Origin of the sequence: Variovorax sp. dw_954 (assembly GCF_018449755.1) — a bacterium.
Classification (GTDB): Bacteria; Pseudomonadota; Gammaproteobacteria; order Burkholderiales; family Burkholderiaceae_C; genus Variovorax.
Window position 1 is genome coordinate 1 of record NZ_JAAVVD010000011.1, and the last position, 56,697, is coordinate 56,697.

Genomic DNA, 56,697 nt, shown 5'->3' on the forward strand with positions numbered 1-56,697 from the left:
CTCATGCACCCAGGTGCCCGCGGGCAGCGGCTTGAGCGCATAGCCGATGACCACGTTGTAGCGGCGCACCTCGCCGCCCTCGGGAATGTCGACCAGCGCGACCTTGTGTGCCTGCGGCACCTTGTCCACCAGCGTGAGGCCCGAGGGGAACTCCGTGCCGGCGGGCAGCCCGCCGTCGTTGGCCACGATCGCGACGTTGTCGGCATCGTGCATGGTGATGAACAGCGGGGCGCACGTGGGGGTCGCAGACATGTCAGTCCTTCCGGAGAGGCTGGCTCAGGCAGTGAGGGAGATGCTCTCGACCCAGTTGGCCCCGCGACCCGCCGGGGCGTCGCCGACGGGCGTCAGTTCGCCGGAGGCGCTGTCGATCCCGTAAAGCCGCAAGCGATCCGATTTCTGGCCGGCGGCGATGAGGAATTGCCCGTCCGCCGTGATATTGAAGCCGCGCGGCTGCGATTCGGTCGGTGTGTGGCCGATCAGCGAAAGCGTGCCATCGGCCGCGTCGACGCGGAAGGCGGCCAGCGTGTCGGACCGGCGCTCGCTGCTGTAGAGGTAGCGGCCGTCCGGCGTCAGGTGCAGGTCGGCGGCCCATGGCTCGCCGCTGAAGCCCGGGGGCAGCGATCCGATGTTCTGCACCGGGTTCAAGGTGCCACTTGCGGCGTCGCAGACGAGCACGTCGATGCTTGCGTCCAGCTCGTTCAGCAGGTAGACGAAGCGAGCGTCAGGGCTGAAGACGAAGTGCCGCGGGCTCGCGCCTTCGTGCGGCGTGATGCTGGGCGGCGTGTTCGGCACGAGTTGCCCGGTCGCGGCATCGAAGCGGAACTGGTTCACGACCTTGCCGCCCAAGCTGGTCGAGAACACGAAGCGGTTGGACGGCGTCGCCAGGATGGCATGCGCATTCGGTCCGGTCGGCACCACCTGCTGCGTGGCCTGCACGACTCCATTGCCGTCGATGGCGTTCACCGCGATCAGGTTGCCGCCGTAGGAAGCGCTGAAGAGGTAGCGGCCGGTGAGGTCGGTCGCGATGTAGGCCATGCTTTGCGGCAGCGGGCCAGCGCCGAGCAGCGACAGCGCGCCGCTCTTCGCATCGATGGCAAAGCACACGGCCTCGCGTGGCTCCGACCGGCGCGCCGCGTAGAGGCGGTCGCGCTTCGGACTCAGCGCGAGCGGCATCACTTCACCGCCGACTTCGACCGTCTGCACCGGCGTCAGCGTGCGCAGTGCCGGGTCGAGCTGCAGGACCGAGATGTCGCCGCTCTCGGCGTTGGATACATAAACGGCGAACATCAGCTACAGAACCACATGGCCGGTGATCAGCGATGGCAGCCAGGTCGAGAACGCTGGAACATAGGTCACCAGCGTGATTGCTATGAAGATCGCCAGGTAGTAGGGCCAGGCGGTTTTCGTCGCCTCCCCGATCGATATCTTGCCGATCGCACAGCCGATGAACTGCACCGTCCCCACGGGTGGATGCACGAGCCCCAGCGCGCAGTTGAGCAGCAGCATCATGCCGAACTGCACCGGGCCCACGCCCATCTGGATCGCCAGCGGCAGGAACAGCGGCGTCGTGATCAGGATGTGGGCCGCCATGTCCAGGAAGATGCCCAGGAAGATCTGGATGATGTTGATGTACAGCAGCATGATCCACGGCGTGGTCGTCGCGGTCAGCAGCGCAGCCTCGATGGTGTCCGGGATCTCCAGGTACGCCATCTGGTAGCGCAGCATGTTCGAAACGCCGATCAACAGCAGGATCACGCCCGTGGTCTTCGAGGCCTTGGCCAGCGACTTGAACAGGTTCTTGCGGCTCATCGTGCGGTAGACGAAGACCGTCAATATCAGCGAGTAGGTCACCGCGATGGCCGCTGCCTCCGTCGCCGTGGCCACCCCTTCCATCACGCAGAACAGGATGATGACGATCACCATCAGGCCCGGGATCGCGGCGATGAACGTGCGCAGCACCGCGCCCCAGCCAGGGAAGCGTTCGACGGCGGTGGTGCCGTCGGGGCGGCGCGGGTAGCCGTACCTGGCGGCTTGCCAGTAGGCAGCCACCAGCATGCAGACCATGATCCAGAACACCGGGATCAGGCCGGCGAACATCAGGTCGCCGATCGACACGCCGCGGATCACATGCCCGCCGATTTCACCGGCGGCAGCCTGCGCCGCGAAGGCGTAGATGATCATGTTGTGCGAGGTCGGCATCAGCGCGCCCGAGAGCGACGCGTGCGTGGTCACGTTCACCGCGTAGTCGGCGCCGTAGCCTTCCTTGACCATGACCGGGATCATCACGCCGCCCATGGCCGAGGTGTCCGCCACGGGCGAGCCCGAGACGCCGCCGAACAGCGTGGAGGCCACCACGTTGGCCAGCCCCAGGCCGCCCTTCCAGTGGCCGACCAGGCTGCGCGCGAAGTTGACGATCTTGTCTGCGATGCCGCCATGCAGCATCAGCTCACCCGAGAAGATGAAGAACGGAATGGCCAGGAACGAGAACACGTTCATGCCCGACACCATCATCTGGATGGCGGTCTCGAAGGGCAGGCCCTCGAAGGCGAAGGTCAGCAGGCAACTCAGCCCGATCGCGAAAGCGACCGGCATGCCGAACAGCAGGAAGACGCCGAAACTGACAGTGAGCAGTGTCAGTGCCATGATGGAACGACCTCTTCTTCGGTGAACTGGGCAACCATGTGCTCAAGGGAAAAAAGGGTGATGAGCACGCCGGCGATCATCACTGGCAAATACCGGTACGACTCGGAGATGCCCAGCGTGGGAATGGTGTCGTGATGTGTCGAGACCGCCATCTCGCCTGCGCCGAGGAACAGCGCCACCGCAAACGCGATGCTCAGCACGTAGACGATGAACTTGCACCAGAACTGTCCGCGCGGTGGCAGCACCTTGACCAGCGAATCCAGGCCGATATGGCCGGCGTCCCGCACACCTGCGGAAGCGCCGAACATGGCGACCGAGATCACCAGCAGCAAGGCGACCTGCTCGACGTAGGCGGGCGCGTTGTTGAAGACGTAGCGAAGCACCACGCCGTACACCACGACCGACAACAGGCCGACCAGGCACAGGCACGCAAGGTACATCGCCCAGCGCGACAACCTTGCGTTCAGATGGGTAAACAAGCTCATCGCACGGCCATTACTTCGTGTTCACGATTTCCGCGACGAGGGCCTTGAGTTCAGGCGTGGTCGCGAACTTGTCCCACACCGGCTTCTCGACGTCGACAAAGCCCTTGCGGTCGATGTCCGCGGCCGGCACGATCTTGGCGCCGCCCTTGATGACGGCCGCCTTGGCGTCCTTCTCACGCGCTTCCCAGAGCTTGACGTAGTAGGGCACCGAGTCCTTCGCGGCCTTGCGGATCTGCTCTTGCTGGTCCTTGGGCAGCGTGTCCCAGATCTTCTTGGAAAACACGAGCACCTCAGGCGTCATGACGTGCATCGTTTCCGAATACACGGGCGCCGATTCGTAGTGCTTGGCTTCTTCGTACGAGGGGTAGTTGTTCTCGGCAGCGTCGACCAGGCCGGTCTTCAGGCCGGTGTAGACCTCGGCCAGGGGCATGGGCGTGGGCGATCCGCCAGCGGCGGTCACCAGGCTCACCATCAGGTCGGACGGCTGCACGCGGATCTTCATGCCCTTCATGTCGGCAACGGTCTTGACGGGCTTCTTGGCATACACCGAGCGCGCGCCACTTTCATAGAAGCACAGGCCGACGAAGCCGGCCTTCTCGAACGAGGCCAGGATCTTGTCGCCGGTCGGGCCGTACATCACCTTGCGGAAATGCTCGATGTCGCGGAACAGGAAGGGCAGCGACGGAATCACCGAATCCGGCACGATGCCGTGGAACGAGGCCGAGCTGACGCGCACCATGTCGAGCGCGCCGATCTTGACCTGCTCGACCGTGTCCTTTTCCGAACCCAGGGCGCTGTCGGCGAAGATCTTGATCTTGTCCTTGCCGCCCGAGGCCTTGGCCAGGTCGTCGCTCATCTGCTTGACGGCCATGTTGGTCGGGAAGTCCTTGGAGTGCACTTCCGCGGAACGGAAGTCGCGGGCTTGCGCGGCGCCGGCCGCCAGTGCGAGCACTGCCGTCGCGACGACGCTGAGAAGCTTGGCTTGTTTGAATTTCATCTGTCTTCCTTGGGTTGAGATGGAGACCCTCGTCTCCGATGCACTGCTTACAAAAAGGGGTGGAACCGGCGCTTCATTCAAAGGGGCCTTGCGCGGTGAAGGCGCCGCCCTGGTAGATGGCGTTCGGGTCATCGGCTGCGACCGGCGGCTGGGCCTCGACCTTGGCGCGGAACGGTTCCGATGAATCCTGCGGCACGAAGCCCAGGCGCGCGGCGGCGCTGTTGTCCCACCAGACGTCGCGATTGGCCGACATGCCGTAGACGATGGTGTGCTTCACGTCGGGCGTGAACAGGCACTTCTCGACCAGGTTGGTCAGGTCGCGGTAGCTCAGCCACGAACTCATCATCCGGCGGTTGAGTGGCTCGGGGAACGAGGAGCCGATGCGGATGCTGACCGTCTCGATGCCGTAGCGGTCGTAATAGAACTGGGCCACGTCCTCGCCGAAGGCCTTCGACAGGCCATAGTTGCCGTCGGGCCGTTTCGCGGCGGTGGCGTCGATGTGCTCGGTCTGCCTGTAGAAGCCGATCACATGGTTGGAACTGGCGAACACGATGCGCTTGCAGCCGTGGCGGCGTGCCGCTTCGTAGAGATGGAACACGCCCTTGATGTTGGCTTCAAGGATTTCCTCGAAGGGGCGCTCGACCGACACACCGCCCAGGTGGACGATGGCGTCGCAGCCGGCCACCAGTGCGTCGACCGCGGCCTTGTCGGCCAGGTCGCACACCACGACTTCTTCGTGCGGACCCTCGGCCGCGGCGGGGGCTGCAAGATCGGACACGCGAATCACGTCCGCAAAGGGACGCAAGCGCTCGCGCAGGACCTTGCCCAGGCCGCCGGCCGCGCCGGTCAGGAGCAGGCGCTTGACCTTCAGGTTGGAAGTCGACATTCAGGTCCTCCTCACGCGGGCTTCACGACATTGGTGGGCAGGTCGCGGCCGTGGTACTTCTTGTAGATGGCATTGAGCTTGCCGTTCTTGACGTTGGTCGACACCCAGGCGTTGATCCATTCCTTCAGCTTCGGCTCGCCCTTGTTCATCGTGATGCCGAGGCCCGAGTCGAGTTGCGAGAACTTCATCTCGAAGTTCTTGCCCGGGGCGCGCTTGTTGATCTCGCCCATGTTCGAAGGCGTGCTCGAGAAGATGTCGACCTGGCCAGTGACCACCGAGGTGATGAGCGTGGCGTCGTCCTCATAGCGCATGATTTCGGCGCCCTTGGCTTCCTTGGTCGTCAGCGTGTCGTTGGTGGTGGCGCGCGTGAGGCCGATCTTCTTGCCATTCAGGTCCGCGTAGCTGGCGATCTTCATGTCCTTGGGCGCGCCGACCATGATGGTGATGGCCGAATAGGGAATCGAGAAGTCGACGACCTTGGCGCGTTCCTCGGTGATCGACAAGCTGGAAATCACGAGGTCCGCGCGCTGCGCTTGCAGGGTAGGAATCCGGGCGGCGGTGGTGATCGGCACGATCTCGAGCTTCACGCCCAGGTCTTTGGCCAGTTCGGTTGCGGTATCGACGTCGGAGCCGGTGGGCTGAAGGTTCGCGTCGGCATAGCTGAACAGCGGCGTGCCGATGGCGATCGCCACGCGAACCTTGCCGGCCTTCTTGATGTCGTCGAACTGGTCGGCCAGCGCGGCGTGCGCACCGCAGGCCAGCAATACGGCGGCGATGGCGGTGCGGGCGAACATGGTCTTGGAAGTCATTGGAAGTCTCCTGGAATGATTCGTTGAATGGAAGGAACAAAAAAACGGGTGTGGCGCCTACAGGCCGTTGTCGAGGAAGGCCTTGAGCTCGGCGGTCTTCGGCGAATCGAGCATGTCGCCCGCGCCGGTTTCCCAGACCTTGCCCTGGTGCATGTAGATGATCCGGTCGGCCACGCGCTTGGCGAAGGCCATCTCGTGCGTCACCAGCAGCATGGTCATGCCGCCGGCCGCGAGGTCTTCCATCACGCGCAGCACTTCGCCGGTGAGTTGCGGGTCGAGCGCGGAAGTGACTTCGTCGAACAGCATGACCTTGGGCGACATGGCCAGCGACCGGGCAATCGCCACGCGCTGCTGCTGGCCGCCCGAGAGTTGCTCGGGATAGGCGCCGGCCTTTTCCTTCAGGCCGACCTGGTCGAGCACGCGCATGCTGACCTCGTGCGCCTCGCTGCGCGACAGCTTCTTCACGTGGCGCAGCGCCAGCATGATGTTTTCCTCGACCGTGAGGTGCGGGAAGAGGTTGTAGCTCTGGAACACGATGCCCACTTCGAGCCGCAGGCGCTTCAGGTCGACCGAGGGGCTGTCGACGCGGATGCCGGCGACTTCGATGGTGCCGCGGTCGATGGCTTCGAGCCGGTCGATGCAGCGCAAGGCCGTGCTCTTGCCCGAGCCGCTGGCGCCGATGATCGCGATCATCTCGCCCTTGGCCACTTCGAACGAGACGCCCTTGAGGACCTGGTTCGAGCCGAAGCTCTTGTACACGTCCTGGAGACTAACGATTGGCGACATTGAGCTTTTTCTCCATCGCTTCGCTCCAGCGCGACAGCGGATAGCACAGGGCGAAATAGAAGGCGCCCACGATGCTGAAGATCAGGAAGGGCTGGAAGATCGAGTTGTTGATGATCTGGCCCGCGCGTGTCAGTTCGACAAAACCGATGACCGAGGCCAGCGATGTCATCTTGATGATCTGCACCAGGAAGCCCACGGTCGGCGGCAGGGAAAGCCGCACGGCCTGCGGAATGATCACGAGGCGCAGCGTCTGCCAGCGCGAGAAGGCCAGGCACTCGGCGGCTTCCCATTGCGGCTTGGGCATGGCCTCGACGCAGCCACGCCAGATGTCGCCCAGGTAGGCGCTGACGTAGACCATCATCGCCAGCCCCGCGGCCACCAACGAGGGCAACTGGAACCCGTACACCGACAGCCCGAAGTACACGATGAACAGCAGGATCAGCAGCGGAATGCCCTGGATGCACTCGATGTACGCGACGGCCAGCCAGCGCAGCCAGGGCCGCGGCGAGATGCGCGCGAGCATCACGCCGAAGCCGCCCACCGCGCCGAGCGCGAAGGCCAGCGCGGAGAGCACCAATGTCCACCCGATCGAGGTGAACAGGTAGAGCAGGTGGGTGAGCGAGAAGCTGCCGAACATCGCTTGCCCCTATGCGGCGCCGCCGTGGCTCGCCACGTTGGCTTGCGTGGTGTCGACCATCAGCCGGCCCGAGCTGGCAGCGGCCTTGCGCAGCACGCGCCGGCGGCGGAACAGGTATTCGCCGAGCAGGCCGGTGACGAACTTGATGACGAGGGACAACACCAGGTAGAGGGCCGCCACCACGATGTACGTTTCAAGAGAACGGAAGGTGTCCGACTGCACCGTGTTGGCGATGGCCGTGAGTTCTTCCGCCGAGATCTGGGAGGCCATGGCCGAGGCCTGCATCATCAGCAGGAACTGGCTGGTGAGGGCCGGGTAGACCTTTTCGATCGACGGCTGCAGCATCACATGCCAGCCGATGCGCCATTTCGACAGTCCCAGGCATTCGGCCGCCTCGATCTGCCCGCGCGGCACCGACTCCAGCCCGGCGCGGATGATCTCTGCCGCATATGCCGCGATGTTGATGATCATCGCCAGCACCGCCGCCGCGAAGGTCGGCATGCGCACCCCGAAACTGGCCAGCCCGAAGTACAGCAGGAAGATCTGCACCAGGAAGGGCGTGTTGCGCACCACCTCGATATAGGCCGAGCACAGGCGCGCGAGCGGCTTGTTCCTGCCGCGCTTGGCAAAGGCCACCAGCGTGCCGACCGCCACGCCCACGACCACGGCCACCGCGGTCATCTTGAGCGTGAGCCAGGCCCCGTTCACGAAGACGGGCCAATAGGGAAGCAGGGGGGTGAAGTCGAGGGAGTACTTCATGGCCGGGTGGCTCGAACGTTGAACATGAAGTTTTTATCTCGTATTGTCAGTTATGTGTTGTCGTACAACGAGGCCCGAATTATGATCAAGACATGGCGATGACTGATACGGGTAATCCCTTAAAAAGAGACATGCGGGCCACAACAACAAGCACGGAAGCCGGCGCCCCCTTCGTCGGCCGCCCGCGCCAACGCGCACGCGGCCTGGCCCATGGCCTGGTCGACGACCTGAGCGACAAGATCCGCAACCAGGTGCTGCGCCCCGGCGACAAGCTGCCCACCGAATCCGAAATCATGCAGGCCTACAGCGTCAGCCGCACCGTGGTGCGCGAGGCGTTGTCGAAGCTGCAGGCGGCCGAGTTGGTCGAGACGCACCATGGCGTGGGCACCTTCGTGCTGCAGCCGCGCGCGGGAGGTGTGTTCCGGCTCGACCCGGGCGAAATCGCCGCATCGGTCGACGTGCTGGCCGTGCTCGAGCTGCGCATCAGCCTGGAGACCGAGTCGGCCGGGCTGGCCGCCAGCCGCCGTACCGACGAGCAGCTGCTGGCCATGCGCCAGGCGCTCGACGAATTCGAGAGCAACGTGTCGGCAGCAGGGGACACGGTGTCGCCCGACTTCCGCTTCCACCTGGCGATCGCCAAGGCGACCGGCAATCCGTACTTCGCGGACATCATGAGCCACCTCGGCACCACGATCATCCCGCGCACGCGCATCAGCGCCATCCGCAACAGCGACCGCGGCGGGGCCTACCTGACGCGCGTCAACCGCGAGCACGAAGAGATCTATGCCGCGATCGCGCGGCGCGACCCCGAATCAGCGCGCGCCGCCATGCGCATCCACCTGACGAACAGCCGCGAACGGCTGCGCGTGGCGCAAGAGGCCGCGCAAAAGACCGCCGCCCCCACGCCCCCGGCTTCCGAAGCCTGAGTTTTTTGAGGCTGCCCCGCTGGACGTGTTGTATTTTTAGTTGTACGATGACTGACGACGAAAATGATTGCGCTGTCATTTCGAGCGCACCTGACAAACCCTTCAAGGAGACAACAATGATTCCTGCACGTCGCTCCCTTCTTGCCGCCGGCGTGGCCAGCCTGCTGGCTGCCGCACCGATCGCGGCACTGGCCCAGGCCGCCGCGCCGGCCAACTGGCCCACCAAGCCGATCAAGATCATCGTTCCGTACCCGCCGGGCGGCTCGTCGGACATCATTGCGCGCTTCATCAGCCAGCCGCTGTCGCTGGCGCTGGGCCAACCGGTGATCGTCGAGAACCGGGCAGGCGCCAACGGCAACCTGGGTGCGGACGCCGTCTCTAAATCGGCTCCGGACGGCTACACGCTGCTGCTGTGCGACGTGGGCGCGCTGGCCATCAGCCCATCGGTCTACACCAAGCTCTCGTTCGACCCTTCGAAGGACCTGCGCGGCGTGACCATGCTGGCCTATTCGCCGCACCTGCTGGTGGTGCATCCGTCGGTCAAGGCCAGCAACCTGAAGGAACTGGTCGCCTTGTCGAAGACCAGCGACCTGAACTTCGCGGTGACCGCCACCGGCAGCGCGCCGCACCTGGCCGGCGTGGCGTTGCAGCGCGCGGTCGGCGCCAAGTGGACCTACGTGCCGTACAAGGGCGGCGTGCAGGCGGTGCAGGACACCGTCGCCGGCCAGACCCAGATCCTGATGAACGGCATGCTGGCGACGCTGCCGCAAGTGCAGGGCGGCAAGCTCAAGGTGCTGGGCGTATCGAAGGCCACCCGCATGCCGCTGCTGGGCGACGTGCCGACCATCGCGGAGCAAGGCGTGCCCGGGTTCGAAACCGGCACCTGGCAAGGTGTGCGCGTGGCCAAGGGCACGCCGGACGCGATCATCCAGCGCCTGAACAAGGAACTGATCACCATCATCCGCTCCGCCGACATTCGCTCGCGCATGGCGGTACAGGGCGCAGAGGTCGTGACGATGTCTCCGGCTGAAGAGGAAGCCTTCTTCAACAAGGAGCGCGCGCGCTGGGCCAAGGTGGTCGCCGACGCCGACATCAAGCTCGATTGACCGAAGCCGCGAATCTTCCTGCTGCGGACGCCGATCTCGGGCCTGCGGTGCTCACCGTACCAGAGTACGGCTCCGCTCCTCGACCCGACCTCAACGCCCTCGCTACGGAATCTTCGCGACTTCTACGCGCGTTCTTATCGCGATTTCCGCTCCCCGTTTCTATTGCCAATCCATCCACTGAACGTTCTCAACAATGAATCCGCAAGAACTCAAGACCATCATGGGCTCCGGCCTTCTCTCGTTTCCGTTGACCGACTTCGACGCGAACGGCGACTTCAACAAGCAGGGCTATGAAAAGCGCCTCGAATGGCTGGCGCCTTATGGCGCGACCGCCTTGTTCGCAGCGGGCGGCACGGGCGAGTTCTTCTCGCTGACCGGCGCGGAATACCCCGGCATCATCAAGACGGCCGTCGACACCTGCAAGGGCGTGGTGCCGATCATTGCCGGCGCCGGCGGCCCGACGCGCTTTGCCATCGAATGCGCGCAGGCCGCCGAGAAGGCCGGCGCGCACGGCATCCTGCTGCTGCCGCATTACCTCACCGAAGCCGGCCAGGAAGGCCTGGCTGCGCACGTGGAAGCCGTGTGCAAGAGCGTGGACTTCGGCGTGATCATCTACAACCGCGGCTCGACGCGCTTCAAGCCCGAGACGCTGGCCAGGCTGGCTGAACGCAACCCCAACCTGGTCGGTTTCAAGGATGGCATCGGCGACATCGAAACCATGGTCGCGATCTACCAGCGCATGGGCGACCGCTTCGCCTACCTGGGTGGCCTGCCGACTGCCGAGGTCTATGCCGCCGCCTACAAGGCCATGGGTACGCCGGTGTACTCGTCGGCCGTGTTCAACTTCATCCCGAAGACGGCGATGGACTTCTACCACGCGGTAGCAAACGACGACATGACCACGCAGCATCGCCTGCTGAAGGACTTCTTCATGCCGTACCTCGATTTGCGCAACCGCATGCAAGGCTACGCGGTCAGCATCATCAAGGCCGGCGCGAAGATCGTCGGCCACGATGCAGGCCCGGTGCGCACGCCATTGACTGACCTGAAGGCCGACGAGATGGACATGCTCAAGGCCTTGATCGACAAGCTGGGCCCTCAAGGCCTGTAATTCGCCCGCAGGCTGCGGACGCCCGGTGCGCGCAAGGCGATCTCCGGCGGGGCCTGCAGCGGCGGGCCGGCGACGCCGGTACCGCGGTGCTCCGCGTGAAGAGTTTCCATCCGCAAGAAGAACTTCGACAACAACCCCAGGAGACGCCAAATGCTGAAGAAACTGATCCTCATCATCGCCGCCACCGTGGCACTCGCCGGTTGCGCCGGCATGTCGTCTGGCGGCGCATCGTCGCCGGGCGATGCGCAGGCCGTGGCGGCCGCCGCCGAGAAGCTGCGCGTGGCAATGATCGACCCGACACCCGCCGCGCTCAACGCGCTGGTCGCCGACGACTTGAGCTACGGGCATTCAGGCGGCAAGGTCGACACCAAGACCAGCTTCATGGCCGACCTGATGAGCGGTGCGTCGGACTTCGTGACCATCGCGATCACCGAACAGACCATCAAGATCGTCGGCAACAACGCGATCGTGCGGCACACGCTCACGGCCGACACCAACGACGGCGGCAAGCCGGGCAAGGTCACGATCAAGATCCTCGGCGTCTGGCAGAAGCAGGGCGGCGACTGGAAGCTGCTGGCGCGCCAGGCCGTTCGCCCACCGGCGCCGTGAGTGCCGCCCGGTCGTGCGCAGGCGCACGCAGCGCACAGCGCGGCGCTCGACCCGCGAACGCCATCCCATAGCCATCACACGCGGGGGCCGAAGCCGCATACGCTTCGGCCCTCACGTCTTTCCACCTCAAGGACATCCTGACATGCAACAACACGACAACCTCATCGGCGGCCAGTGGACCCCGGGCAATGCCTACAGCCCGAACCTGAACCCGTCGAACCTGGGCGACACGATCGCCGAGTACGCGCAGGGCGACGCCACGCACGTCGAAGCCGCCGTGGCCGCCGCCACCGCCGCCTTCCCGGCATGGGCCACAGGCAGCATCCAGGCCCGCTCCGATGCGCTCGACAAGATCGGCACCGAGATCCTCGCGCGGCGAGAAGAGCTTGGCACGCTGCTGTCGCGCGAAGAAGGCAAGACCAAGGCGGAGGGCATCGGCGAAGCCACGCGCGCCGGCCAGATCTTCAAGTTCTTCGCGGGTGAGTGCCTGCGCCTGTCGGGCGAGACGCTGCCTTCGGTGCGCCCGAACATCGGCGTCGAGATCACACGCGAGCCGGTCGGCGTCGTCGGCCTGATCACGCCGTGGAACTTCCCCATCGCGATTCCCGCGTGGAAGATCGCGCCCGCACTGGCCTTCGGCAATTGCGTGGTGCTGAAGCCGGCCGACCTGGTGCCGGGTTCCTCCTGGGCCCTGGCCGAGATCGTCAGCCGCTCGGGCATTCCGGCCGGCGTGTTCAACCTGGTGATGGGCCGCGGCAGCGTCATCGGCAATGCGCTCGTGAACCATCCCGGCATCCATGCGATCAGCTTCACCGGCTCGGTGGGCGTGGGCCGCAACATCGCGATCCAGTGCGTCACCAACCACAAGAAGGTGCAACTGGAGATGGGCGGCAAGAACCCGCAGGTCATCCTCGATGACGCCGACCTCGCGCAAGCCGTCGAGCTCAGCGTGCAGAGCGCCTTCTATTCGACCGGCCAGCGCTGCACAGCATCGAGCCGCCTGATCGTCACCGAAGGCATCTACCCGAAGTTCATCGCCGCGATGCAGGAACGCATGGCGAAGATCAAGGTGGGCGATGCGTTGGCCGCCGGCACGGACATCGGCCCGGTGTCGAGCCAGTCGCAACTCGACCAGGACCTGGAATACATCGCCATCGGCAAGGGCGAAGGCGCCACGCTCGCAGCAGGCGGCGAGCGCCTGAAGCTCGGCACCGAGGGCTACTACATGTCGCCCGCGTTGTTCAGCGAATCGATCGCGTCGATGCGCATCAACAAGGAAGAAATCTTCGGCCCGGTGGCGAGCGTCATCAAGGTCAAGGACTACGAAGAAGCGCTGTTCACCGCCAACGACACCGAGTTCGGCCTGTCCGCCGGCATTGCGACGACGAGCCTGAAGTACGCCACGCACTTCAAGCGCCACAGCCAGGCCGGCATGGTGATGGTCAACCTGCCGACGGCGGGCGTCGACTACCACGTGCCCTTCGGCGGCCGCAAGGGTTCGAGCTATGGTCCGCGCGAACAGGGCAAGTACGCGCAGGAATTCTTCACCACGGTGAAGACGGCGTATACGCTGGCGTAGGACATTTCGGCAATGCGGCGTGAAAGCGCCGCGCGCCGACGCGGCAAGGTCTGCTGCGTCGGCGGAAGGCGGGCACACACCGGCATCCGTGCCTTTGTTCCTCGAGGTAATCGCACGTAAAAAACACAATTCCCGCATGGCGACGTTTCGCTCGCCCCAGGAGTTGCCGTGTTTTCCCAGATCAATCTTCCCGCTTGCATGATGCAGGCCTTCGCGCTTGCGCTGGTCTTGTGGGTCGCCATGCCCGCTGCGCAGGCACAGTCATCGCCAGCCAGGGCCTTCGTCGTCGAACTGCACCAGCAAGATCGCAGTGACGGAGGGACCATCCCGTGGTCGTACAAGCGGGTGGCAAATGCAGACGCCTTGCGCGCCATGTTTCCGGGACTGAAGTCGCTCCAGATCCAGGGCCAGATCCTTCCGACGGCCGGCGACTTGCGCGTGCCCAGTGCGTTCACAGGCCGGCAAGCCTCGCTCTGAGCCTTGTGCCGGCTGCGTTGCTTTTCGCCGCCGAAGGAGTACAAAAACGGCCCCGACCAGAAGAGGCAAGGCCTCGTCCGGCAATCCTGCGCGGATCCGGCCGAGCCTCGATTCACAAGAACGGAGCGGGGCATGCCGACATTCATCTCGCATTTCAGCTACAGCGCCGAGGCTTGGCAAAAACTGTGCAAGAACCCGGAGGACCGCAGCGTACCGATCAGGGCGCTGCTGGAAAAGCTGGGTGGCAAGCTGGTCAGCATGTACTACATGGCAGGCGAGCACGACGGGATCATCATCTACGAAGTAGCGGATGCGAAGGTCGCCGCGACCGTCGCCGTCGCGGCCACCCTCCCCGGACACGTGCGCAGCATCCAGACCGGTCAGCTCTACACCGTCGCGGAAGCGATGGAAGTGATGGGCTCCGCGGGCAAGCTGGCGTTTCCGGCGCCGAAGGGCTGACGGGGCGGGATCAGTCGAAGCGTTCGTCCCCGTCCGGCTCGTAGTGCGGCACGTCGTTCATCCGGTGCCGCAGTTGCGATAGCTCCCAATACATCCGCTTGCGCGCCCGGCTCTGGTTGCCCAGCGGCCGGTGCTCCGCAATCGTGTGCCACGGGTTGTAGGAAAGCCGCTTCGCAAATGCCATCTGGTCGGGCGAATTGAAGGTCTGCTTGGGCAGGCGCAGCGTCGCGACCGGGATGCGGGGCGACAGCTTCTCGGGCCACAGCACGCCGGCGTTCTCGATGGGCATCAGGTGCGGGTCGGTCTGCATCTGCATGCGCACTTCCAGTTCGACATCGCCTTCCGACAGTGCCGACACCATGGCATTGCGCAGGTAGTCGTCGGGCGGACGGAACGGCAGGCGCGGAATGCGCGTCTTCCTGTTCGACGTGGGCCACACCGAATACACCATCGCCTGGCCCTCGCCCATGAGGTAGGGCACGCAACTGAAGTAGGGCGCCTCGAAGGGGCTCGACTGCGTCTTGATGTACAGCGACTGCATGACCAGGTCGAGCACGTGCGAGTCGTGCAGGTTGACGAAGTAGAAGACCTGCGCGTTCTTCACGCTCCACTTCTGCAGCGCCGCATTGGCCTTGGCATCGGGCGTGACGAAGGTCGGGGTCGACACGCCGAACATGTCGAGCGTGTGCTTCTCTTCCTCCAGCAGCTTCGGCCCCTCCACGCCCATGAGCTTGATGCTGATGCTCATGAATCCGACGTCGTCGATGTCTGGCGTGATGTAGGGGCCCGGCCCCGAGAAGCGCACCCAGGCCTTGAAGGTCTGCGGCTTCGCATAGATGCCGCGGCGCATGTGCTCCGGCAGGTTGTCGTGCACGGTGAATTCGCCGCGCACGATGCCCTGCGTCTTGGTGTTGCCGCCGCGCTCGAAGCCGCCGGGCTTCCACAGGTCGGTCATCTGCTGGGTGAAGCTCTGGACGATCGAGTCGGTCCAGGCCTCCTCGTCGACCAGCAGGCGTTCCTCGGCGATCTTCAGGTGCTCGTCGACGCGCTTGCCGTTGATCAGCGCGGTGGCCAGGCGCGCCAGCGGATCCTTCAGCAGCGCATCGAAGACAGGTCGCACGAAGGGGTCGAAGCGGCGCTCCAGGCGAATCAGCGCCATGCCCGTGTCGGCGACGATATCGCGCCAGGCCACGCCGGTGCTGGAGCGCGGTTGCGGATGGCTGGTGTTGGAGTCGGCGTTCGGCCGGGTCGTGCCGGGTGGGTTGGGGTTCATGGCTGCACCTTTGACAGGAATCGAAGGGCACGGATGCCGGGCATGAAGAAGTAGCCGCCGCCGAGCACGGTGATGAACTGCGGCAGTCCGGTCACGCGCCGGTCGCAGCCGTTGGCCACCGGGATCGAGAAGCTGTCGGTGGGTGCGCCGGCAGGGTCGGGTTGGCGGTTGCCCAGCAAGGGATCGCTTTCGCCATGCAAGCTGTCGAAGCGCACGCCTGCGAGCCAGGCGCCCTGCACGAACTCGAACTGGCGCGTGATGTTCGCGGCCAGGCAGATGAAGTGCAGGCCGGTGCCGTCGTGCTCATGGTCTCCGTGCGCCGTGTCGAGGGGCGCGGCCAGCGCCTGTTGCAGCGTGAGCTTCGTGCCGTATTCGCGTCCGCGCCGCAGCAGGCGGTGGAAGCGCGTCGACGAGACGTGGTCATTGGCCAGTGCGTCGGCATCGCAGCCCAGCGTGCGGATGGCCCACGAGATGAAGCCCCTGGTGCCCGGCGGCAGGTCGGCATTGCGCGGGTTGCTGCGACGGATGTGGGCACCGACGGGGCAATGCAGGCCTTCCTCGTCGCCGCGGTAGGTGAAGGTGTTGCGCGGGTCGTCTTCGCCGGCGATGGGTTCGCCGGTGGGGATCAGCGGGTCGCCGTCGATGCTGCGGCCGACCATGGCCTCCGCCAGGTGCGTGCGCGCGGCAACGTCGCCATGCGCGACGCCGTCGACGAATTGCCAGAAGCGGCCGACGTCCTGCCGCAGCTGGCGCAGCACGAGGTAGCTGCCGTTGCGGCCGAGGTCGGCCATGTCGGGCTGGTCCTCGGCGCGCGGGAGGTCGGCATCGGGGTGGCGCTGTGGATCGAAGAGGGGGCGCTCGGTGTATTCGCCGTATTCGTTGGGATAGCCCAGCACGAATTCGCCGAGGCATGCGATGTTGGTGTAGTCGCGCAGTTCCTGGTCGACGGCGGGGCGTTCGCGCTCCCAGTCGATGTTGGGCTCGGAAATGCCATCCTTGAAGCCGAAGGGCTCGCGGCCGCCCATGTCGGTGGTGGAGAGACGCTTCACCAGCGTGAAGCCGGCCTGGCATCCCGCAAGCACCTCGTCCTGCCACGCGGCCAGCCTGCCCTCTGTCGCATACAGCAGCACGACCACATGCGGGACGACCTGGGGCGTGTTGCCCCACTGCCAGCGCGCGGGATCGTTCTCTCCGACGTCGCCGAGCCGCCGTGCCCGGCTTTCGTCGCTGCTCATTCCGGCGACGAACTCCGGCGAAAAGTCTTGCACGATGTCCTTGGGCACGCCGAGGGCGCAGAGGCCGCGGCAACTCAGCGCCACCTGCAGCGCGGTGCATGGCGCCGACTTCGGCTTCACCGCGTTGTTCACCTGGCATTCCGAAAGCCAGGCGCGCGCCGCGGCGGCGTCGCGCACGTTGAGCAGGAGGAAGCAGGCCTCCTTCAGCTTGCCGTAGCCGAACGCGACAAGGCCCTGGATGTCGTCGAGGTCGACGAGTTCCTGGCTCATAGCAACCTCAGCCAGGCCAACGCCTGCGCGTCATTCATGCGATCCGCATCGACGCCCGCCCGGATGCGCCGGTTGCGCTCCAGGTCGCCGAGCGTGAGGCCGGGGTAGGCGCGATACCAGACCTGTGTCGGCAGCTGATGGCGGCGCTGGTAGTGCTTGAAGCGTTGCTCGTGCCGCGCGCCGCCGAAGACGAGCCACTCGGTGCGCGGCCAGCCGAAGCCGTTGCTGAAGACCAGGTTCAGGCCCCACGCCGCCTTGTTGACGAAGTCGTCCATGTAGCTCTCGTGGCTGCCGTCGTAGTCGCTCGCGAACAGCACGCGCCGCCGGTCGTCGATGAACACCCAGCGCGCGAAGTGGATGGTCTGGATGCGCGCCAGGTGTCCCTTGCCGAAGAAATGCCGCGCCGCATAGTCGATGAGCAGCAGGATCACCGGCACCAGCGCGCGGCGAAACCACCCCGGCTTGACGGCGCCCAGCGCGGTGAAGCTGTTGGTCAGGTCGTGGTCTTCCAGCCCCTGCATCGCGCGCACGGCGGCAGCGTCCGGTCGGGGGCAATGCTCCGGGTCGGTCTTCTCCTGCCTGCGCAGGATGACGAGCGCGAAAGGGAGCACGAGCAGCAGCGGCAACAGCATCAGCGGGATCATGACGAAGTGGATGGCGTTGCGCAGGTCCCAGCCCGGCGGCGTGGATTCGGGTTCGGTCAGCGCCAGGCCGCCGGCGGCCTGTTCATCCTTCACGAAGTCGAGCAGCGCCTGCCGCAGCACCTGCGGGTCGGAGACCGTGCCGTGCGCTGCGCCGCGCGGCACGCGGGCCGAGAGCGCCTTCTGCAGTGCGCTTTCCTCCCGCACCTGGCGCACGGTGCGGCCGATGCGGTTGACGTAGTGCGTGTCTACATGCACGTCGTGCGACTTCATCCATGTCAGCAGGTCGGTCGAGGTGTTGAAGCCTTCGCAGTGCGAGAAGATGCGTGACAGGCCGCGGCCGGCGAAGTGCGCGAATTCGGCCAGCTGCGCATCGGCCGCTCCATCGCATACGCCCAGGAACACGAGGTACAGCGGCGGTGCCTGCGGGCGGGGCAGGCCGAAGAGATCGAAGTCGGCGAGTGTCGAATCGTCCAGCAGCGCGAAGCGCGCGTAGTGCAGCTTGTTGAAGAGGCCGAAGGGCAGCACGCCGTTCGCCGGATCGGCCGTGCCGGCCTTGCCCGCCACGTTCATTCCGTCGAGCAATGCGCGCAACGCGCCTTCGCGGCCGGCAGCGACCGCGGCCAGTACCGTGAAGGGCGATTGAGGGGTCACCGCGGCGCCCGGGTTTCCTGGACGTGTTCAGAACTGCAGGCAGAAGTCGATCAGCCGGTCCTTGTCCCAATACACCTTGCCGAGGTAGAAGTTCGGCCCGATGAGACGGATCTCGTCGCGTATCCGGCTGGCCACGAACGAGGTCTCGGAGTAGTCGAGCACGATGCATTCCTTGTCGTCGAGCCAGCTCTTGTCCTTGTAGACCCTGGCGACGATCGCGTGCACGCCAAAGGCCGAGATCTTGTTCTTGAGCACGCCCTTCTGCGCGTCGAAGATCTTTCCCTGCCAGCCGAACACATTGATGATCTGCGCGATGCTGTCGGAGAACTTCGTGCCCGGCGCGACGATGGCGGTGCCTTTCGCCTCGCCGTTGGGGATGTCGCCGGGAGGGCTGGCCTTGAACAGGTCGTCGAGTTGCTGCTGGGTCATGCCGAGCAGTTGCGGAACGTCGTATGCCATGGGTCTTCTCCTCTGGAGTTGAGCAGCCGGAAAGCAGTGTCGACCGGTCGCGGGAGGCCGTCAATTTGTCGAAAGAGGTGTCTGCGTGGCGGTGGCCAATAGCATGTCGGCCGCCTTCTCGGCCAGCATGTAGATCGCCGCGGCGATGAAGAAGCCGGGAATCCTCGGAAAGGCCGAGGCATCCACCACCCGCAGCCGCGACACGCCATGCACCGACAGGGTGCTGTCGAGCACGCCGCCCTTGTCGCGCTCCCCGATGGGGCAGGAACACGATGCATGGTGGCCCCACGCGGTGTCGCGCACGTATTGCGCGAGTGCCTCGTCGCTTTCGCAGTCGGCGCCCGGCAGGCACTCCTTCGTGACGAGCCCGCTCGCATGCAGCGGCGCCGTCAGCTCGCGCACCGAGCGGATGGCCTGCACCACGGCGCTGAGGTCGTCGTCGGCATCGTCCTCGTCGCCTTCGTCGAAGTAGTGGAAGTTCACCTCCGGCGTGTCGCGCGGGTCGGCCGAGCGCAACCGCACGCGGCCGGCGCGGTTGCGCGTGTGGCCCTTGAGGATGGCCCAGGTGAGGCGGTCCGGCTCGTCGCGGATGAGGTCGGAGAACTTGGGGAAGTAGCCCTCGAAGCGGGCCAGCAGTGCCATGCAGAAGATGTCGGGCTCGTTGCCTGCGCGCTCGCTGCGCGTCACCATGCCGATGGCCGCGCCGTTGGAGCTGTACATGCCGTCGCCCGATGACTTCCAGCGCTGCCACAGCGGATCGTCCTTCGTCCACCGTGCGCCCTGGAGCACCTGCCAGGGCTGGCGGATTTCGTGCGTCACCGCGACCTCGTAGCGGTCCTGCAGGTTGCGGCCCACGCCCTGCAGGTCCACCCGCGTTTCGATGCCGTGCGCCTGCAATTCCTCCGTGGGCCCGATGCCCGAGAGCATCAGCAGTTGCGGCGTGTTGAAGGCGCCGCCGCACAGGATGACCTCGCGCCGTGCGAACACCTGCCGCACTTCGCCCTTCGATTCGCTGGGCTCCGGATGGGCGCGGTAGAGGTGCGCGCCCTTGCGGTATTCGATGCCCATGGCGCCGCCCTGGGCGTCGAAGAGCACGCGCGTGGCCAGCGCGTGCAACTCGACATGCAGGTTGTCGGGGCAACGCCGGGCCACGTCGCGCAGCCGTTCGCGCACGCCGTAGCGGCGATGGCGCGCGGTGGCCAGCGGCGTGTAGCAGAGGCCTTCGAAGCTGTCGCCGGAAGCGCGCCGCGAATTGGGGTCGCCCCAGCCGCCGCGCATCCAGTGCCATGCGCTCGCGAGCGGCGTCGGCAGGTGGCGGACGAAGCCGCCGATGGTGTCGCGCAGCGCGCGCATCAGGCCGTCGTCGTGCAGCACCGACAGCGGCATCGCCTTCTCCGTGCGCAGCCAGCCGCTCCAGCCGTGGCCCGTTGGATCGATGCCGAGGTGGCGGATGGCGCGCCACACCGGCCGGTGCCGGCAGTTCTCGATCCGCTGCGCATAGCGCCGCATGCGCGAGGCCTGCCAGGACACGTCGCCGGTGAGCCGCGCGATGTCGTCCCAGTCGGAATCGTGCGGTGGCATGAAGATCATGGCGTTGTGCACCGTACAGCCACCCAGCGCCGCGGCGCGCGGATAGAGCACGCCCTGGCCGGCGCGGTACTTGGGGTCCCGCGCCTGGCGTTGCTCATCCGCGTAGTGGCGCACGTGGAAGTTCCAGGCCAGCGCGGGGTTCTCGCAGGCGAAGGCATGGAAGGCCGGTACGTCGTAGTCGTCGGGCAGGCGCTCGCCCTCGGCGCGCGGATCGCCGCCGGCCTCGAGCACGAACACGCGCATGCCGGACTCGGCCAGGCGCGCCGCCAGCACGCCCCCGCCCGCACCGGAGCCCACGATCACGTAGTCCCACTCAGACGCCTGTTCATCGGTCATGTGCGGTTGTGGGCGCACGTGTCAGAAGGTCTTGAGGAAGGCAATGAGCGCTCGCTTGTCGTCCTCACTCAACACGGGCTCCTCGCCGAAGGAGCGTTCGTCGCCGCTCAGGCCGGCCTGGTTGTTGAACTCGGCCGTGCCGAAGTAGTGGCCGCGGTTGACCACGAAGTCGGGGCACTTGCTCAGTTCCAGCAAGGGCTCGCGCAGGTCGGCGAAGTGCTTGCGCAGGTCCTCGTCGGTGGCGTTGGCCGGCGCCGAGAGCAGGTCGCCCTTCATCTTGAGCGCGAGCTTGCCGAGCTTGGCCGCGTGCTCGGCCTGTTCGGCGAGGCCAGGGTCTTCGGAGCGCAGGCGCAGGTTGGCCAGCAGGCTGATCGGCATGCCCTTGGGGATGGGGCCTAGCTCCACGTCGCCGCCGCTGGAGACCAGCGCCGGCAGCCAGCGGTGCAGCGTGCCTTGCAGCGGCTGCAGGGCGTCCGGCACGAAGCCGACCGGGATGGTCACGCTGCTGCGCTCGGTGGTGCGGTCGATGACGCCGTTGACCTTGATGCCGAGTTCGGAGTCGCGCTCGCGCTTCTCGGGCCACAGCATCTGTTCGATCGATGCGTCGAACACCTTCATGCGCGCCTCCACCGACGGGTTGATGTCGAAGGGCCCGACCGAATTGTTGAGCAGGAAGGGCGCGGTCGACCAGATGCTGATGAGGGATGGCACACGGGTGTAGCCGCGTCCGCCGGCCGGCATCACGTAGGGCCGCGCTTCTCCGGTGAAGGGGTCGGCGACCGTGACGGTGCCGATCGAGGGCAGCGACTTGTAGGTGCTCGACGAGAAGTTGTCCCAGATGTTGCCGGCCAAGGCATTGGTGGCGAGCGGGCTGCACACGTTGGTGCGCAGCAAGGTGGCGGGTATGCGCACCTCGGTCGAGAGGTAGTTGTTCTCCAGGAAGTCCGGCGCCTGCACGATGGCGCGCATCTTCGCCTTGTAGTCCTCGGTCTGCGTCCACGCCCAGTACTTCTTGAAGCAGTCGAGGTAGCCGGGGCCGGCGCACTGGGCCGGCGAGACGTCCACCGCCACCGGCGGCGCCTTGCTCGAGTGGCAACGCGCGCAGGTGTCGGCAAAGGCGACCTTGCCTTTTTCAAGCGTGGCTGTATCGGCGGCGAGGTACTTGTCGCCGCCGGGTGCGTCCTTCAGGTGGTCGGGCCTGGCGGCCTTCAGGAAGAACAAGGCGGTGTTGGGCGTGCCCAGTTCGGTCGCCTGCCAGTAGCTGGAGTTCTTCTGGGCATCGGCGATCTTGATGGGCGTGATGGTCTTGCCGCCGACCACCGGATTGAAATGCAGCAGCCACTCCTCGCTGAACAGGCCGATGTTCAGGTACACGCGGTTGAGCGCGCCGAGCAGGCCCACCGAATCGGCGCCATCCTTCAGCACGTGCGGCGTCTTCACGGTCTGGTCAGCCTTCGAATAGAACTCGGTCAACGGGCCGCTGTCGAGGAAGTCGTTGAACTGCTTGTTGTCGCGTTCGCCGCCGGTCAGCTTCTCCTGGCCGAGGCGCTTGGCGACGCCCATGCGGTCGGGGAAGTCATACACCGCGTTCATGGTGCGCGGGTTGTTGATGCTGTCGGTGGAAATCAGCGAGGTGTCCATCGAGCCCGGCCTGAAGGTGTGGGCCAGCTGGTACATGAAGTTCTTGCGGCCTTCGGGCATGTTCGAGTTGTGGATGAAGAGGCGGTCCACCCACATGTACTGCGCGCCGACGGAGGAACTGAGGTTCTCCCACTTCGGGTTGTTGGCATCCGCCGGCGGCTTCACCGGGCTCGGCCCGAGGTGGCAGAAGCCGCAGGACATGCCCACGCGATAGGGGCGCACCAGGTCGGCGCGGTTGTAGTACTCGGGCTTGGTGTAGTACTTCTCCGCGTCCCATTCCTTGGCGGCCTTCTCGTCGAAGGCGGGGTTGGGGAAGAGCCGCAGGCCGGCGATGCCGGTGGCATAGCCGTAGTAGGACCCCACAGCTTGCGTGGTGCCGTCGCCGAGCGGCTTGCCGCGTGAGCCGACGGCCACGCCGGGGTACTTGGTTTCGTTCTCGAAGGGGTCGGGTGCGCAACCCTTGTCCCGCACGTCGAGCCACAGGCCGCGCCGGGCCGGATCGGGGCCGGTGGCCTTGTTGAAGCAAGGCTCGTTCACCAGGCCGAAGTACTCCCAGCGGTTGACGCGCGAATAGCCCTGGGTCGGATGCGAGCTGATGATCTTCAGGAGGTCGAACGCGCCGTAGGTGTAGTCGGTCATCTTGTTCCAGAGGCGGTCGTTGCCGCCGCTCCAGACCAGCCACATGTTGCGACCCTTGATTTCTTCGGGTGAGAGCGCGATGCCGCCATCCATGTCCTTGAAGTAGTCCTCGTCGGCATGCGGGAAGGACTTGGCGTCGCGTTTCGCGAGCATCGCTTCGTCCAGCACGGTGCCGGCCTCGGGTTCGTTCTTCGAGCAGCCGGCAACAAACAGGGCGCACAAGACCAGCGGGAGCAGCCTTGAGGTGGCCCAGCAATCCTTGTTCATTGCCACTCCTCATGCACGGTCGGGTCAACGCGCAAAAGCACAACGCCATCGCATCGCGGGGAAAGTTTGTTCGTGCGCCTTGCTTGCGTCTATCCGCCATGCGCGGTAACGCAAAGGGAATAGGGGGCTGTGCCCCCACGGGGCTCGCCCAGGCAGGAACGATGCGCTTCAGGCCTTGCGCCGCAGCAAGTGTTCGACGGCCTCGAACACGATCTCGCTGAGCAACGCCAGCGCCGCGGCCGGCACCGCCCCTGCGACCAGCAACCCGCTGTCGTTCAACGCCAGCCCGGTCACGATGCGCTCGCCGAAGCCACCTGCGCCGATGAAGGCCGCGATGGTCGCGGTGCCGATGGCGATGGTGGTCGCGGTGCGTACCCCCGCGATGATGGTCGGCAGTGCGAGCGGCAGCAGCACGATGCGCATGCTTTGCGAATGCGTCATGCCCAGCGCGGTGCCGGCCTGGCGCAGGCCGGCGGGCACTTCGGTCAGGCCAGTCACGGTGTTGCGCATGATCGGCAGCAGCGCGTACAGCGTGAGCGCGACCAGCGCCGGCGCCGTGCCGATCGCGCCCATCCACGAGATCAGCAAGGCCAGCAAGGCCAGCGAGGGCACCGTCTGCAGCAGGCCGGTCGCGCCCAGCACCACGGCGCGCACGCGCGCATGCGGAAACACCAGCACGCCCAGCGGCACCGCGATCAGGATCGCGCAACCCACCGACACCGCCACCAGCAGCAGATGCTGGCGTGCCAACCGCCCGAGGTCCGGGCCGAACAGCTTGGCCACCCAGCCGCGTTGCGCATCCGGTGCGCCGGTCTTCGCGCTGCCCGCGATGAAGTCCCTGGCAATGACGTCGAAGGGCACGCTCTGCAACTCGGCCCGCGCATTCATGGCGATCATGGCGCGCTCGTCGATGCGGCCTTCGAGTTTCTGCAACGCGGCCCAGGCCTGCGGCAGCCGCTGCGGCAGGTCGAGCTTGTAGAGCAGCACGGCGTCGTAGCGCGGAAAGTACTGCTTGTCGTCCTGCAGCACGCGCAGGCCCAGGTGGTCGATCTTGGCGTCGGTCGTGTAGATGTCCATCACGTCGATCTGCTTCGCGGTGATCGCGTCGTAGGCCAGTCCGTGGTCCAGGCCGGTGGGCTGCTGCATGAGGGCATAGCGCGCGGCCAGGCCCTTCCAGCCATCGGCGCGCCCGATGAATTCGTTTGACAGGCCGAGCTTCAGGTCCGGGTGCCTGGCCAGGTCGCTGAGCGACTTGATGCCCAGCCGGTCCGCTTCCGCCGCGCGCATCGCCAATGCATAACCGTCGTTGAAGCCGAGCGGCACGCCCACCCCCAGGCCCTTGGGTGCGAGCGCGGCGTTCATTTCCTCGCGCGTCATCGGGCCGGTGTGCTGCAGGATCTCCAGCGCGATGGTGCCGGTGTATTCGGCATACAGGTCGATTCCGCCGGAGCGCAGCGCCTCGTAGACGATGGCCGTGTTGCCCAGGCCCTGCCGCACCACGGGCGGCTGCTTCAACTCCGGCGCCGCGGTCTGCGCGATGACTTCGGCCAGGATGTACGACTCGGTGAAGCGCTTGGAGCCGACGCGAAGCGTGTCCGCGTCCTGTGCGTGCACGGCCATCAGTGCAAGGCACACCAGGCCCCAGCCCAGCGCGACGGCGCGCCATGTTCGGATCGACGTCATCCAGTGTGGCATCGGGGCAGTGTATAGATTCGGCGCGATTCAGGCGTCCTTCCTACACGGCGCGGCGGGGCGCACCGATGCGGTGCCGCGCCACCTGCGTGCATATTGCGAAGCCCATGAAAAAAACAACGCGCCGCACTGCTTCGGAAACGCCATCGGCCGCTTCGGCGCCCGCGCATGGAGCGATGGAGTTGCCTTCGGTCGTGGTGCAGAGCTACAGCCTCGCGCTGCGCGACGCCGAGGGCTTCGTCGGCGACAACGCAAGCCAGACGGCGTTCCGGGAACTGCTCGACAAGTGGCGCAAGCGCGTCACGCGCGGCGGCGACGACCCGCTCGGCACGCAAGCTTCAGCCGCATTGAGCAAGGCGGAGATCGACAAGAAGCTGCACAGCAAGTCCGACGATGCCGCCGCGGACATCGTGCAGGGCGCGATCGAGGAATTTGCAGTGGAACTGGCGCATGTGATCCGCCGGCACCTGCGGCAGAAGCCCTGGGCTGGCGTGCGGCGCATCGTGGTCGGCGGCGGCTTTCCCGAAAGCGACGTGGGTGAGCGGGCGATCCTGCAGGCCGCGTCGATGCTGCACATCGAAGGCACCAAGGTCGAGCTTGCGCGCCTGCGCCATGAGCCCGACCACGGCGGACTGCTCGGCTGGCTGCACCTCGCGCCGCCTGAGATGCTGGCCGACTACGACGCCATCCTGGCCGTCGACATCGGCGGCACCAATGTGCGTTGCGGCATCGTGAAGCCGCGGCTGGGCAAGGCGGTCGACCTGTCGAAGGCCAGGGTGATCAGGTTCGACAAGTGGCGCCACGCGGACGACGACCCAAAGCAGAAGGACCTGCTCGCCGGCATCGTCGGGATGCTCGAGCGCAACATGCGGCGGGCGCGGCGCAAGGGCGTGCGGCTGGCGCCGTTCATCGGCATCGGCTGCCCGGGGCTGATCCGCGCCGACGGCTCGATCGCGCGCGGGGCGCAGAACCTCCCGGGCGACTGGGAGCGCGAGACCTTCCACCTGCCGAGCCACGTGCAGGAGAAGATCCCGGCGATCGACGGGCGAGCGACCACGGTGATGCTGCACAACGACGCAGTCGTGCAGGGCCTGAGTGAACTGCCTTTCATGCAGGACGTCCACAAGTGGGCCGTCCTGACCATCGGAACCGGGCTCGGCAACGCGAGCTTTCGCAATCGCCATGTGGGTTGAAACTACACTCGCGCAAAGCAAGGCATTGAGCACAGTGGCCCTCATCACGTTTCTCGTCGAAGACAACCCGACCATCCGGGACAACCTCATTCCAGCGCTGGAAGACATGGTGAATGCGAGCATCGTCGGCGTGGCGGAGACAGAGGTCGATGCCGCCGAGTGGCTGGCTGCGCACGGCGACGAGTGGCAACTGGCCATCGTCGACCTGTTCCTCAAGGAAGGCTCCGGCCTCGGCGTGCTGGCCAGTTGCCGCGAGCGCGGGCCGCAGCAGCGCGTGGTGGTGCTGACCAACTACGCCACCGTCGACATCCGCGAGCGCTGCCTGAAGCTCGGCGCGGACGCGGTGTTCGACAAGTCGAATGAGCTCGATGCGTTCCTGGATTTCTGCAATCGGGATCGGCCTTCGAGCTTCGCTGCGTTGTAGCCCACCCCCGAACGCGCCTGCGGCGCTTGGGTCACAGCTGGAACGCGACGGTCAGCAGCAAGCCTTCCGCCAGGTCGCGCATGAGCCCGGGCCGACGCGCCCGATAAGGCTCGCCGGCGGAGGCCATGGTCTCGATCCATTGCGCCAGCCAGTCGATCTGCGCCGTCCCGTAGAACAGCACGCTGGCCTCGTGGTTCAGCAGCAGGCTGCGCAGGTCGAGGTTGATCGAGCCGCACATGGCGATGTCCTCGTCCACCACCACCGCCTTGGCATGCACCATGAACGGCAGCATTCGAAAGTTGACCCCGGCGCGCGCCAGGTCGCGCATGGCGCGGGCTCGCACGAAGTCCGCGAGCGGATGATTGGAGCGCGCGGGTATCGCGATGGTCACCTGCACGCCGCGGCGCGCAGCCAGCCGCAGTGCATCGCGCAAGCCGTCGCCGGGCACGAAGTAGGGCGTGATGGCCAGCACGCGGTGCTCGGCGCGAAAGCAGGCGCCGACCAGCAATGCGAGGGCCGTGTCCTCGGTCTGGTCGGGGCCGCTGGGCATGTATTGCGTCAACGGGCCGTCGACCGGCTGCGCGGTGGGCGCCGGCCCGCGCGCCTTGCGCCCGCGCACGGAGGCCCAGTCGTGGTCGAACTGGCGAGCGGCGGCGGCGGCGGTGCTGCCGCGCAGGTCGAAGCTGAGGTCGAGCCACGGCTCGGGATGCGCCTCATTGCCCAGGAAGTACTCGCCCGCCAGGTTGCGCCCGCCCGACCAGAGCCATTGGTCGTCCGCGATGGTGGACTTGCGGTGGTTGCGCAGGTTGCGCGGGCCGCTGCGGCGCAGGCTGAAGAGAGGACGGAACACGGCTACCTCGCCACCGGCCGCACGCAGGCCGTTGAAGTGGCCATGCGGCAGCGATAGCGCGCCAAAGCCATCGAGCAGCACGCGCACGGCCACGCCATCGCGCGCCCGTTGCGTGAGGCGCTCCAGCACGTCGCGGCCGAAGGCATCGCTGCCGATGATGAAGGTGCCGACGTCGAGTCGCCGCTGGGCGCCGGCGATGACCTCGAACAGCGCGTCGCGCGCGGCCGTGCCATCGGCATGCATGCGAATCTCGGTAGGGCCGGGCGCCGCGAGGCCGAAGCTCTCGACGAGGTCGGCGGCCCAGTGTTCGGTGCCGGTGGCGCGCGGCGGTCGCGGTGAGCCGGCGGGCCGGAGCTTGCGCTGGCCGAACATCAGGTAGGCGGGCAGCGCGAGGTACGGCACCACCAGCATGCCCATCACCCAGGCGATGGCGGTGGTCGGCGCGCGCTGGTCCCGCCGGGAGCGCGTGGTGAGCACGTAGATCAGCAGCGCGGTCGAGACGACCAGGAAATGCTGGGACGGGCTTGGCAACCAGGCAAACAGGGCGCTGTGCATGGCGCGAAGTGTCGCCCACGGGGTGGTTTGCGCGCTAGGTGCTTATGCCTCTGTCGTTTGGGGGATATGAGGGGGGTGCGCGGGGCGTTGGGTTGTTGGTTCGTTGGTTCGCTGGTTCGCTGGTTCGCTGGTTCGTTGGGGGGAGCGCCCGGTGCGCGGTGCGGGCCGGCCGACCCTGCTGCGCCGGCCCCTCCGGGGCTGCCCTGCAGTGCTCGCGTTTGGCGGGGTCCACATGAACTCGCTTCGCTCAAACAGCATGTGGCCCTGATCCGCCAAACGCTGCGCGCTTCGGCGGCGCAGAAGGGTCGACCAACCCACACCGCGCACCGGGCTTGGGGGTGATCGAACGCCCCGCGCTTGGGGGAGGGGGTTGCCCTCACCCCGGCCCTCTCCCGGAGGGAGAGGGAGCAAGACGGGGAGCGACCGCTGTGCGCTATCAAAAATAGAACCCCATCGGAGGTTGCTGCAACTCAGTGGCATACAAGGAGAACGTCATGGAACACAACCTTCGCCCCGTCAACCTCATCCGTGCTGAGCTCGCCAGTGCAAGAGATCTTCTTTCTGCCCTGGGTCTCGCCGGGGGCACTGCCTACGCCCTGGCACTCCTCCGCGTCGTGCGCCTGACCGAGGAACTCTGTGCAGCAGAGGACGAATTCGAGCGCATGGCAGAGGCCGTCGCATTGAAGTGGATCTATCGCTACACCGGCGGCCGGCTCCTGGCGATCGACGAAAGGAACGCGCCGAAGGGGACGTGATAGGCCGATGGCGAGGTCCGGGTCGTCAGGAACTGTCCCGCCCCATTGGGTGGGGCTGCCCTCACCCCAACCCTCTCCCCGAGGGGAGAGGGAGCAAGAGGGAAGCACCACGGGCGTGTCTACGGCGGTGGGTGGTGTGCGGTGCGGGGTGGGTGACCCTTCTGTGCCGCCGAAGCGCGCAGCGTTTGGCGGATCAGGGCCACATGCTGTTTGAGCGAAGCGAGTTCATGTGGACCCCGCCAAACGTGAGCACTGCAGGGGAGTCGCGAAGCGACCGGCACAGTAGGGTCGCACGCGCCGTGCCGCATGCCGCCCGCCGCCGCGCCCCGGACAACGAATCAGCCCAAAGCGCAACGCCCCGCCGCGCCCCGGACAACGATCAGCTCATAGCGCAATGCGCCCGCCGCGCCCCTGACAAGGAGAAGGCTCAGCCGCCCCAGACCTCTCGCGCGGTCTCGACGACGAGACGCAGCTTGTTGCGCTGCGCCTCCACGGCAATGTTGTTGCCATGCACCGTGCTCGAGAACCCGCACTGCGGCGACAGCGCCAACTGGTCGAGCGAGGCGTACTTGGCGGCGTCCTCGATGCGGCGCTTGAGTTCGTCCTTGTCTTCCATCTCGCCGAACTTGGTCGTCACCAGGCCCAGCACAACCGTCTTGCCCTTGGGCAGGTAGCGCAGCGGCTTGAAGTCGCCCGAGCGCGCGTCGTCGTACTCCATGAAATACGCGTCCAGGTCCATCTCCTTCAGGAGCGCCTCGGCAACCGGCTCGTAGTTGCCGGCCGCCGCGTGCGTGCTCTTGAAGTTGCCACGGCACAGGTGCATGGCCAGCAGCATGCCCGGTGGCTTCTGCGCGACCACCTTGTTGATGAACTTGGCATAGCGGTGCGGCAACTCGTTGGGGTCGTCGCCGCGCTGGCGGGCGGCCTCGCGCATCTTCTCGTCGCAGAGGTAGGCGAGGTTGGTGTCATCCATCTGCACGTAGGTGCAGCCGGCGGCGGCCAGCGAACGCAGTTCGTCGCCATAGGCCCGGGCCACGTCGTCATAGAACTCGGGGTCCAGCTCCGGGTAGGCCGCCTTGCTGATGCCGGCGCGGCCGCCGCGGAAGTGCAGCATGGTGGGCGAGGGAATCGTCACCTTCGGCGTGTTGCCGGCGGAGACCTGGCTCTTCAGGTACTGGAAGTCGGCCAGCTGGATCTGCTTGGCATGGGTCACCTTGTCGATCACGCGCATCACCGGCGGCGCCAGCTCCTCGGTGCCGTCGGGCTTGCGGATGGTCACCGGGATGTCGGTCTTGACGCCGCCCAGCTGCTCCAGGAAGTCGATGTGGAAATAAGTGCGGCGGAACTCGCCGTCGGTGATGCTCTTCAGGCCGATGTCTTCCTGGAACTTCACGATCTCGGTGATCGCCTTGTCCTCGACCAGGCGAAGCTGCTCGGGCGTGATCTCGCCTTTGGCTTTCTGCTCGCGCGCCTCGAGCAGGTATTTGGGGCGCAGGAAGCTGCCGACATGGTCGAACCTTGCGGGCAGGGTGGCGTGCTGGGACATGAATGGCTCCGTCTGTGCTGAAAGGTGGATGTGGATGGTAGCGGCTTCTGGCGATGCAGCACTGGATACATTGAGATAGGTGTTTACCCTCGAAATAGCTCAAAAATGTGGAATTCGACGGCGTCAATGTATACAGTCCGAATCCATGAATACCACCCCCAGCTTCCCACTGAATGCCTGGTACGCGGCCGCCTATGACGTCGAAGTGAAGCGCGCGTTGTTCCCCAGGACGATCTGCAACCAGAAGCTGGTGCTCTATCGCCAGACCGACGGACAGGTCGCAGCGCTCGAAGACGCCTGCTGGCACCGGCTGATGCCGCTGTCGCTCGGCCGGCTGGAGGGTGACGAGGTGGTCTGCGGCTACCACGGGCTGGTCTACAACAGCCAGGGCCGCTGCACCTTCATGCCGAGCCAGGAGACGCTGAACCCGTCGGCTTGCGTGCGCTCGTATCCGGTGGTCGAGAAGCACCGCTTCGTCTGGATCTGGCCCGGCGATCCGGCCAAGGCCGACCCGGCGCTGGTGCCCGACATGCACTGGAACGACGACCCCGAGTGGGCCGGCGACGGCAAGATGATCCGCGTCGCCTGCGACTACCGGCTGGTCGTCGACAACCTCATGGACCTGACGCACGAGACCTTCGTGCACGGCTCCTCGATCGGCAGCCGGGAGGTGGCGGAGGCGCCCTTCGTCGCGACCCACGGCGACCGTTCCGCCACTGTCACGCGCTGGATGGAGAACATCGACGCGCCGCCGTTCTGGGCCGCGCAGATCAAGCACGGGCTTGGCTACAAGGGCAAGGTTGATCGCTGGCAGATCATTCGCTTCGAAGGCCCGTGCACGGTGAACATCGACGTCGGCGTGGCCGAGGCGGGCAGCGGCGCGGTGCCGAAGAAGGATGGCGACAAGGGCGACCGCAGCCGCGGTGTCAACGGCTACGTGCTCAACACCATCACGCCGGAGACCGACAACACCTGTCTCTACTTCTGGGCCTTCGCACGCAACTATTGCATCGGCGAGCAACGGCTGACGCACGAGTTGCGCGAAGGCGTGGCGACGATCTTTCGCGAGGACGAACTGGTGCTCGAGGCGCAACAGCGTGCCATCGACGAGCGGCCCGACTACGCCTTCTACAACCTCAACATCGACGCCGGCGCGATGTGGGCGCGGCGGCTCATCGACCGCATGGTCGAGCGCGAGCAGCCGAAGCGGCCGACGATTCCGATCCGGCCGGCGGAGCCGGTCGGGACTGCGCGATGAGTGCCGTGGTCACGCCATCGACGGACGCGGCGGAAGCGGGTGCATCGCAGGCGGTCAAGGCGCAGTTGCGCCTGCGCGAGATGGTGTTGGCCGGCGAGCTGCCCGGCGGCTCGCGCATCGCGGAAGTGGCCATCTCCGAGCAATTGGGCGTCTCGCGCACGCCCGTGCGCTCGGCCCTGATGCGGCTCGAACAGGAAGGCCTACTCGAGAGCCTGCCCAACGGCGGTTATGCGGTGCGCACCTTTTCCGAGCGCGATGTGTCCGATGCCATCGAGTTGCGCGGCACGCTCGAAGGGCTCTCGGCCCGGCTGGCCGCCGAACGCGGCGCGGCGCCCGTGGTGCTGCGAGAGGCCCGCGCCTGCCTGCAGCGCATCGATGAACTGCTGCGCGAACCCGCGCTCGACGACGCGGCCTTTTCGCGCTACGTCAGCTTCAATGCGCAGTTCCATGCGCTGCTGTCGGAGCTGTCGGGCAGCCCGGTGATCGCCCAGCAACTAGAGCGCATCAGCAACCTGCCGTTCGCTTCGCCCTCGGGCTTTGTCGTGGTGCAGGCCAACTCGCCGGCCGCGCGCGACATGCTGCTGATCGCGCAGGACCAGCACTGGCAGGTGCTCGATGCGATCGAGTCCCGCGAAGGCTCGCGCGCCGAGGCGTTGATGCGTGAGCACAGCCGCATCGCGCAACGCAACCTGCGCGAGGCGCTGCATGGCGCACTGAGCCATCCCTTGCCGGGCGTTCAATTGATCCGCCGACGTAGCTGAAGAAGACATGAAGAGTTCCTCCAACTGGCGAGCCGCCCGCGTCGAGGCGCTGCGCGACATCACGCCCACCGTGCGCGAGTTCACCATTCGCCCGCAAGACGCGCACGACATCGGCGCCGATTGGTCGCCGGGCAGCCACATCGAAGTCGAGCTGCTGCGCGAGGGCCGGCCGATCAAGCGCTCGTACTCGCTGGTGGGCACGCCCGATGGCGAATGCTTCCGCATCGCAGTCAAGCGCCTGGACGAAGGGCAGGGCGGCTCCCGCGCGATGTGGCAGCTCGCCGTGGGCGACCGCTTGCAGGTGAACGGCCCGCGCAACCATTTCGGCCTCGACCTGAACGCGCCGGCGTACCTGCTCGTGGCCGGCGGTATCGGGATCACGCCGATGCTGCACATGGCGCAGCACCTGCGTTCGCGCAAGGGCAGTCAGGCGCCGTTGCGCATGGTCTACGGCGCGCACGAGGAGGCTGAGCTGGCCTACCGCCCGCTGCTGGGCGAATTACTCGGCGAATCCTTCGCCGAGTTCGTCGGCGCGCAGGGCCGGCACATCGACATCGCCGCGGAAATCGAATCATTGCCCGTCGGCGGCCAGATGTACGTCTGCGGCCCGGTGCCGATGCTCGATGCGGTGCGCCGGCAATGGGCCGCGTCGGGCCGGCCACTGGCCGACCTGCGCTACGAGACCTTCGGCAGCAGCGGCCGCTTCGCGCCGCAGCCATTCCGCGTCCAGGTGCCGCGCCAGGGCATCGGCATCGTGGTGCCGGCCGACAGCAGCATGATGGACGCGCTGCATGCCGCGGGCGTGCAGACACTGCACGACTGCAAGCGCGGCGAGTGCGGACTGTGCGCGGTCGACGTGCTCGCGCTCGACGGGGAGATCGACCACCGCGACGTCTTCCTCAGCGAGCACGAGAAGGCGAGCAACGAGCGCATCTGCACCTGCGTCTCGCGCGTGGTCGGCTCGATTTCGATCGATTCGTCGTACCGGCCGGACGACTGATCTGCGCGATCATCGCGCAGTTGTTTCGCAAATCGCACACAATCGATCTCGACCGGATTCGTCTAGGGATAGCCACAGCCTCCGTGTCGAAACACTTGTTCACAATAAGCACACTCTCACCATTTCGCCAACTGGAGGACTTCCCGCCATGCAACGTCGCCATCTGATCCACGCCGTCGGCTTGACTGCCGTCGCACTTGCCCTTCCCCTGGCAGCGCAGGCCCAGGACAACGTGTTCAAGATCGGCCTGATCCTGCCGATGACCGGCCAGCAAGCGTCGACGGGTCGCCAGATCGAAGCGGCGGCCAAGCTCTACATGGCGCAAAACGGCGACACGGTCGCTGGCAAGAAAGTCGTGCTGATCGTCAAGGACGACACCGCCACGCCCGATGTCACCAAGCGCCTGGCGCAGGAACTCATCGTCAACGACAAGGTGAACGTGATCGCCGGCTTTGGCGTGACGCCGGCCGCACTCGCCGCCGCGCCGCTGGCCACGCAATCGAAGACGCCGCAGGTGGTGATGGCCGCCGCCACGTCGAGCATCACGGAGGCATCGCCCTACATCGTGCGCACCAGCTTCACGCTGCCGCAGGTGTCGGTGGCGATGGGCGACTGGGCGCCGAAGAACGGCATCAAGTCGGTCGTGACGCTGGTCAGCGACTACGGCCCCGGCAACGACGCCGAGAAGTATTTCAGCGAGCGCTTCCAGCTCAACGGCGGCAAGGTCCTGGACAAGCTGCGCGTGCCGCTGCGCAACCCGGACTTCGCGCCTTTCCTGCAGAAGGTGCGCGATGCCAAGCCCGATGCGCTGTTCGTGTTCGTGCCCTCGGGCGCGGGCTCGGCCGTGATGAAGCAGTTCCTGGAGCGCGGCATGGACAAGGCCGGCATCAAGCTGATCGCCACCGGGGACGTGACCGATGACGATCAACTCAACGACATGGGCGACGGCGCGCTCGGCGTGGTCACCACGCACCACTACTCGGCGGCGCATCCGTCGGCCGCGAACAAGAAGTTCGTCGAGGCCTTCCAGAAGGCCAACAAGGGCATGAGGCCCAACTTCATGGCCGTCGGCGGCTACGACGGCATGCGCGTGATCTACGAAGCACTCAAGCAGACCAAGGGCCAGGGTGGCGGCGATGCGCTGCTGGCCGCGATGAAGGGCCAGGTCTTCGAAAGCCCGCGCGGCGAAGTGCTGATCGACGCACAGACGCGCGACATCGTGCAGGACGTGTACCTGCGCAAGGTCGAGAAGAAGGACGGACAGCTCTACAACGTCGAGTTCGACGTGCTGAAGGCTGTGAAGGACCCGGGCAAGGCCAAGTAAATACGGCCGTCTGAATGCGGACTTGACCGGCCGCGAAGGACGCGAAGGCACGCGAAGGTCGCGAAAGAACAGCCAGGAAAATTTTGTCTTCTCTTTTGCGTCCTTCGCGGAACCTTCGCGTCCCCTGCGTCCGGTAGCCCGAATATCTTCAGCCTCGGATCAGAAGCATGCTCACCATTCTTTTCGACGGCATCGCCTACGGCATGTTGTTGTTCGTCCTGGCCGTCGGGCTGGCCGTGACGCTGGGCTTGATGAACTTCATCAACCTGGCGCACGGCGCCTTTGCGATGGCCGGCGGGTATCTCACGGTCTTTGCGATGCAGAAGGCCGGCTTGCCCTTCCTGGCCTGCCTGCCGCTGGCCTTCATCGTGGTCGCGCTGCTGGGCGCGGTGCTGGAGCGTACGCTCTACCGGCCGATGTACGGGAAGCCGCACCTCGACCAGGTGCTGTTCTCGATCGGGCTCGCGTTCATGGCGGTGGCCGCGGTCGACTACTTCGTCGGCTCGTCGCAGCAGATCGTGCAATTGCCCGAGTGGCTGCGCGGACGCACCGAGATCGGCGATGGCGCGCTGATGCTGGGCATGGGCCACTACCGGCTGTTCATCATCGCGGTGTGCGCGGTGCTCACGGTGGTGCTGCAACTCATCCTCTCTAAGACGCGCTTCGGCAGCCGCCTGCGCGCCGCGGTCGATGACCCGCGCGTGGCGGCGGGCCTCGGCATCAACGTCAACATCGTGTTCCTGTCGACCTTTGCCGTGGGCTCGGGCCTGGCCGGGCTGGGCGGCGCGCTCGGGGCCGAGATCCTGGGGCTCGACCCGACCTTTCCGCTCAAGTACATGATCTATTTCCTGATCGTGGTGTCGGTCGGCGGCACCTCGTCGATCACCGGGCCGCTCGCGGCGGCCTTGCTGCTCGGCATTGCCGATGTGGGCGGCAAGTACTTCATTCCGAAGATGGGCGCGTTCACCGTGTACCTGCTGATGATCGCGATCCTGATGTGGCGACCGCAGGGCCTGTTCACCCGGAAGGGAGGCCGTTGATGGCCGCCGGCAAGGGTTTGGATTTCCAGGCGGCGCTGCTGCGCAAGACGCGTTGGCGGCCGCTGGAGTTCGTGGTGTGGCTGGTGGCGTTTTCGCTGCCGCTGGTGATGCCGTCGCACGCGCTGATGGTCAACGAGATCGCCATCGTCGCGCTGTTCGCGATGTCGCTCGACCTGATCCTCGGCTACACGGGCATCGTGTCGCTCGGACATGCGGCCTTCTTCGGCTTCGGCGCCTATGCGGCGGCCTTGTTCGCCAAGCTCGTGATGCCCGATCCAACGGTGGGCCTGCTGGTGGCCATCGTGCTGTCGGGCGCCATCGGCGCGCTGGCCAGCGTGACGATCCTGCGCGGCAGCGACCTCACGCGGCTCATGGTCACGCTGGGCACGGCCCTGCTGCTGCTCGAACTGGCCAACAAGCTCGACTGGCTCACCGGCGGCGCCGACGGGCTGCAGGGCGTGGTGATGGGGCCGGTGCTCGGCCTGTTCGAGTTCGACCTGTTCGGCCGCACGGCGGCGTGGTACAGCCTGTCGATCGTGCTGCTGCTGTTCCTGCTGATGCGTCGCCTCGTGCAATCGCCCTTCGGCGCGACGCTGAAGGCAATCCGCGACAACCGCCTGCGCGCGATGGCGATCGGCATCCCGGTGGCCTCGCGCCTCGTGACGATCTACACCATCGCGGCGGCCATCGCCGGCGCCGCGGGTGCGCTGCTGGCGCAGACCACGGGCTTCGCGTCGCTCGACGTGCTGGCCTTCGACCGATCGGCCGACGTGATGCTGATGCTGGTCATCGGCGGCGTGGGCTGGCTCTATGGCGGCATCGCCGGGGCGATCGTGTTCAAGCTGTTGCAAGACACGCTCTCGACCGTGACGCCGCAGTACTGGATGTTCTGGATCGGATTGATTTTGGTGTTGCTGGTGCTGGTCGGGCGCGATCGCCTGTTGAAGCCTTGGACCTGGTTCGGGAGGCGGGCATGACGGAGGTAGTCCTTTCCGCCACCGGCCTCGTGATGCGCTTCGGCGGCATCACCGCCACCAACAACGTCTCGCTCAACCTGAAGCGCGGCGCGCGACATGCCCTGATCGGCCCGAACGGCGCCGGCAAGACCACGCTCATCAACCTGCTGACAGGCGTGCTCACGCCCACCGAAGGCCGCATCGAACTGCTCGGCGAGGACATCACCAAACTCGCGCCGCACAAGCGTGTGACGCGCGGCATGGTGCGCACCTTCCAGATCAACCAGTTGTTCGACTCGATGACGCCGCTGGAGACGCTGGCGCTCGTGGTGTCGCGGCAGCAGGGCTTGTCGGCGCAGTGGTGGAAGCCGCTGGGCGCAGACAAGCGCGTGGTCGAACGGGCCGGCGAGTTGCTGGAACATTTCCGCCTCGCCGAGGTGGCCGGGCAACCCGTCAAGCAACTCGCTTATGGCAAGCGCCGCCTGCTGGAGATCGCAATCGCGCTGGCCTGCGAGCCGCGTGTGCTGCTGCTCGACGAGCCCGTGGCCGGCGTGCCCGCGGGCGAACGCGAGGAACTGCTGCAGACCGTCGCCGCATTGCCGGCCGATGTGTCGGTGCTGCTCATCGAGCACGACATGGACCTGGTCTTCAGCTTCGCCGACCGCATGACGGTGCTGGTCAACGGCACGCTGCTGACCGAAGGCAACCCGGAGCAGATCGCCAACGACCCGAAGGTGAAGGAGGTCTACCTGGGCCATGGAGCCACGCATGTCTGAACTGCTCAAGGTAGAAACGCTCAGCGCCGGCTACGGCGAAGCTGTCGTCCTGCACGATGTGTCCCTGACGCTCGGCGTCGGCCAGACGCTCGCGCTGCTCGGCCGCAACGGCACCGGCAAGACCACCTTCATCAACACGCTGGCCGGCGCCACGCGCCAGCACGGCGGGCGCATCACGCTCGGCGGGGCGGCGCTGGACAAGCTCGCGCCGCACCAGCGCGCAGCCGCGGGCATCGGCTGGGTGCCGCAGGAGCGCAACATCTTCAAGTCGCTCACGGTGCATGAGAACCTGACGGCCGTGGAGCGCCCCGGCAAGTGGAACCCGCAACGCGTCTACGAGATGTTCCCGCGGCTCGCGGAGCGCAAGGGGAACCTCGGCACGCAGCTCTCGGGTGGCGAGCAGCAGATGCTGGCGGTCGGCCGCGCGCTGGTGGTCAACCCCAAGCTGCTGCTGCTCGACGAGCCGCTGGAAGGCCTGGCGCCGATCATCGTGGAAGAGCTGCTGCGCGCGATCCGCCGCATCACGCAGGACGAGGGCCTCGCGGCCATCATCGTCGAGCAGCATCCGCAGGCGATCCTCGCGATCTCCGACACGGCCGTCGTGCTCGATCACGGCACGGTCGTCCACGCTGACAGCGCCGCGGCCTTGCGTGCGCAACCTGAAGTGCTGGAGCGATTGCTGGGCGTGGCGCGCTGACGCGGCCTGCGCCGGACAAATTTCTTCGAACAAATCGCCGCCCTTGCGCGCAGCCGCCGGGGCGCACCAAGTAGCGACCGGGACGTTCGCTGCCGCGGCGTGTTGATCGCCGACCCGCAAGACGCGTCCGCCAGCCTGCGCCTGCTGGCCGACGATGGCAGCCGCACGGTGGACCTGCGCGCTTACGCGGAGCCCGCAGCCTGAGCTGAGGCCCGGGCAGGCCATCCGCTCTCCCAGGCCTCGAGCAAGCTCAGCGCCTCGTCGAAATCGAAGTCGTTGACCTTGCCGCCGACCCGGCGCACCGCGGCCCGGTGCGCCGGGTGCGCGGCCAGGGCCTTTTCAAGTTCGGCGGCAAGCTCCACCGCTGCCGGATCGCTGGCGACCAGCCGCTGCTTCAGCCGCTTGACCAGCGGTGCGAAGCTCCCCAGATCAAGCTCGATCGCCGGCCCCGTCGGCACGGATGCCGCCGCCGAGTCGAGTTGGCGCAGCCCCTCCATCACCGGCGTGAACTCACTCATCACCGCCGCCAGCGGTTCGTGCAGCGCATCGCCCCGAGGGCCCTGCTGGCAGGCGTCTTCGAGCGCAGCCGCGGCTTGGGCCAGCGCTGATGCACCGATATTGCCGGCAGTGCCCCGCAGCGTGTGGGCGACACGGGCCGGCGCCGCGGCGTCATCGCCCTTCAGCGCCTGCGCAAAAGCCTGCGGAAAAGCTGCCTGCGAGTCGCGGAACTTGACGAGCAGGCGGCGATAGAGATCGGCCTTGCCCTGGCACGTGGCCAGTCCGGCGGCCTGGTCGATTCCCGGCAGCGCCGGCAGCACCGGGAGCGCTTCGGCAGCTTGCGGCGCGACCGGGCCGCGGCCCGTCGCCTGTGCCGGCGGCGAGCCCTTTCCCGGGCGAATCCACTTCGCCATCGTCGCGAACATCGCCGCCACGTTCAGCGGCTTGGCAATGTGGTCGTTCATGCCGCTGGCCAACGCCTTGTCGCGATCGCCGACCATCGCGTTGGCCGTCATCGCAAGGATGGGCATGTCGCGGAAGCGGTCCTGCTCGCGCAGCTGGCGCGTGGCCGCGTAGCCGTCGAGCACGGGCATCTGGCAGTCCATCAGCACGCCGTCGAAGGCGGCGTCCTGGGCGAGCAGCGCCAGCGCCTGCGCGCCGTCGCCGGCGATGACCACCTCGATGCCGGCGCCTTCCAGCAGTTCCCGCGCCAGTTCCTGGTTCACGTCGTTGTCCTCCACCAGCAGAACCCGAGCACCGGCCAGTTGCGCCATGGCGCTGTAGCCGGGCGCCGCGTCGGGCGCGCTGCGGCGCTCGGCCCCCTGCGTCTTGCCGAGCGCCTCGCCGATCGCCTCCAGCAGCGTCGACGGCGTGACCGGCTTGTTCAGCACCAGCGGCAGGCTCACGGCGCGCCGATCGGCGGCCTCCTGCGCCTCGTGGCGGGCGAGGGCGGTGACCATGATCACCGCGGGCGGCCGGCCCGCTTGCCCCGGCGCGCCGGCGTGGATGCGCGCCGTGGCCTCGACGCCATCCATGCCTGGCATCTTCCAGTCCATCAACACCAGGTCGTAGGCGCGGTCCGTGCCTTCCGACGCAGCCACCAGCGCGACGGCCTCCTGCCCGCTGCGCGCGACATCCACCTCGAGCCCGAAGCTCCGGGCCATCTCCGACAGGATCTCGCGCGCGCTCGCGTTGTCGTCCACCACCAACGCACGGTGGCCCTGCAACTCGTCAGCCCTGAGCATGTGGCGCACTTGCGATGGCGACAGCGCCTGCAAGCCGAACTGCGCCGTGAAATGGAAAGTCGACCCCCGGCCCGCCTCGCTCTCGACCCAGATGCGCCCGCTCATCATCTCGACGATGTTCTTGGAGATGGTCAGGCCCAGCCCGGTGCCGCCGTAGCGGCGTGTGATCGAGCCGTCCGCCTGGCTGAAGGGCTGGAACATGCGCGTCATCTGCTCCGGCGTCATGCCGATGCCGGTGTCGCGCACCCGGAAGCGGAGCGCCACGCGGTCGTCGTGCAGCTCCTGCACCTGGACGCCGACGACGATCTCGCCCGCATCGGTGAACTTGACGGCGTTGTTGCCCAGGTTGATGAGCACCTGGCCGAGCCGCAGCCGGTCGCCGACCAGCGCGGTGGGCAAGCCGGCCGGCGTGCTGAACAGCAGCTCCAGGCCCTTGCCCTCGGCCTTCAGGCTCACCATGCTGGCGAAGTCGTCGAGCACCTCCTCGAGCCGGAACGGCGCCTCTTCCAGGCTCATCTTGCCGGCCTCGATCTTCGAGAAATCCAGGATGTCGTTGATGATGCCCAGCAGGCTCTCGGCGGCGCGGTTCACCTTCTCGATGTAGTTGCGCTGGCGCGCGTCCAGCCCGGTCTTCAATGCGAGGTGGCTCATGCCGATGATGGCGTTCATCGGCGTGCGGATCTCGTGGCTCATGTTGGCGAGGAAGTCGCTCTTCACGCGCGTGGCCTCCTCGGCAATTTCCAGGGCGCGCTGCGCCTCGGCCTCGGCGGCCTTGCGGTCGGTGATGTCGAAGTACCAGTTGCCGGCGATCGTCCGGCCGCCCGCGCGGACCCGGGTCGACGACACCAGCACATGGCGCAAGCTGCCGTCGCGCCGCCTGAAGGTGGCCTCGAAGTCGCGCACGATCTCGTTCGCCCCGACAAGCTCGATGAAGCGGGCCAACTCTTCGGGCTCCGCCCAGAACTTGACGCGATCAGCCCTGTACGTCACACGCTCGACGGGTTCGCCGAACACCTCCGCAAGCTTGTGGTTGGTGAACAGCAGCGCCTCGGTGTCGTCGTCCGCGATCAACAGGCCCGCCGGCGCTTGTTCGATGACCCGGCGGAAGCGCTCCTCCGTGTCGCGCACGGCTTCCTCGATCGCGCGGCGCGCGGTGATGTCTCGCACCGATGCGCACACGCAGACGCCCCTTGCGTCGATGGCCGGCAGTTGCGCGAGACCGATTTCCAGCGTGAAGCGGCTGCCGTCCTTGCGCTGCCCCTGCAGGTCCATCTGCGAGCTGCCCATCTGCCGCGTGAGGCCCTGCGTCATGAAGCCCGCGCGCAGGCCGGGGTGTTGCGCGCGGACGCCGGGTGGCACGAGGATCTCCATCGGCTGGCCGATCAGTTCGCCCTCGGGATAGCCGAAGAGGCGGTGCAGTTCGGGATTCGCGAGCACGATGCGGCCCTTGGCGTCGACGATGAGCATGCCGTCGGGCGCCGCCTCGACGATGCCCTGGTACCAGGCGCGGGTGGCCTGCAGCGAGGCTTGCTGGGCCTGCAGTTCGGCGGCCTGTTCCGCGAGCCGGTCGGCCTGGCCCCGGATCGACGCGGACTGCTCGCGCGTCTGGTCGAGCAGCTCCTGCACGGCCTGGTTGCGCTCGACGATCGTCAGGCTCATCGCCAGCTTGGGCAGCAGGTCGCGCAGCAGTGCGAGTTCCTTTTCTCCCGGTGCGATGCCGCTGATCAGTTCGATCACGCCCAGCAGGCGCGCGCCATGGAAGACCGGCGTGGCGGTGACCCAGCTGTGCGCCAACAGGTCGGAATGCGGATCACTGGACGGACTCTGCTCCACTTCGTCTGGCACCCTGCGCAGCTCGCGCGCCTCCTCGGCGCACCGGCCGGCAACCCCTTCGCCGAAGGCGAGGTGGTCGCTCGGCGGTCGGACCGGCACGATCGCATGCGCACCGATCAGTTCCAGTGCGCGCACCGGGGTATCGACGCGGTAGAGGGCGCCCCGCGTGACGTCGAGCAGCGGACCGATGCCGCGCAGGAAGCGCCGGGCCAGTTCGACCGGCGTTTCCGCCTGCTGCAATTCGGCCAGGATCAGCGCCTGGTGGTTCTTGTTCCACCGCTGCTCGTCCAGCTGTTGCAGCTCGGACTGCAACGTGGACACGGCCCGCGCGAGCTCGCCCACGTCGTTGGGCAGGTCGGTATGCGGCACCTGCTGGTGCAGCTGGCCGCGCGCCAGTGCATCGACCGACAGCCGAACGAGCGTATTCGGCCGGCGGATCGACGCCGCGATCATCCATGACCACAGCACCGTCAGTGCCAGACCGCCCAGCAGCAGCCCCAGGGACAGCGTCGCGTTGCGGCCGGCAAACCTGCGGATATCGTCGGCCGCCTGGTCGGCGCCTTGCTCCTTCTCGGCCGCGATCTGTGCGAGCAGGCCTTCTGCCTGCGCGGCCTGGAGCTCGATGGCGTCACCATCGACCAGGCTTCGCGCCTGTTCCGGTGATCCTCTGCGGGATACGGCGATCAGTTCTTCACTGGCGGTTTCCATCTGCGCCAGCAGCGCATTGAACTGTTCCAGCCGCTCGATGTTCTCGCGTCGCGACAGCGTGGGCCGGATCTGCGCGATCGCGGTGTGCAGCTGGTCGCGCCGGACTTCGAAGAGGTTCAGCAGGTCGTCCCGCTGCGCCGGAGTCGCCGCCCACATGGCATTGCGCAGGGTCAGGCGAAGCCACACGAGATGGATCTGTGCCTCCTTGGCGCGCGCCATGCCCACCACTTCCATCGACTGCAGGCGCTGGAAGTCGCGGTTGAAGAGCTGCTGCGTGAGCAGGCTCTGGACGCCCAGCGCGAGCGTCAGCAGCATCACCGACCCGAAGCCGAGCACCAGCTTGCGGCGCAGCGTGAGGCGTTCGAGCAATCGCAGCAGCTTGCGCATGGCTCGCGCTAGGGGCATGCGCCGGTAGGCGGCAGCGGCGCCATGTCCTCAGGCCGACTCGGCGATGAAGACCAGTGCCTCCATCTTCCGCGCGATGTCCTCGTCGGTGTCGGCGAAGCGCAGGGCGATCTGGCGGAAGTCGTCGGTGCGTGCAAGGAAGGCGTCGACGATGTCGGGGTCGAAGTGCGTGCCCCGGCCTTCCTCGATCAGCTGCACCGCTTCGTCGTGCGACATGCCGTCCTTGTAGACGCCCCGGCTGGTGAGCGTGTCGTAGGCGTCGGCCAGCGCCATGAGCCGCGCGGCGATCGGAATGGCGTCGCCGGCCAGGCCTTCGGGGTAGCCGCTCCCGTCCCACTTTTCCTGGTGGCTGTAGATGATGTCCTTGGCCACGCGCAGGAAGGCCACGTCGGTGCCGAGCTGGCGCTCGGCCTGCTCGATCGCGTCGCGACCCAGCGTGGTGTGGGTCTTCATGATCTCGAATTCCTCCGGGCTCAGCGTGCCCGGCGCGAGCAGGATGCGGTCCGGAATGCCGGCCTTGCCGATGTCGTGCAGCGGCGCCGACTTGAACAGCAGCGCGATCGTTGCATCGTCGAGGAAATGGCCGAAGCGCGGATGCTCGCGCAACTGCTCGGCGAGCACCCTGACGTCATGCTGCGTGCGGCGGATGTGGTTGCCGGTCTCGTTGTCGCGCGCCTCGGCCAGCGAGGCCATCGCCAGGATGGTGACGTCCTGGATCGCCGAGATCTCGCGCGTGCGCCGGGCCACCTCCTGCTCCAGGTAGTCCTTCTGGTCGCGCAGGAAGTCGGCGGCGGCCTTGATCTTCAGTTGCGTATCCACGCGCGCCAGCATCACGGGCGGTCGGATCGGCTTCGTGATGTAGTCGGCCGCGCCTATTTCGAGGCCGAGCGTCTCGTCCTTCTCGGAGGACAGCGCGGTCAGGAAGATGATCGGGATGTCGCGGGTCGTCGGGTCGGCCTTGAGCTGGCGCGCGACATCGTGGCCGGAGAGGCCAGGCATCATCACGTCGAGCAGGATCAGGTCGGGTGGCTCGCCGGCACGCACGATCTTCAGGGCCTTCTCGCCGCTGTTCGCCACCTTGACCGCGTATTGGTCCTTGAGCAGGTTGCTGAGCAGCATCAGGTTGTCCGGCGTGTCGTCGACCACGAGGATGGCCGGTCGACGGGCAATGTCTGGATCGAGATCGAGGCTCAACGCGGCGTCCTTGGTGGGAAAAGTGGTACTTATACGCCGTGATCCGGATTCGCCAAAGTCATTCGCGCGCAAACGTGAGGCTCGGGCCACGGGGGCGTGCAAGCGGGATGCGGCCGTTCGCACTATGCTGGCCGGCCATGACTTCGAAGACGCTGTTGATCGTCTACCACTCCATGACCGGCGGCTCCGAGCAGATGGCCCACGCGGCCGCCCAAGGTGCGCGTGAGGAAAGCGGCGTGCGCGTGCGCCTGCTGCGCGCATCGGAGGCCGGGCCCGAGGATGTGCTGGCCGCCGACGCCTACCTTTTCGCGACGCCGGAGAACCTGGCAGCGATGGCCGGCCTCATGAAGGATTTCTTCGACCGTTGCTACTACGCCGCACTCGACCGCCTCAATGGCCGGCCCTACCTCGCACTGGTCTGCGCCGGCAGCGACGGCCAGAACGCGTTGCGACAGCTGGAACGCATCGCCACCGGCTGGCGTTTGAAGCAGGTCGCGCCGACGCTCATCGTCTGCACGCATGCGCAGACGCCCGAAGCCATCCTGCGGCCCAAGCAGATCGGCGCCGCCGACCTTGCACAGTGCCGTGAACTCGGCGCCGCACTGTCCGCGGGCCTCGCGCTTGGCGTTTACTGATCCATTGAATGTCTGCCACTCCCAACAACACGCAGCCGCCAGCGCCATCTTTCGCAGCCTTGCGCCATCCCGGCTACCAGGCGCTCGTCGGCACCTACCTGCTGGCCATGATGGCCGACAACGTCGAGCACGTGATCAGCTACTGGATGGCCTTCCAGAAGTTCCAGTCGCCCGCGCTGGGCGGCTTCGCGGTGGTGTCGCACTGGCTGCCTTTCCTGCTGTTCTCGGTGCCGGTGGGTGCGCTGGCCGACCGGGTCGACCCGCGGCGGCTGATCCAGTGCGGCATGGCGCTGTTCATGACGGCGTCGGCCGGATGGGCGTACTTCTTCATCACCGACACGCTGCAGATGTGGCATGCGATGGTGCTGCTCATCATCCACGGCTGCGCCGGCGTGCTGTGGCAGGGCGCCACGCAACTGTTGCTGCATGACGTGGTGCCCTCGCGCGACCTGCCGAGCGGCGTGCGCCTGCTCGCGACCGCGCGCTACCTCGGCGTGCTGGTGGGTCCGGCAGTCGGCGGGCTCATCATGCTGACCATCGGGCCGCGCTACGGCCTGCTGCTCAACACCGTGTTCTTCCTGCCGGCCTTTCTCTGGCTGTGGCGTGCGCCGTACGGGCCGCGCTTTCGCAAGGGCGGTGGCGCGCCGCCGCGTGCGGTGCGCGGCCTGGCCGACATCCTCAAGACGATCCGCGAAGTGCGCTCCGATCCATCATTGGGTTCGATGATCCTGCTGGCGGGGCTGGCGTCCTTCTTCGTCGCCAACAGCTACCAGGCCCAGATGCCGGGCTTCGCGCGTGACCTCGGCCACGGCGACCCCGGCACCACCTACAGCATGCTGCTCGCAGCCGACGCCGCCGGTGCATTGTTGGCCGGCCTGCTGATGGAGAGTCGTGGTGGCCTGCTACGCCCGGCGCCTTCGACCGCGCTGGTGCTTTGCATGTGCTGGTGCCTGTCACTTGCAGGCTTTGCGGCGACCGGCTCGTATCCGCTGGCGCTGCTGCTGCTGTTCGCGGCGGGCGTCTTCGAGTTGTCCTTCAGTTCGATGGCGCAGACGCTGGTGCAATTGAACGCCCCGGCCGCGTCGCGTGGTCGCGTGATCGGGCTGTTTAACATGTCGGCGCTGGGGCTGCGCGCGTTTGCAGGCATCACGGTGGGATTGGGCGGCAGCGCGGTCGGCATCCATGCATCGCTGGCGGGCGCGGCGCTGACCCTGCTGGCCATCCTCGCCCTGCTGCGCCTGTGGCTGGCGCGGCGGGCCAGGGCTTGAAAGCAGCGTTCCACGGCATTCGATTCATCGTGAAATGAAGCCCCCCGCGAGGCTCAATCCGCAGTGAAGCGCGTCGCACTCACCGTGCCGGTGATGTGCACGATCAGTGTTGTTTCGTCAGGCGCGTATTGGTCGATCGTGAAGGTGCCCGCGTAGCTGTTCTTCGAGCGGCTGAGCGTCACCGTCTGTTGCATGATCGCCGGGCCAACAAATGCTGCGGGTACCACGGGCGGCGCGGAATCACTGCTGCTGTAGGCGAGCGCAATATGTTTCAGCTTGTAGGTAGAGCCGCCGGTCTGTTCCCATGCCCCCATGCAGACGTCGCCGGTACTCGGCGCACGGCCGCCGGAAATCATGAACTCGGTGCCGTCGCTGTGCCACTGCACCGTCGCGAAATCGACCTGGGTGTGAGCGGCGTCGTCTGCGAAGAAGCTGACTTTCCACATGCCGACGATATTCGTGGCGGAGGGCGGTGGCCTCCTGCCCTCATGCGCCTGCATCGAGGACGGGCTCCAGCTCGGTGGCAGTGACGACGGCCCGGTGTACATGCCACAGCCGGCGGCGGCCTCGCTGGCCGCTGTCGCCCCGGCGATGCCCAGGCCAAGCACGACCAGGTAGCTGCCCATGGAACGCCGCAAGATCGATCTTCCGTTCATGATGAATCCCTTCAGGTGGTTACGTACGGGGCCGCAGGCTTCGTGAGTTCACTGTCCTGCGGCGGAGGGCCGGGCTGCACAGCTTCAGATGCGCAGGAGCAGCCAGACGAATGCGACAGCGCTGGCCACGCTTGCGGCCAGCGTCATCGTCAAATCGGGACCACCTTTGCTCGGCATTCGCGCAGCGGATGGATATTCCTGGTAGGTGAACAGGCCGGAGGAGAACGGGCTGTAGATGGCCTCGCCGCGGGACTCAGGTTCGGCTTGCGACGCTTGCTGGCTGGCGGACAAGAGCTGCACGCCGGCAGTCCCTTCGTCATCCACCGCCGTCGCCACGGGCAGATCGATCTCTGCACCCTGTTCCTTGGCGCGCGATGGAATGCAGGTGACGCTTGCAAGGGCCAGGACGACGGCACCCGTCCAATGAGAAGGCGCTTTCATGCTGGCTCCTTGAAAACAATCCACCGTGGAAGTGCGGTGCACCACCATAGGTCCCTGCCCCCGGATCGCCACGAAGGGGAGACGATGAACTGCCGATCAATCGCCGAGAAAGCGGCCAGGAAGGGACGCGTCTGATCGAGGGATTGCGCTGGGCGGGCCTGCCGGAGCGACAGGACAACCGGCGCGAGCCTGTCCCTACCACGCGACTTGCAGGCTCAGCCAGCGCGCTCTGATGTGACCTACCGCCGAACCCGCCACTGCCGCAGCATCGCCAGGGTCAGCGCGATCGCCAGCGTCCCGAACACGATCACATGCTCGTGATGCTGCACCTTGCTCATCAACGAATGCACCACGCCTGCGATGTTGACGCCGAACAGTGCGATGACCGTCGCCCACAGCGCCGCAGCGACGGCGTCCAGCGCGACGTACGCCGCGACCGGCATCTTGCCCATGCCCAGCGCCGCCGGCATCACCACGCGGAAGCCCCAGGCAAAGCGCATGAGGAAGATCGTCGCGACCGGATGGCGCTCGATGAAGCCTTGCACGCGCGCAAGATGCGCCGCCAGCTTCGGGCGCGTGGCCATCAGTTCGGCGCCCTTGCGCCGGCCCACCTGGAAATAGAACTGGTCCGTGCAGAAGGCTGCCAGTGCGCCGACAGCGATCAAGGGCAGCATCGACAAGTACCCCTGGTGCACCGCATAGGCGCCCAGCATCAGGATCGTCTCCCCCTCGAACATCCCGATGAAGAAGACCGCGTAATAGCCGTAGTGTTCGAGAAGTTGGTGAGGGTGCATGCGCTTCAGCCTCCAGGGCGCACGGCGCGGTAGAGCGCACGCACGAAGTCGGACTGCGTGATCATGCCCACCAGGCGCTGCCCGCCGTCGATGATCGGTATGTGGTGGTGGCCCGCATCCGAGAACAGCGGCACCAGGTCCAGCGCCGGCCGGTCGTCGGTCGCCACGCGCACCTGCTTCGTCATGATCTGCCCCACGACCTCCGCCTTGCTCGACGTCACGCCGGGCGAGGGCCGCAGGAAACTGCGCAGCCGCGCGCCCAGGCCCTGGTGCAGCCGCAGGTCGATGTGCCGGAAGAAGTCGGCCTGCGTGACGATGCCCACCACGCGCCGCGTGCGGTCCGTCACCGGCAGCGCCTTGACGTGCCGCTGCTGCATCACCTGCCAGGCTTCCTGCAGCGAGGTGCCGAACTCCACCGTCATGGGCTCACGCGACATGATGTCGGCGCAGCGCAACTCGCCCATGCGGCGGCGGAAGGACTCGACCTCGGTCTGCTGGATCAGCGACTCGAGGTCGTCGCGACTGATGTCCAGCACCTGGTTGTAGCGGGCCAGCACCGCGTCCACGTCAGCCGAACTGAAGCGCGCATCGGCCGGCGGCGTGGCAGGCGCGGACTGGATGTGCGGATAGCGTCGCCCGGTCAGCGTGTTGTAGGCCACGCCGGCCAGCACCAGCAGCACCGAATTGGCCATCGCCGGAAACAGCGCGAAGGAAAACGACGTGGTGTGCGTCAGCACCACCAGCAAGGCCATCGCGCCGCCGGGCGGATGCAGGCAGCGCAGCGAGAACATGAGCCCGATGGCGAGCGCGGTTGCCAGGGCGCCCGCGAGGGCGGGGTCGGGCAGCAGGTTGGCGCAGGCAATGCCGACCAGCGCCGACACGGTGTTGCCGCCGATGGCCGACCACGGTTGCGCCAACGGACTCGCCGGCACCGCGAACACCAGCACCGCGCTCGCGCCCAGCGGCGCAACCAGCCAGATGGCGCCAAGGTCCGCGAACGCACGACACACCAGTCCTGTGAGCAGAAGGCCCAGCAGGGCGCCAGCCACGGCGCGCAAGCGCTCCTTCGAATCGACACGCGCACGCGCAGGCAGCCACGCGCGCAGCGCGGTGCGAAGCGAGGCCGTGCGCGCTTCAGTCCCCGCCATGGCTCAGGCGGCGACCATCCGGCCGATCTCCGGCCAGCGCCGGTGCAGCCAGAGCCAGGCCACGAGCCCCACACACAGCATCAGCATCGAGGACACCGCCAGCGCCACAGTCGAGTGCATGACGAGCGGCGCGATCACGCCCGCCACGACGCCATTGGCCGTGGAGCCGATCACCGCCTGCAGCGACGAGGCCATGCCGCGACGCTCGGGGTGCAGGTCCAGCACCAGCAGCGTCACGCCCGGCACCATCAGCGCCCAGCCGAAGGCGAAGATGCCTATCGGCCACAGCGCCCACCAGACGTTCGGCGTAAACAGCAGGTTGGCAGCCACGTTGACGATCGAGGTCACGACCATGATCAGGAAGCCGTCGCGGATCTGCCGCTTGGGCGCGACACGGCCCGCCATGCGGCCGCTGGCGCGCGCCCCGGCCATGATGCCGCCGATGGTCATGAGGAAGAACCAGAAGAACTGCGTCGGCGCCAGCGCGAGGTGGTCGCCCAGGAAGGCCGGCGCCGACAGCACGTAGAGGAACATGCCGTTGAAGGGCACGCCGCTCGCCAGCGCGAGCAGCAGGAAGCGCGGGTCCGAGCACAGGTCCCAGTAGCCGCGCATCAGGTGCCGCACATGGAACGATTGCCGATGGTCCGGGTGCAGCGTCTCGGGCAACAGCTTCCAGTTGGCCACGAACAGCACCACGCCCACGCCGACCAGGAACCAGAAGATGCTGTGCCAGCCCAGGTGCACGAACAGGAAGCCGCCCACGATCGGCGCGATCGCCGGCGCCACGCCGAAATAGATCGTCACCTGCGCCATCACCTTCTGCGCATCCGCCGGCGGGAACATGTCGCGGATCACCGCGCGCGACACCACGATGCCCGCGCCCGTCGACAGGCCCTGCAGCGTCCGGAACAGCACCAGCTGCCCGATGGTCTGCGACAACGCGCAACCCAGCGACGCCAGCGTGAACACCGCCAGCCCGCCCAGCACCACCGGCCGCCGGCCGAAGCTGTCCGACAGCGCGCCGTGGAAAAGGTTCATGAACGCAAAGCCGAACAGGTAGCCCGACAGCGTCTGCTGCATCTCCGCGGGCGTTGCGCCGATGGTGCTCGCGATCCCCGAGAAGGCCGGGATGTAGGTGTCGATCGAGAACGGCCCGAGCATGCCCAGCACGGCCAGCAACACCGCCAGGGCCCAGCGTGGCGCTTTCCAGAGGGTGTCGGCGTTGGGATTCATGGGGGAGGCTATTGTTCAGGAAAAACAAAAAAGCGGACTTCCGGACGCAAAGGTCGCGAAGTTTCCGCGAAGGACGCGAAAGAAGCCAAGAAGAATTTGGCTGTTCTTTCGCGACCTTTGCGTATCTTCGCGTCCTTCGCGGCCGGTCAAGTCCGCTTTCGACGGCGTGTGCTTACAGCGTATCGATGAACGAGCGCAGCTTGTCCGAACGCGACGGGTGCTTGAGCTTGCGCAGCGCCTTCGCCTCGATCTGGCGGATGCGCTCGCGCGTCACGTCGAACTGCTTGCCGACTTCTTCCAGCGTGTGGTCGGTCGACATCTCGATGCCGAAGCGCATCCGCAGCACCTTGGCTTCGCGCGGCGTCAGCGAGTCGAGGATGTCCTTGACCACGTCGCGGAGACCCGCCTGCATCGCGGCCTCGATCGGCGCCGTGTTGCTGCTGTCCTCGATGAAGTCGCCCAGGTGCGAATCGTCGTCGTCACCGATCGGCGTTTCCATGGAGATCGGCTCCTTGGCGATCTTCATGATCTTGCGGATCTTGTCTTCCGGGATCTCCATCTTCGCGGCCAGGATGCCGGCGTCCGGCTCAAAGCCGAATTCCTGCAAATGCTGGCGCGAGATGCGGTTCATCTTGTTGATCGTCTCGATCATGTGCACCGGGATGCGGATGGTGCGTGCCTGGTCGGCGATCGAGCGGGTGATCGCCTGGCGGATCCACCACGTCGCATAGGTCGAGAACTTGTAGCCGCGACGGTATTCGAACTTGTCCACCGCCTTCATCAGGCCGATGTTGCCTTCCTGGATCAGGTCGAGGAACTGCAGGCCGCGATTGGTGTACTTCTTGGCGATGGAGATCACGAGGCGCAGGTTGGCCTCGATCATTTCCTTCTTGGCATCGCGCGAGGACGATTCGCCCTCGTTCATGCGCTTGTTGATGTCCTTGAGCTGCGTCAGCGGCACCACCACGCGCGACTGGATGTCGGCCAGCTTCTGCTGCAGTTCCTGCACCGGCGGGATGTTGCGCGCGAGCACGGCGCTCCACGGCTTGCCGGAGGCGGCCTGCTTCTCGACCCATTTCTGGTTCAGCAGGTTGGACGGGACCTTGTGGCCGTGCTTGTCGAGGCCGCTGAAGTCGCGGATGAACTCTTCCTGCGGGAAGCCGCACTTGTCCACGATGATGCGGCGCAGCTCGCGTTCCTTCTTGCGCACGTCGTCGACCTGCGTGCGGACCATGTCGCACAGCTTCTCGATGGTGCGGGCGGTGAAGCGGATGGTCATCAGCTCGTCCGACAGGGCACGCTGCGCCTTGTCGTAGGCCGGCGTGCCGTAGCCTTCCTTGTCGTAGATCTTGTGGACCTTCTCGAACAGCTCGGCCATGCGGTCGAAGCGCCCCAGCGCGTCGCGCTTGAGTTCTTCGAGCTTCTTGGTCAGGGCCTTGGAGCCGCCGTTGCCGTCGTCGTCGTCTTCCGCGTCGAACTCGTCGAAGTCTTCCTCGGCCACGTAGTCGTCGGCTTCATTGGGGTTGGAGAAGCCGTCGACGATGGTCGAGATGACGACCTTGCCTTCGCGGATCTCATTGCCCAGGCGCAGGATCTCGGCGATGGTGGCGGGCGACGCCGAGATCGCTTCCATCATGGCCATCAGGCCGCCTTCGATGCGCTTGGCGATCTCGATTTCGCCTTCGCGCGTCAGCAGCTCGACCGTGCCCATTTCGCGCATGTACATGCGGACCGGGTCGGTGGTCCGGCCGAATTCGCTGTCCACGGTGGAAAGTGCCGCTTCGGCTTCTTCCTCGGCTTCCTCGACGGTGGTGGCGGTGGGGGCCGTGTTGTTCAGCAGCAGCGTCTCGGCGTCCGGCGTCTGCTCGTACACCGCCACGCCGAGGTCGTTCAGCATCGTGACCACGACTTCCATGGTCTCGGCGTCGACCAGCTTGTCGGGCAAGTGGTCGGAGATTTCGCCCTGCGTCAGGTAGCCGCGCGTCTTGCCCAGCGTGATCAGCGTCTTCAGGCGCTGGCGGCGCTTGGCCATGTCTTCCTCGGAGAGCACGGTCTCGTCGAGGCCGAACTCCTTCATCAAGGCGCGTTCCTTCGCCTTGCTGATCTTCATGCGCAGCGGCTTGACCTTTTCCTCGGTCGAGGCGACGACCGGCTCACCCGCCAGGTCGTCCTCGATGTCCGACATGTCGATGTCGCTCGCCGGCGCGTCGTCCTTCCCCTTCGCCTTGGGCTTGCGGCCGCGCTTGGCGCCGGTGGTGGCGGGGGCGGCATCGCCGGCCGCAGCGGCGGCCTTGGGCGGGCGGCCGACCTTGCGCGGGGCAGCTGCAGCGGCAGGCGCGGCGGCCACGGCGGTGGCGGCTGCGGCAGGTTTCTTGAGTTCAGCGGTGGCGGGCGATTTCGTGGAGGTCACAGGTTTGGCTTTCGTGGCAGTCGGGGCGACGGTCGCCTTGGGGGCGGCAGTGGCCTTCAACGGCTTCGCCGCGACGGGTTTGGTGGCTGACACGGCAGGCTTCTTGGAGCTGGGCATACGACCTCGTGGATCAAGAATGAACAAGCGGAATCACTGAGCCAAACAGGGTTTGGCTGCGCCTACCCGGCGCGGGCATACAGAAACGGAGAGGAATCTCTCCAGACGGCAAGATGTCGGGCGAACATTTGGTGTGCAGTCCTTGCGGTGTATTGACCCTTTTCCCGTTGGGAAGTGCATTGCGCGTGGGGTCGGCCCGGAGGTGCTGCTGTCGCTCTTGCCGTACAGACAGCCTTAGATTATAGCTTGACAACCAGAATTCAAGAGGTATTACGTGCGGGAGAAAGGCGCAATTGCAGCTCGCGTCGGCGTGCCTGCAACGCCCGGTAGCGGTCGATGGCGCCCGGGTCGGTGCCCGCGGCGGCAATGGCCTCCGTTTCCTGGGCCTTGAGGTGGTCGTCGAGGATGTAGTCGAGCACGTTGCGCAGTTCGGCCGCGGCTTCCGCCGCCGCCGGGTCGGCCCCGACATCGATCGGCGCGCCATCCGGGCCGGTCATGACCTTGCTCGCCAGCGCCTCGAACGGCAGTTCGCGCATGCCTTCGCGCAGCGCGGCCCAGGGCTGCGCACCATGCTCGTGCACCTGGCTGTCGAGCCACGCAAAAAGCTGGCCGTGCATGCCCGGCAGGTCGCAGAGGATGCCGTGCATCTCCTGACTGAGCGCCTCCCAGGCGCTGGTGTTCGACAGCAGCAGGCGGACCGCGACGTCCGAGCGGCCGATGGGCAGGGACCGGCCGCGCGGCGCCGAATCCGCGGCGGACTTGTCGCGGCCCCAGCGGCTGCCTTTCTCCCAGTTGCCCTTTTCCCATTTCTTCTTGAACGGGCGCTTGCCGCCGCCATCGCCCCCGCCGCCCCCTCCGCTCTCGCCCGGGCCGTAGTCGGGCGACCAGGAAGGCTCCCAGTCGCCATCCGGCATGGGCGGCCCGTCGTCCATCGCTTGCGGCGGCGGCGACCCGCGCCGGGGTGGCGCGGCCGGCTTCCAGAGGTCGGTCAGAGCCTGCGAGCCGAGCTGCACCAGCCCCGCGATCTCTTCCAGCAGTTGCCGCTTCAGCGCGCCGTCGGGCATGGCCGTCCAGAGCGGACGCACATTGCTGGTCATGCGGGCGCGGCCCTCCGCCGTGCCCAGGTCGCAGCCGTCGCGCGCCGCGTCCAGCATGAAGCGGCTGAGCGGCGTCGCCTCGCCGACGAAGCGGGAAAACGCTTCGGCGCCGTGTTCGCGGATGAAGCTGTCCGGATCGTGCTCCGCCGGCAGGAACAGGAACTTGATGCTGCGCACGTCGGTGGCAAAGGGCAGGGCGCCATCGAGCGCCTTGCGCGCCGCCCGCCGGCCCGCACCATCGCCGTCGAAGCTGAAAACCACCGAATCGGTGAAGCGGAACAGCTTCTGGACATGTTCCGGCGTGCAGGCCGTGCCCAGCGTGGCCACCGCATTCGGAAAACCCAGCTGCGCCAACGCCACCACGTCCATGTAGCCTTCCGTGACCAGCACGTAGCCCTTGTCGCGCAGCGCCGCGCGGGCCTCGAACAGGCCGTACAACTCGCGCCCCTTGCTGAACACGGGCGTCTCCGGCGAATTGAGGTACTTGGGCTTCTCGTCGCCGAGCACGCGCCCGCCGAAGCCGATGCATTCCCCCTTGACGTTGCGGATCGGGAACATCACCCGGTCGCGGAAGCGGTCGTAGCGCTTGTCCTCGCCGTCCTCGCCGGTGATCACCAGCCCGGATTCGGCCAGCAGCGGGTTGTCGTATTCGGGAAACACGCTGGCCAGCGTGCGCCAGCCGGGCGGGGCGTACCCGATGCCGTATTGCCTGGCCACCTCGCCGGAGACGCCGCGGCCTTTCAGGTAGTTGACGGCGGTGTCCGAGTCGCGCAGGTGCTTGCGGTAGGCGTCGCCGGCTTTTTCAAGCACTTCCGTCAGCGTGGCCTGCTTCTGGCGCTGCCCGGCGGCGCGGGCGCGTTCCTCGGGCGAGGCGTCGTCTTCCGGTACCTGAAGGCCGTACTGGCCAGCCAGGTCGTGCACCGCCTCGACGAAACCCATGCCCGCATGCTCCATCAGGAAGCCGATGGCGTTGCCGTGCACGCCGCAACCGAAGCAGTGATAGAACTGCTTGGTCGGGCTGACGGAGAAGGAGGGCGACTTCTCGCTGTGGAAGGGGCACAGGCCGGAGAAATTCGCGCCGGTCTTCTTCAACTGCACATAGCGGCCGACGATTTCCACCACGTCGGCGCGCGCGATCAGTTCCTGGATGAAAGAAGCGGGGATGGTCATGTAGGCGGGGAGCGGCAGATGATACGCAAGGCTTCTGGCCTGCGTCCGGCGGCGGCATACTGCACCGACGATGCTGCGCAACCCGCTCGCCAACGCCCCCCCGTTCATGCGCCACCCGCTGCGCTTCGCGTGGGGCGCGCTCAAGGCCTTCAAGGCGAACCAGGGCCTGCTGCTGGCCGGCGCGGTCGCCTACTACGCGCTGCTGTCGATCGTGCCGCTGCTGATCGTCATCGTGATGGCGATGTCGCACTTCATCGGCGAGCACGAGCTGCTGGGCACCATCGGGCGCTACCTGGAATGGCTGCTGCCCGGGCAGTCCAGGGCGATCGTCACGGAGTTGTCGAACTTCCTGGACCACCGCGACGTGCTGGGGCCGGTGTTGCTGATCACGATGATCTTCTTCAGTTCGCTGGCATTCACCGTGCTCGAAAGCGCCATGGCGGTGATCTTTCACCATCGCAAGGAACTGCACCGGCGGCATGCGCTGCTGTCGCTGGTGATGCCGTACCTCTACATCCTGAGCCTGTGCGTGGGGCTGGTGCTGGTGACGCTGGTGGCGGGCGCGCTGCAGCTGATCGGGCAGGAAAGCGTCGAGTTGCTGGGGCACAGCTGGTCGCTCTCGGGCGTCTCGGGGCTGTTGCTGTACCTGCTGGGGCTGGCGGGCGAGATCTTCATGCTGACCTCGCTCTACCTGGTGATGCCGGTCGGGCGGCTGTCATGGCGCCATGCGCTGCTGGGCGGCGTGACGGCGGCGCTGCTGTGGGAAGTGACACGCCGGGTGCTGATCTGGTACTTCACGAGCCTGTCGCAGGTGAACGTGGTGTATGGGTCGCTGACCACGGCCATCGTGGTGCTGCTGAGCCTGGAGATCGCCGCCACGCTGGTGCTGTTCGGGGCGCAGGTGATTGCGGAGTACGAGCGGCTGGAGCGGGCGCATCGCGTGCGGCATGCCAAGCCCGGAAAGGCCGGGCCCTGGCAGCCGCCTGGCCGGCACTGAGGGTGTCAGGGTGAACTAGTTGCTGCGTCTTCGCAGACGATCCGCCGATCAGTGGCCGATTGCCCTCGGCGCGCCTTGCGTCACCCCCTGCGCATTGAAGGCAGCGCCTCAGAAAGCGGGAGCCGCGAGCGTGCCCACGATGCGGTTGCTCGCGCGGTCGACCCTGGACACGCTCAGGTCTTCGTTCAGCACATAGGCGAGCATGCCGTCGCGTGCGAACACGATCGCCTGGCGCGGCTCCTTGAAGCCGGTGATGGTGGAGACGACTTGCTGCGTGGCCACCGAGATCACCGAGACCGTGTTGTCGCCGAGATTGCCCACGTAGACGAACAGTCCGTCGGGCGAGAGCGCGGCGCCATACGGGTCTCTGCCGACCGTGATCGTGGTGGCAATCCTGCGCTTGTCGACGTCGACCACCGCGATCGTGTTGCTGCCGCTGTTGGCGGCAAAGATCGTTTTGCCGTCGGCCGCGACCGAGATGGCGCGCAATTTGTCGAAACCGGTGATTTCGCCCGTGATCCGGTTGGTCGTCGTGTCGACGACCGTGATCTTGTCGCCGAGGAAATTGGTCACGTACAAGGCCTGTCCGTCCGGGCTGAGGCGCACACCCTGCCGTGGCTGCGCAAAGCCGGTGACCACCGCGCGCGGCTGCTGTGCCGCGAGGTCGTAGCGCGTGACGGTATTGGCGGCCTGATTGTTGACGTACAGCGTGCCGCCGTCCTTGCTCAACACGGTGCCGAACGCGCCA

General features: G+C 66.6%; 50 protein-coding genes (1 of these 50 only partly in view). 21 read left to right on the forward strand and 29 right to left on the reverse strand.

What is annotated here, in order from left to right; all coding sequences use genetic code 11:
- The 10 genes from HB681_RS17830 to HB681_RS17875 form a co-directional block, all read right to left on the reverse strand.
- Window positions 1–252 (reverse strand): UxaA family hydrolase (locus HB681_RS17830; protein ID WP_218628248.1); only part of this gene is annotated, 252 nt, incomplete at its 3' end.
- 24 nt (window positions 253–276) lie between these two features.
- Entirely contained in the window at window positions 277–1,287 is a 1,011-nt protein-coding gene (locus HB681_RS17835; protein WP_213956205.1) for a beta-propeller fold lactonase family protein, read from the reverse strand.
- 3 nt (window positions 1,288–1,290) lie between these two features.
- Window positions 1,291–2,643 carry a TRAP transporter large permease gene (locus tag HB681_RS17840; RefSeq protein WP_213956206.1) on the reverse strand — a complete coding sequence of 451 codons (1,353 nt, stop codon included), beginning with the start codon at window positions 2,641–2,643 and terminating at the stop codon, window positions 1,291–1,293.
- A complete protein-coding gene (locus HB681_RS17845) occupies window positions 2,634–3,128 on the reverse strand; it encodes a TRAP transporter small permease (RefSeq protein WP_213956207.1) in 495 nt (164 codons plus the stop codon). Before HB681_RS17845 ends, HB681_RS17840 begins: the two co-directional genes overlap by 10 nt.
- A 10-nt stretch (window positions 3,129–3,138) precedes the next feature.
- Entirely contained in the window at window positions 3,139–4,125 is a 987-nt protein-coding gene (locus HB681_RS17850; RefSeq protein ID WP_213956208.1) for a TRAP transporter substrate-binding protein, read from the reverse strand.
- Between the two features lie 73 nt (window positions 4,126–4,198).
- Entirely contained in the window at window positions 4,199–5,011 is an 813-nt protein-coding gene (locus tag HB681_RS17855) for an NAD(P)-dependent oxidoreductase (protein ID WP_213956209.1), read from the reverse strand.
- 11 nt (window positions 5,012–5,022) lie between these two features.
- Window positions 5,023–5,820 carry a transporter substrate-binding domain-containing protein gene (locus HB681_RS17860; protein WP_213956210.1) on the reverse strand — a complete coding sequence of 266 codons (798 nt, stop codon included), beginning with the start codon at window positions 5,818–5,820 and terminating at the stop codon, window positions 5,023–5,025.
- Window positions 5,821–5,877: 57 nt separating this feature from the next.
- Complete coding sequence (locus HB681_RS17865; RefSeq protein WP_213956211.1) at window positions 5,878–6,606, reverse strand: amino acid ABC transporter ATP-binding protein; 729 nt, start codon at window positions 6,604–6,606, stop codon at window positions 5,878–5,880.
- A complete protein-coding gene (locus HB681_RS17870; RefSeq protein ID WP_213956212.1) occupies window positions 6,590–7,243 on the reverse strand; it encodes an amino acid ABC transporter permease in 654 nt (217 codons plus the stop codon). The genes HB681_RS17865 and HB681_RS17870 overlap by 17 nt, the downstream gene beginning before the upstream one ends.
- Window positions 7,244–7,252: 9 nt before the next feature.
- On the reverse strand, window positions 7,253–8,002 hold the full coding sequence (locus HB681_RS17875; protein WP_213956213.1) for an amino acid ABC transporter permease: 750 nt from the start codon (window positions 8,000–8,002) through the stop codon (window positions 7,253–7,255).
- 131 nt (window positions 8,003–8,133) lie between these two features.
- Between HB681_RS17875 and HB681_RS17880 the strand changes: the two genes are divergently transcribed.
- From HB681_RS17880 to HB681_RS17910, 7 genes are all read left to right on the forward strand, one after another.
- Window positions 8,134–8,928 carry a FadR/GntR family transcriptional regulator gene (locus HB681_RS17880; protein WP_213956214.1) on the forward strand — a complete coding sequence of 265 codons (795 nt, stop codon included), beginning with the start codon at window positions 8,134–8,136 and terminating at the stop codon, window positions 8,926–8,928.
- 116 nt (window positions 8,929–9,044) lie between these two features.
- Window positions 9,045–10,034: a tripartite tricarboxylate transporter substrate binding protein gene (locus tag HB681_RS17885; protein WP_213956215.1), complete on the forward strand. Its 990-nt coding sequence runs from the start codon at window positions 9,045–9,047 to the stop codon at window positions 10,032–10,034.
- A gap of 193 nt (window positions 10,035–10,227) precedes the next feature.
- Window positions 10,228–11,145: a 5-dehydro-4-deoxyglucarate dehydratase gene (gene kdgD / locus HB681_RS17890; protein ID WP_213956216.1), complete on the forward strand. Its 918-nt coding sequence runs from the start codon at window positions 10,228–10,230 to the stop codon at window positions 11,143–11,145.
- Between the two features lie 150 nt (window positions 11,146–11,295).
- Entirely contained in the window at window positions 11,296–11,754 is a 459-nt protein-coding gene (locus tag HB681_RS17895; protein ID WP_213956217.1) for a nuclear transport factor 2 family protein, read from the forward strand.
- A gap of 142 nt (window positions 11,755–11,896) precedes the next feature.
- Entirely contained in the window at window positions 11,897–13,333 is a 1,437-nt protein-coding gene (locus HB681_RS17900; RefSeq protein ID WP_213956218.1) for an aldehyde dehydrogenase family protein, read from the forward strand.
- 168 nt (window positions 13,334–13,501) lie between these two features.
- The gene (locus HB681_RS17905; protein WP_213956219.1) at window positions 13,502–13,810 is read left to right on the forward strand and encodes a hypothetical protein; all 309 of its coding nucleotides are present in this window, start codon (window positions 13,502–13,504) and stop codon (window positions 13,808–13,810) included.
- 132 nt (window positions 13,811–13,942) lie between these two features.
- Window positions 13,943–14,269 (forward strand): GYD domain-containing protein, encoded by a 327-nt coding sequence (locus HB681_RS17910; protein WP_213956220.1) that lies wholly within the window; start codon window positions 13,943–13,945, stop codon window positions 14,267–14,269.
- A gap of 10 nt (window positions 14,270–14,279) precedes the next feature.
- On the opposite strand, the gene HB681_RS17915 is transcribed toward HB681_RS17910, so the two are convergent.
- From HB681_RS17915 to HB681_RS17945, 7 genes are all read right to left on the reverse strand, one after another.
- Window positions 14,280–15,542: a catalase family protein gene (locus HB681_RS17915; protein WP_213956221.1), complete on the reverse strand. Its 1,263-nt coding sequence runs from the start codon at window positions 15,540–15,542 to the stop codon at window positions 14,280–14,282.
- On the reverse strand, window positions 15,539–17,047 hold the full coding sequence (locus HB681_RS17920) for a hypothetical protein (protein ID WP_213956222.1): 1,509 nt from the start codon (window positions 17,045–17,047) through the stop codon (window positions 15,539–15,541). Before HB681_RS17920 ends, HB681_RS17915 begins: the two co-directional genes overlap by 4 nt.
- Window positions 17,044–18,342, reverse strand: coding sequence for a hypothetical protein (locus HB681_RS17925; RefSeq protein ID WP_213956223.1), 1,299 nt, complete (start codon window positions 18,340–18,342; stop codon window positions 17,044–17,046). The genes HB681_RS17920 and HB681_RS17925 overlap by 4 nt, the downstream gene beginning before the upstream one ends.
- A gap of 27 nt (window positions 18,343–18,369) precedes the next feature.
- The gene (locus tag HB681_RS17930) at window positions 18,370–18,801 is read right to left on the reverse strand and encodes a hypothetical protein (protein WP_213956224.1); all 432 of its coding nucleotides are present in this window, start codon (window positions 18,799–18,801) and stop codon (window positions 18,370–18,372) included.
- 60 nt (window positions 18,802–18,861) lie between these two features.
- A complete protein-coding gene (locus HB681_RS17935; protein ID WP_213956225.1) occupies window positions 18,862–20,727 on the reverse strand; it encodes a GMC family oxidoreductase in 1,866 nt (621 codons plus the stop codon).
- A gap of 21 nt (window positions 20,728–20,748) precedes the next feature.
- The gene (locus tag HB681_RS17940) at window positions 20,749–23,274 is read right to left on the reverse strand and encodes a hypothetical protein (RefSeq protein ID WP_213956226.1); all 2,526 of its coding nucleotides are present in this window, start codon (window positions 23,272–23,274) and stop codon (window positions 20,749–20,751) included.
- Window positions 23,275–23,442: 168 nt separating this feature from the next.
- Window positions 23,443–24,894, reverse strand: a complete 1,452-nt coding sequence (locus HB681_RS17945; RefSeq protein WP_256354096.1) for a glycine betaine ABC transporter substrate-binding protein — start codon at window positions 24,892–24,894, stop codon at window positions 23,443–23,445.
- A gap of 179 nt (window positions 24,895–25,073) precedes the next feature.
- Between HB681_RS17945 and HB681_RS17950 the strand changes: the two genes are divergently transcribed.
- Window positions 25,074–26,159, forward strand: a complete 1,086-nt coding sequence (locus HB681_RS17950; protein ID WP_213956227.1) for an ROK family protein — start codon at window positions 25,074–25,076, stop codon at window positions 26,157–26,159.
- 34 nt (window positions 26,160–26,193) lie between these two features.
- Window positions 26,194–26,583 (forward strand): response regulator, encoded by a 390-nt coding sequence (locus HB681_RS17955; protein ID WP_213956427.1) that lies wholly within the window; start codon window positions 26,194–26,196, stop codon window positions 26,581–26,583.
- 31 nt (window positions 26,584–26,614) lie between these two features.
- Here the strand turns inward: HB681_RS17955 and HB681_RS17960 are convergent, their stop codons facing one another.
- Complete coding sequence (locus HB681_RS17960; protein WP_213956228.1) at window positions 26,615–27,988, reverse strand: phospholipase D-like domain-containing protein; 1,374 nt, start codon at window positions 27,986–27,988, stop codon at window positions 26,615–26,617.
- Window positions 27,989–28,482: 494 nt separating this feature from the next.
- Here HB681_RS17960 and HB681_RS17965 point away from each other — a divergent pair, with 494 nt between their 5' ends.
- Window positions 28,483–28,743: a hypothetical protein gene (locus HB681_RS17965; protein WP_213956229.1), complete on the forward strand. Its 261-nt coding sequence runs from the start codon at window positions 28,483–28,485 to the stop codon at window positions 28,741–28,743.
- A gap of 427 nt (window positions 28,744–29,170) precedes the next feature.
- Here the strand turns inward: HB681_RS17965 and HB681_RS17970 are convergent, their stop codons facing one another.
- Window positions 29,171–30,289, reverse strand: a complete 1,119-nt coding sequence (locus tag HB681_RS17970; protein WP_213956230.1) for a 5-methyltetrahydropteroyltriglutamate--homocysteine S-methyltransferase — start codon at window positions 30,287–30,289, stop codon at window positions 29,171–29,173.
- Window positions 30,290–30,434: 145 nt separating this feature from the next.
- On the opposite strand from HB681_RS17970, the gene HB681_RS17975 reads away from it, so the two are divergent.
- The 8 genes from HB681_RS17975 to HB681_RS18010 all read left to right on the forward strand — a co-directional run bounded on the left by HB681_RS17975 (window position 30,435) and on the right by HB681_RS18010 (window position 38,101).
- Entirely contained in the window at window positions 30,435–31,547 is a 1,113-nt protein-coding gene (locus HB681_RS17975; RefSeq protein WP_213956231.1) for an aromatic ring-hydroxylating dioxygenase subunit alpha, read from the forward strand.
- A complete protein-coding gene (locus tag HB681_RS17980) occupies window positions 31,544–32,308 on the forward strand; it encodes a GntR family transcriptional regulator (RefSeq protein WP_213956232.1) in 765 nt (254 codons plus the stop codon). Before HB681_RS17975 ends, HB681_RS17980 begins: the two co-directional genes overlap by 4 nt.
- A gap of 7 nt (window positions 32,309–32,315) precedes the next feature.
- Complete coding sequence (locus tag HB681_RS17985; protein WP_213956233.1) at window positions 32,316–33,308, forward strand: PDR/VanB family oxidoreductase; 993 nt, start codon at window positions 32,316–32,318, stop codon at window positions 33,306–33,308.
- A gap of 148 nt (window positions 33,309–33,456) precedes the next feature.
- Entirely contained in the window at window positions 33,457–34,632 is a 1,176-nt protein-coding gene (locus HB681_RS17990; protein ID WP_213956234.1) for an ABC transporter substrate-binding protein, read from the forward strand.
- Window positions 34,633–34,799: 167 nt separating this feature from the next.
- Window positions 34,800–35,672, forward strand: a complete 873-nt coding sequence (locus tag HB681_RS17995; protein WP_213956235.1) for a branched-chain amino acid ABC transporter permease — start codon at window positions 34,800–34,802, stop codon at window positions 35,670–35,672.
- Window positions 35,672–36,649, forward strand: a complete 978-nt coding sequence (locus tag HB681_RS18000) for a branched-chain amino acid ABC transporter permease (protein ID WP_213956236.1) — start codon at window positions 35,672–35,674, stop codon at window positions 36,647–36,649. The genes HB681_RS17995 and HB681_RS18000 overlap by 1 nt, the downstream gene beginning before the upstream one ends.
- The gene (locus HB681_RS18005; protein ID WP_213956237.1) at window positions 36,646–37,404 is read left to right on the forward strand and encodes an ABC transporter ATP-binding protein; all 759 of its coding nucleotides are present in this window, start codon (window positions 36,646–36,648) and stop codon (window positions 37,402–37,404) included. Before HB681_RS18000 ends, HB681_RS18005 begins: the two co-directional genes overlap by 4 nt.
- The gene (locus tag HB681_RS18010; protein ID WP_213956238.1) at window positions 37,397–38,101 is read left to right on the forward strand and encodes an ABC transporter ATP-binding protein; all 705 of its coding nucleotides are present in this window, start codon (window positions 37,397–37,399) and stop codon (window positions 38,099–38,101) included. Before HB681_RS18005 ends, HB681_RS18010 begins: the two co-directional genes overlap by 8 nt.
- 182 nt (window positions 38,102–38,283) lie before the next feature.
- Here the strand turns inward: HB681_RS18010 and HB681_RS18015 are convergent, their stop codons facing one another.
- Together HB681_RS18015 and HB681_RS18020 are read right to left on the reverse strand one after the other, a co-directional pair.
- Window positions 38,284–42,771: a response regulator gene (locus HB681_RS18015; protein WP_213956239.1), complete on the reverse strand. Its 4,488-nt coding sequence runs from the start codon at window positions 42,769–42,771 to the stop codon at window positions 38,284–38,286.
- Between the two features lie 48 nt (window positions 42,772–42,819).
- Window positions 42,820–43,983, reverse strand: a complete 1,164-nt coding sequence (locus HB681_RS18020; protein ID WP_218628250.1) for a two-component system response regulator — start codon at window positions 43,981–43,983, stop codon at window positions 42,820–42,822.
- A 137-nt stretch (window positions 43,984–44,120) separates the two neighbouring features.
- On the opposite strand from HB681_RS18020, the gene HB681_RS18025 reads away from it, so the two are divergent.
- Window positions 44,121–44,618, forward strand: a complete 498-nt coding sequence (locus HB681_RS18025; protein ID WP_213956240.1) for an NAD(P)H-dependent oxidoreductase — start codon at window positions 44,121–44,123, stop codon at window positions 44,616–44,618.
- An 8-nt stretch (window positions 44,619–44,626) separates the two neighbouring features.
- Window positions 44,627–45,886 (forward strand): MFS transporter, encoded by a 1,260-nt coding sequence (locus HB681_RS18030; protein ID WP_213956241.1) that lies wholly within the window; start codon window positions 44,627–44,629, stop codon window positions 45,884–45,886.
- A gap of 53 nt (window positions 45,887–45,939) precedes the next feature.
- Here the strand turns inward: HB681_RS18030 and HB681_RS18035 are convergent, their stop codons facing one another.
- From HB681_RS18035 to dnaG, 7 genes are all read right to left on the reverse strand, one after another.
- Window positions 45,940–46,542 carry a hypothetical protein gene (locus HB681_RS18035; protein ID WP_213956242.1) on the reverse strand — a complete coding sequence of 201 codons (603 nt, stop codon included), beginning with the start codon at window positions 46,540–46,542 and terminating at the stop codon, window positions 45,940–45,942.
- 84 nt (window positions 46,543–46,626) lie between these two features.
- Window positions 46,627–46,983 (reverse strand): hypothetical protein, encoded by a 357-nt coding sequence (locus HB681_RS18040; protein WP_213956243.1) that lies wholly within the window; start codon window positions 46,981–46,983, stop codon window positions 46,627–46,629.
- 239 nt (window positions 46,984–47,222) lie between these two features.
- Window positions 47,223–47,777, reverse strand: coding sequence for a VTT domain-containing protein (locus tag HB681_RS18045; protein WP_213956244.1), 555 nt, complete (start codon window positions 47,775–47,777; stop codon window positions 47,223–47,225).
- A gap of 5 nt (window positions 47,778–47,782) precedes the next feature.
- Entirely contained in the window at window positions 47,783–48,925 is a 1,143-nt protein-coding gene (locus HB681_RS18050) for an HPP family protein (RefSeq protein WP_213956245.1), read from the reverse strand.
- A 3-nt stretch (window positions 48,926–48,928) separates the two neighbouring features.
- Entirely contained in the window at window positions 48,929–50,158 is a 1,230-nt protein-coding gene (locus HB681_RS18055; protein ID WP_213956246.1) for a multidrug effflux MFS transporter, read from the reverse strand.
- 172 nt (window positions 50,159–50,330) lie between these two features.
- Window positions 50,331–52,685, reverse strand: a complete 2,355-nt coding sequence (gene rpoD / locus HB681_RS18060) for an RNA polymerase sigma factor RpoD (protein ID WP_213956247.1) — start codon at window positions 52,683–52,685, stop codon at window positions 50,331–50,333.
- A gap of 260 nt (window positions 52,686–52,945) precedes the next feature.
- The gene (gene dnaG, locus HB681_RS18065) at window positions 52,946–54,952 is read right to left on the reverse strand and encodes a DNA primase (protein WP_213956248.1); all 2,007 of its coding nucleotides are present in this window, start codon (window positions 54,950–54,952) and stop codon (window positions 52,946–52,948) included.
- Window positions 54,953–55,058: 106 nt separating this feature from the next.
- Between dnaG and HB681_RS18070 the strand changes: the two genes are divergently transcribed.
- Complete coding sequence (locus HB681_RS18070; protein WP_256735006.1) at window positions 55,059–55,949, forward strand: YihY/virulence factor BrkB family protein; 891 nt, start codon at window positions 55,059–55,061, stop codon at window positions 55,947–55,949.
- A gap of 108 nt (window positions 55,950–56,057) precedes the next feature.
- Here HB681_RS18070 and HB681_RS18075 read toward each other — a convergent pair whose 3' ends face one another.
- A protein-coding gene (locus HB681_RS18075) for a beta-propeller fold lactonase family protein (RefSeq protein WP_213956250.1) crosses the window boundary here: on the reverse strand, window positions 56,058–56,697 show its 3' portion. It continues 383 nt past the right edge of the window; 640 of the gene's 1,023 nt are visible here — the last part of the coding sequence; the start codon falls outside the window, past its right edge — the gene reads right to left on this strand; its stop codon occupies window positions 56,058–56,060.

Bases quoted from the DNA above. Each gene is read 5' to 3' on its own strand.
- HB681_RS17980 (WP_213956232.1), top strand. From the start codon at position 31,544: ATGAGTGCCGTGGTCACGCCATCGACGGACGCGGCGGAAGCGGGTGCA.
- HB681_RS17965 (WP_213956229.1), top strand. From the start codon at position 28,483: ATGGAACACAACCTTCGCCCCGTCAACCTCATCCGTGCTGAGCTCGCC.
- HB681_RS17850 (WP_213956208.1), bottom strand. From the start codon at position 4,125: ATGAAATTCAAACAAGCCAAGCTTCTCAGCGTCGTCGCGACGGCAGTG.
- HB681_RS17885 (WP_213956215.1), top strand. From the start codon at position 9,045: ATGATTCCTGCACGTCGCTCCCTTCTTGCCGCCGGCGTGGCCAGCCTG.
- HB681_RS18045 (WP_213956244.1), bottom strand. From the start codon at position 47,777: ATGCACCCTCACCAACTTCTCGAACACTACGGCTATTACGCGGTCTTC.
- HB681_RS17920 (WP_213956222.1), bottom strand. From the start codon at position 17,047: ATGAGCCAGGAACTCGTCGACCTCGACGACATCCAGGGCCTTGTCGCG.
- HB681_RS18005 (WP_213956237.1), top strand. From the start codon at position 36,646: ATGACGGAGGTAGTCCTTTCCGCCACCGGCCTCGTGATGCGCTTCGGC.
- HB681_RS17995 (WP_213956235.1), top strand. From the start codon at position 34,800: ATGCTCACCATTCTTTTCGACGGCATCGCCTACGGCATGTTGTTGTTC.
- HB681_RS17835 (WP_213956205.1), bottom strand. From the start codon at position 1,287: ATGTTCGCCGTTTATGTATCCAACGCCGAGAGCGGCGACATCTCGGTC.
- HB681_RS17985 (WP_213956233.1), top strand. From the start codon at position 32,316: ATGAAGAGTTCCTCCAACTGGCGAGCCGCCCGCGTCGAGGCGCTGCGC.
- HB681_RS17990 (WP_213956234.1), top strand. From the start codon at position 33,457: ATGCAACGTCGCCATCTGATCCACGCCGTCGGCTTGACTGCCGTCGCA.
- HB681_RS17950 (WP_213956227.1), top strand. From the start codon at position 25,074: ATGAAAAAAACAACGCGCCGCACTGCTTCGGAAACGCCATCGGCCGCT.
- HB681_RS17910 (WP_213956220.1), top strand. From the start codon at position 13,943: ATGCCGACATTCATCTCGCATTTCAGCTACAGCGCCGAGGCTTGGCAA.
- HB681_RS17930 (WP_213956224.1), bottom strand. From the start codon at position 18,801: ATGGCATACGACGTTCCGCAACTGCTCGGCATGACCCAGCAGCAACTC.
- HB681_RS17860 (WP_213956210.1), bottom strand. From the start codon at position 5,820: ATGACTTCCAAGACCATGTTCGCCCGCACCGCCATCGCCGCCGTATTG.
- HB681_RS17840 (WP_213956206.1), bottom strand. From the start codon at position 2,643: ATGGCACTGACACTGCTCACTGTCAGTTTCGGCGTCTTCCTGCTGTTC.
- HB681_RS17975 (WP_213956231.1), top strand. From the start codon at position 30,435: ATGAATACCACCCCCAGCTTCCCACTGAATGCCTGGTACGCGGCCGCC.
- HB681_RS17945 (WP_256354096.1), bottom strand. From the start codon at position 24,894: ATGGCCGTGCACGCACAGGACGCGGACACGCTTCGCGTCGGCTCCAAG.
- HB681_RS18040 (WP_213956243.1), bottom strand. From the start codon at position 46,983: ATGAAAGCGCCTTCTCATTGGACGGGTGCCGTCGTCCTGGCCCTTGCA.
- HB681_RS18070 (WP_256735006.1), top strand. From the start codon at position 55,059: ATGCGCCACCCGCTGCGCTTCGCGTGGGGCGCGCTCAAGGCCTTCAAG.
- HB681_RS17845 (WP_213956207.1), bottom strand. From the start codon at position 3,128: ATGAGCTTGTTTACCCATCTGAACGCAAGGTTGTCGCGCTGGGCGATG.
- HB681_RS17915 (WP_213956221.1), bottom strand. From the start codon at position 15,542: ATGAACCCCAACCCACCCGGCACGACCCGGCCGAACGCCGACTCCAAC.
- HB681_RS17970 (WP_213956230.1), bottom strand. From the start codon at position 30,289: ATGTCCCAGCACGCCACCCTGCCCGCAAGGTTCGACCATGTCGGCAGC.
- dnaG (WP_213956248.1), bottom strand. From the start codon at position 54,952: ATGACCATCCCCGCTTCTTTCATCCAGGAACTGATCGCGCGCGCCGAC.
- HB681_RS17960 (WP_213956228.1), bottom strand. From the start codon at position 27,988: ATGCACAGCGCCCTGTTTGCCTGGTTGCCAAGCCCGTCCCAGCATTTC.
- HB681_RS18050 (WP_213956245.1), bottom strand. From the start codon at position 48,925: ATGGCGGGGACTGAAGCGCGCACGGCCTCGCTTCGCACCGCGCTGCGC.
- HB681_RS17895 (WP_213956217.1), top strand. From the start codon at position 11,296: ATGCTGAAGAAACTGATCCTCATCATCGCCGCCACCGTGGCACTCGCC.
- kdgD (WP_213956216.1), top strand. From the start codon at position 10,228: ATGAATCCGCAAGAACTCAAGACCATCATGGGCTCCGGCCTTCTCTCG.
- HB681_RS17865 (WP_213956211.1), bottom strand. From the start codon at position 6,606: ATGTCGCCAATCGTTAGTCTCCAGGACGTGTACAAGAGCTTCGGCTCG.
- HB681_RS17855 (WP_213956209.1), bottom strand. From the start codon at position 5,011: ATGTCGACTTCCAACCTGAAGGTCAAGCGCCTGCTCCTGACCGGCGCG.
- HB681_RS17940 (WP_213956226.1), bottom strand. From the start codon at position 23,274: ATGAACAAGGATTGCTGGGCCACCTCAAGGCTGCTCCCGCTGGTCTTG.
- HB681_RS17875 (WP_213956213.1), bottom strand. From the start codon at position 8,002: ATGAAGTACTCCCTCGACTTCACCCCCCTGCTTCCCTATTGGCCCGTC.
- HB681_RS18010 (WP_213956238.1), top strand. From the start codon at position 37,397: ATGTCTGAACTGCTCAAGGTAGAAACGCTCAGCGCCGGCTACGGCGAA.
- HB681_RS18030 (WP_213956241.1), top strand. From the start codon at position 44,627: ATGTCTGCCACTCCCAACAACACGCAGCCGCCAGCGCCATCTTTCGCA.
- HB681_RS17935 (WP_213956225.1), bottom strand. From the start codon at position 20,727: ATGACCGATGAACAGGCGTCTGAGTGGGACTACGTGATCGTGGGCTCC.
- HB681_RS18055 (WP_213956246.1), bottom strand. From the start codon at position 50,158: ATGAATCCCAACGCCGACACCCTCTGGAAAGCGCCACGCTGGGCCCTG.
- HB681_RS17870 (WP_213956212.1), bottom strand. From the start codon at position 7,243: ATGTTCGGCAGCTTCTCGCTCACCCACCTGCTCTACCTGTTCACCTCG.
- HB681_RS18015 (WP_213956239.1), bottom strand. From the start codon at position 42,771: ATGCGCAAGCTGCTGCGATTGCTCGAACGCCTCACGCTGCGCCGCAAG.
- rpoD (WP_213956247.1), bottom strand. From the start codon at position 52,685: ATGCCCAGCTCCAAGAAGCCTGCCGTGTCAGCCACCAAACCCGTCGCG.
- HB681_RS18000 (WP_213956236.1), top strand. From the start codon at position 35,672: ATGGCCGCCGGCAAGGGTTTGGATTTCCAGGCGGCGCTGCTGCGCAAG.
- HB681_RS17900 (WP_213956218.1), top strand. From the start codon at position 11,897: ATGCAACAACACGACAACCTCATCGGCGGCCAGTGGACCCCGGGCAAT.
- HB681_RS18025 (WP_213956240.1), top strand. From the start codon at position 44,121: ATGACTTCGAAGACGCTGTTGATCGTCTACCACTCCATGACCGGCGGC.
- HB681_RS17880 (WP_213956214.1), top strand. From the start codon at position 8,134: ATGCGGGCCACAACAACAAGCACGGAAGCCGGCGCCCCCTTCGTCGGC.
- HB681_RS18035 (WP_213956242.1), bottom strand. From the start codon at position 46,542: ATGAACGGAAGATCGATCTTGCGGCGTTCCATGGGCAGCTACCTGGTC.